At 64.8% G+C, this 52,771-nt stretch carries 48 protein-coding genes and 2 pseudogenes (1 of these 50 running past the window's edge); 24 read left to right on the top strand and 26 right to left on the bottom strand.

Features of this window, described 5'->3' with window-relative positions:
• Positions 1-186 precede the first annotated feature (186 nt).
• The 3 genes from FFS45_RS13810 to FFS45_RS13800 all read right to left on the bottom strand — a co-directional run bounded on the left by FFS45_RS13810 (position 187) and on the right by FFS45_RS13800 (position 2,730).
• Complete coding sequence (locus FFS45_RS13810; protein WP_137955204.1) at positions 187-1,101, bottom strand: MerR family transcriptional regulator; 915 nt, start codon at positions 1,099-1,101, stop codon at positions 187-189.
• Positions 1,102-1,110: 9 nt separating this feature from the next.
• Complete coding sequence (locus FFS45_RS13805; protein ID WP_137955203.1) at positions 1,111-1,686, bottom strand: GNAT family N-acetyltransferase; 576 nt, start codon at positions 1,684-1,686, stop codon at positions 1,111-1,113.
• A gap of 147 nt (positions 1,687-1,833) precedes the next feature.
• Entirely contained in the window at positions 1,834-2,730 is an 897-nt protein-coding gene (locus FFS45_RS13800; protein WP_137955202.1) for a LysR family transcriptional regulator, read from the bottom strand.
• A gap of 90 nt (positions 2,731-2,820) precedes the next feature.
• Here FFS45_RS13800 and FFS45_RS13795 point away from each other — a divergent pair, with 90 nt between their 5' ends.
• Positions 2,821-3,810, top strand: a complete 990-nt coding sequence (locus FFS45_RS13795; RefSeq protein WP_137955201.1) for a quinone oxidoreductase — start codon at positions 2,821-2,823, stop codon at positions 3,808-3,810.
• Between the two features lie 79 nt (positions 3,811-3,889).
• Here the strand turns inward: FFS45_RS13795 and FFS45_RS13790 are convergent, their stop codons facing one another.
• The 6 genes from FFS45_RS13790 to FFS45_RS13765 form a co-directional block, all read right to left on the bottom strand.
• On the bottom strand, positions 3,890-4,147 hold the full coding sequence (locus FFS45_RS13790; protein ID WP_137955200.1) for a hypothetical protein: 258 nt from the start codon (positions 4,145-4,147) through the stop codon (positions 3,890-3,892).
• Positions 4,148-4,219: 72 nt separating this feature from the next.
• Entirely contained in the window at positions 4,220-4,804 is a 585-nt protein-coding gene (locus FFS45_RS13785; RefSeq protein WP_137955199.1) for a peroxidase-related enzyme, read from the bottom strand.
• On the bottom strand, positions 4,801-5,373 hold the full coding sequence (locus FFS45_RS13780) for a CMD domain protein (protein WP_137955198.1): 573 nt from the start codon (positions 5,371-5,373) through the stop codon (positions 4,801-4,803). The genes FFS45_RS13785 and FFS45_RS13780 overlap by 4 nt, the downstream gene beginning before the upstream one ends.
• 69 nt (positions 5,374-5,442) lie before the next feature.
• Entirely contained in the window at positions 5,443-6,912 is a 1,470-nt protein-coding gene (locus FFS45_RS13775; protein WP_137955197.1) for an NAD(P)/FAD-dependent oxidoreductase, read from the bottom strand.
• On the bottom strand, positions 6,909-7,895 hold the full coding sequence (locus FFS45_RS13770) for a LysR family transcriptional regulator (protein ID WP_137955196.1): 987 nt from the start codon (positions 7,893-7,895) through the stop codon (positions 6,909-6,911). The genes FFS45_RS13775 and FFS45_RS13770 overlap by 4 nt, the downstream gene beginning before the upstream one ends.
• A gap of 53 nt (positions 7,896-7,948) precedes the next feature.
• Entirely contained in the window at positions 7,949-8,167 is a 219-nt protein-coding gene (locus tag FFS45_RS13765) for a hypothetical protein (protein ID WP_137955195.1), read from the bottom strand.
• A gap of 78 nt (positions 8,168-8,245) precedes the next feature.
• On the opposite strand from FFS45_RS13765, the gene FFS45_RS13760 reads away from it, so the two are divergent.
• Genes FFS45_RS13760 through FFS45_RS13745 form a run of 4 tightly spaced genes read left to right on the top strand, consistent with a single transcriptional unit; the run spans position 8,246 to position 12,939 of the window.
• Positions 8,246-9,451 (top strand): ABC transporter substrate-binding protein, encoded by a 1,206-nt coding sequence (locus tag FFS45_RS13760; RefSeq protein ID WP_137955194.1) that lies wholly within the window; start codon positions 8,246-8,248, stop codon positions 9,449-9,451.
• A 37-nt stretch (positions 9,452-9,488) separates the two neighbouring features.
• Positions 9,489-11,312, top strand: coding sequence for an ABC transporter permease (locus FFS45_RS13755; protein WP_137955193.1), 1,824 nt, complete (start codon positions 9,489-9,491; stop codon positions 11,310-11,312).
• An 11-nt stretch (positions 11,313-11,323) separates the two neighbouring features.
• Positions 11,324-12,196, top strand: coding sequence for an ABC transporter ATP-binding protein (locus FFS45_RS13750; protein ID WP_137955192.1), 873 nt, complete (start codon positions 11,324-11,326; stop codon positions 12,194-12,196).
• The gene (locus FFS45_RS13745; protein ID WP_137955191.1) at positions 12,193-12,939 is read left to right on the top strand and encodes an ABC transporter ATP-binding protein; all 747 of its coding nucleotides are present in this window, start codon (positions 12,193-12,195) and stop codon (positions 12,937-12,939) included. Before FFS45_RS13750 ends, FFS45_RS13745 begins: the two co-directional genes overlap by 4 nt.
• Before the next feature lie 143 nt (positions 12,940-13,082).
• Here FFS45_RS13745 and FFS45_RS13740 read toward each other — a convergent pair whose 3' ends face one another.
• A complete protein-coding gene (locus FFS45_RS13740; RefSeq protein ID WP_137955190.1) occupies positions 13,083-14,003 on the bottom strand; it encodes a DMT family transporter in 921 nt (306 codons plus the stop codon).
• A gap of 111 nt (positions 14,004-14,114) precedes the next feature.
• On the opposite strand from FFS45_RS13740, the gene FFS45_RS13735 reads away from it, so the two are divergent.
• Positions 14,115-15,554, top strand: coding sequence for a PLP-dependent aminotransferase family protein (locus FFS45_RS13735; RefSeq protein WP_137955189.1), 1,440 nt, complete (start codon positions 14,115-14,117; stop codon positions 15,552-15,554).
• 55 nt (positions 15,555-15,609) lie between these two features.
• Here the strand turns inward: FFS45_RS13735 and FFS45_RS13730 are convergent, their stop codons facing one another.
• The 3 genes from FFS45_RS13730 to FFS45_RS13720 all read right to left on the bottom strand — a co-directional run bounded on the left by FFS45_RS13730 (position 15,610) and on the right by FFS45_RS13720 (position 19,739).
• Entirely contained in the window at positions 15,610-16,686 is a 1,077-nt protein-coding gene (locus FFS45_RS13730) for a TAXI family TRAP transporter solute-binding subunit (RefSeq protein WP_137955188.1), read from the bottom strand.
• Positions 16,687-16,830: 144 nt separating this feature from the next.
• Positions 16,831-17,856 (bottom strand): zinc ribbon domain-containing protein, encoded by a 1,026-nt coding sequence (locus FFS45_RS13725; RefSeq protein ID WP_137955187.1) that lies wholly within the window; start codon positions 17,854-17,856, stop codon positions 16,831-16,833.
• Between the two features lie 374 nt (positions 17,857-18,230).
• Positions 18,231-19,739 carry an MDR family MFS transporter gene (locus tag FFS45_RS13720; RefSeq protein WP_137955186.1) on the bottom strand — a complete coding sequence of 503 codons (1,509 nt, stop codon included), beginning with the start codon at positions 19,737-19,739 and terminating at the stop codon, positions 18,231-18,233.
• A gap of 100 nt (positions 19,740-19,839) precedes the next feature.
• On the opposite strand from FFS45_RS13720, the gene FFS45_RS13715 reads away from it, so the two are divergent.
• Positions 19,840-20,688 (top strand): TetR/AcrR family transcriptional regulator, encoded by an 849-nt coding sequence (locus tag FFS45_RS13715; RefSeq protein ID WP_137955185.1) that lies wholly within the window; start codon positions 19,840-19,842, stop codon positions 20,686-20,688.
• A gap of 76 nt (positions 20,689-20,764) precedes the next feature.
• Here the strand turns inward: FFS45_RS13715 and FFS45_RS13710 are convergent, their stop codons facing one another.
• From FFS45_RS13710 to kdgT, 3 genes are all read right to left on the bottom strand, one after another.
• Positions 20,765-21,757: a phosphotransferase gene (locus FFS45_RS13710; protein ID WP_137955184.1), complete on the bottom strand. Its 993-nt coding sequence runs from the start codon at positions 21,755-21,757 to the stop codon at positions 20,765-20,767.
• 419 nt (positions 21,758-22,176) lie between these two features.
• The gene (locus FFS45_RS13705) at positions 22,177-22,896 is read right to left on the bottom strand and encodes a ribonuclease activity regulator RraA (protein WP_137955183.1); all 720 of its coding nucleotides are present in this window, start codon (positions 22,894-22,896) and stop codon (positions 22,177-22,179) included.
• Positions 22,897-22,930: 34 nt separating this feature from the next.
• Entirely contained in the window at positions 22,931-23,971 is a 1,041-nt protein-coding gene (gene kdgT / locus FFS45_RS13700; protein ID WP_137955182.1) for a 2-keto-3-deoxygluconate transporter, read from the bottom strand.
• A 543-nt stretch (positions 23,972-24,514) separates the two neighbouring features.
• Between kdgT and FFS45_RS13695 the strand changes: the two are divergent.
• Positions 24,515-24,971, top strand: a pseudogene (locus FFS45_RS13695) (response regulator).
• 91 nt (positions 24,972-25,062) lie between these two features.
• Here FFS45_RS13695 and FFS45_RS13690 read toward each other — a convergent pair.
• The 4 genes from FFS45_RS13690 to FFS45_RS13675 all read right to left on the bottom strand — a co-directional run bounded on the left by FFS45_RS13690 (position 25,063) and on the right by FFS45_RS13675 (position 28,728).
• Entirely contained in the window at positions 25,063-25,707 is a 645-nt protein-coding gene (locus FFS45_RS13690; protein ID WP_137955180.1) for a Fur family transcriptional regulator, read from the bottom strand.
• 84 nt (positions 25,708-25,791) lie between these two features.
• Positions 25,792-27,411: a tetratricopeptide repeat-containing glycosyltransferase family protein gene (locus tag FFS45_RS13685; protein ID WP_249362772.1), complete on the bottom strand. Its 1,620-nt coding sequence runs from the start codon at positions 27,409-27,411 to the stop codon at positions 25,792-25,794.
• Positions 27,408-28,085: a glutathione S-transferase family protein gene (locus tag FFS45_RS13680; protein ID WP_137955179.1), complete on the bottom strand. Its 678-nt coding sequence runs from the start codon at positions 28,083-28,085 to the stop codon at positions 27,408-27,410. The genes FFS45_RS13685 and FFS45_RS13680 overlap by 4 nt, the downstream gene beginning before the upstream one ends.
• 16 nt (positions 28,086-28,101) lie before the next feature.
• Positions 28,102-28,728 carry a glutathione S-transferase gene (locus FFS45_RS13675; protein ID WP_137955178.1) on the bottom strand — a complete coding sequence of 209 codons (627 nt, stop codon included), beginning with the start codon at positions 28,726-28,728 and terminating at the stop codon, positions 28,102-28,104.
• A 163-nt stretch (positions 28,729-28,891) separates the two neighbouring features.
• On the opposite strand from FFS45_RS13675, the gene FFS45_RS13670 reads away from it, so the two are divergent.
• From FFS45_RS13670 to FFS45_RS13660, 3 genes are all read left to right on the top strand, one after another.
• Entirely contained in the window at positions 28,892-30,556 is a 1,665-nt protein-coding gene (locus FFS45_RS13670; protein WP_137955177.1) for an ATP-binding domain-containing protein, read from the top strand.
• Between the two features lie 166 nt (positions 30,557-30,722).
• Positions 30,723-31,178, top strand: a complete 456-nt coding sequence (locus FFS45_RS13665; RefSeq protein WP_249362775.1) for a molybdopterin-dependent oxidoreductase — start codon at positions 30,723-30,725, stop codon at positions 31,176-31,178.
• Complete coding sequence (locus tag FFS45_RS13660; protein WP_137955175.1) at positions 31,148-32,998, top strand: ATP-binding protein; 1,851 nt, start codon at positions 31,148-31,150, stop codon at positions 32,996-32,998. Before FFS45_RS13665 ends, FFS45_RS13660 begins: the two co-directional genes overlap by 31 nt.
• Before the next feature lie 71 nt (positions 32,999-33,069).
• Here the strand turns inward: FFS45_RS13660 and FFS45_RS13655 are convergent, their stop codons facing one another.
• Positions 33,070-33,924, bottom strand: a complete 855-nt coding sequence (locus FFS45_RS13655; RefSeq protein WP_137955174.1) for a helix-turn-helix domain-containing protein — start codon at positions 33,922-33,924, stop codon at positions 33,070-33,072.
• 352 nt (positions 33,925-34,276) lie between these two features.
• Here FFS45_RS13655 and FFS45_RS13650 point away from each other — a divergent pair, with 352 nt between their 5' ends.
• On the top strand, positions 34,277-34,909 hold the full coding sequence (locus FFS45_RS13650; protein ID WP_137955173.1) for a C39 family peptidase: 633 nt from the start codon (positions 34,277-34,279) through the stop codon (positions 34,907-34,909).
• Between the two features lie 115 nt (positions 34,910-35,024).
• On the top strand, positions 35,025-35,285 hold the full coding sequence (locus FFS45_RS13645; RefSeq protein ID WP_171029649.1) for a hypothetical protein: 261 nt from the start codon (positions 35,025-35,027) through the stop codon (positions 35,283-35,285).
• Between the two features lie 30 nt (positions 35,286-35,315).
• Here the strand turns inward: FFS45_RS13645 and FFS45_RS13640 are convergent, their stop codons facing one another.
• A complete protein-coding gene (locus FFS45_RS13640; RefSeq protein ID WP_137955172.1) occupies positions 35,316-36,032 on the bottom strand; it encodes a GntR family transcriptional regulator in 717 nt (238 codons plus the stop codon).
• 181 nt (positions 36,033-36,213) lie between these two features.
• On the opposite strand from FFS45_RS13640, the gene lhpH reads away from it, so the two are divergent.
• From lhpH to zwf, 3 genes are all read left to right on the top strand, one after another.
• Entirely contained in the window at positions 36,214-37,221 is a 1,008-nt protein-coding gene (gene lhpH, locus FFS45_RS13635) for a trans-3-hydroxy-L-proline dehydratase (RefSeq protein WP_137955171.1), read from the top strand.
• A 27-nt stretch (positions 37,222-37,248) separates the two neighbouring features.
• Positions 37,249-38,196 (top strand): bifunctional Delta(1)-pyrroline-2-carboxylate/Delta(1)-piperideine-2-carboxylate reductase, encoded by a 948-nt coding sequence (gene lhpI / locus FFS45_RS13630; protein WP_137955170.1) that lies wholly within the window; start codon positions 37,249-37,251, stop codon positions 38,194-38,196.
• 154 nt (positions 38,197-38,350) lie between these two features.
• On the top strand, positions 38,351-39,832 hold the full coding sequence (gene zwf / locus FFS45_RS13625) for a glucose-6-phosphate dehydrogenase (RefSeq protein WP_137955169.1): 1,482 nt from the start codon (positions 38,351-38,353) through the stop codon (positions 39,830-39,832).
• 91 nt (positions 39,833-39,923) lie between these two features.
• Here zwf and FFS45_RS13620 read toward each other — a convergent pair whose 3' ends face one another.
• Positions 39,924-41,003, bottom strand: coding sequence for a GlxA family transcriptional regulator (locus FFS45_RS13620; RefSeq protein WP_137955168.1), 1,080 nt, complete (start codon positions 41,001-41,003; stop codon positions 39,924-39,926).
• Positions 41,004-41,439: 436 nt separating this feature from the next.
• Between FFS45_RS13620 and FFS45_RS13615 the strand changes: the two genes are divergently transcribed.
• The 7 genes and pseudogenes from FFS45_RS13615 to FFS45_RS13585 form a co-directional block, all read left to right on the top strand.
• On the top strand, positions 41,440-42,825 hold the full coding sequence (locus FFS45_RS13615; protein ID WP_137955167.1) for an L-serine ammonia-lyase: 1,386 nt from the start codon (positions 41,440-41,442) through the stop codon (positions 42,823-42,825).
• A gap of 16 nt (positions 42,826-42,841) precedes the next feature.
• A complete protein-coding gene (locus FFS45_RS13610) occupies positions 42,842-44,086 on the top strand; it encodes a sarcosine oxidase subunit beta family protein (RefSeq protein ID WP_137955166.1) in 1,245 nt (414 codons plus the stop codon).
• Positions 44,087-44,113: 27 nt separating this feature from the next.
• Positions 44,114-44,434, top strand: coding sequence for a sarcosine oxidase subunit delta (locus FFS45_RS13605; protein WP_137955165.1), 321 nt, complete (start codon positions 44,114-44,116; stop codon positions 44,432-44,434).
• Entirely contained in the window at positions 44,431-47,442 is a 3,012-nt protein-coding gene (locus FFS45_RS13600; RefSeq protein ID WP_137955164.1) for a sarcosine oxidase subunit alpha family protein, read from the top strand. Before FFS45_RS13605 ends, FFS45_RS13600 begins: the two co-directional genes overlap by 4 nt.
• Positions 47,432-48,082 (top strand): sarcosine oxidase subunit gamma, encoded by a 651-nt coding sequence (locus tag FFS45_RS13595; RefSeq protein ID WP_137955163.1) that lies wholly within the window; start codon positions 47,432-47,434, stop codon positions 48,080-48,082. The genes FFS45_RS13600 and FFS45_RS13595 overlap by 11 nt, the downstream gene beginning before the upstream one ends.
• Entirely contained in the window at positions 48,079-48,543 is a 465-nt protein-coding gene (locus FFS45_RS13590) for a dihydroneopterin aldolase (RefSeq protein WP_171029648.1), read from the top strand. Before FFS45_RS13595 ends, FFS45_RS13590 begins: the two co-directional genes overlap by 4 nt.
• Before the next feature lie 47 nt (positions 48,544-48,590).
• A pseudogene (locus FFS45_RS13585) lies at positions 48,591-48,836 on the top strand (hypothetical protein); the annotation flags it as partial.
• 46 nt (positions 48,837-48,882) lie between these two features.
• On the opposite strand, the gene icmH reads toward FFS45_RS13585, so the two are convergent.
• From icmH to tssJ, 3 genes are all read right to left on the bottom strand, one after another.
• Entirely contained in the window at positions 48,883-49,662 is a 780-nt protein-coding gene (icmH, locus tag FFS45_RS13580) for a type IVB secretion system protein IcmH/DotU (RefSeq protein ID WP_137955162.1), read from the bottom strand.
• A complete protein-coding gene (gene tssK / locus FFS45_RS13575; RefSeq protein WP_137955161.1) occupies positions 49,659-51,005 on the bottom strand; it encodes a type VI secretion system baseplate subunit TssK in 1,347 nt (448 codons plus the stop codon). Before tssK ends, icmH begins: the two co-directional genes overlap by 4 nt.
• A 119-nt stretch (positions 51,006-51,124) precedes the next feature.
• A complete protein-coding gene (gene tssJ / locus FFS45_RS13570) occupies positions 51,125-51,739 on the bottom strand; it encodes a type VI secretion system lipoprotein TssJ (RefSeq protein ID WP_137955160.1) in 615 nt (204 codons plus the stop codon).
• A 344-nt stretch (positions 51,740-52,083) separates the two neighbouring features.
• On the opposite strand from tssJ, the gene FFS45_RS13565 reads away from it, so the two are divergent.
• Positions 52,084-52,771, top strand: partial view of a tetratricopeptide repeat protein gene (locus tag FFS45_RS13565; RefSeq protein WP_137955159.1) — the 5' portion only. The gene runs 14 nt beyond the window's last position; the window shows 688 of its 702 coding nt (coding positions 1-688); the start codon lies at positions 52,084-52,086; its stop codon lies off the right edge, out of view.

The raw sequence follows: 52,771 nt of genomic DNA, 5'->3' as shown, positions 1-52,771 counted from the left end.
AAATCTCCATGCGTACGTGCGGTCGATGCCGCAGCCGTGCTCACCTCATTGTCCGCCGGTGCGGCGTAAAGGAAGTTGCTGCTGCGGTCAAAGGATCGTCGCATGGACGTGCCGCAGCGCAAACCAAGCAATGGAGATTTGGATATGACGGACATGCGCGCAGCACCCGTCACGCAAGGCGCACGCTTACTTCTTCGTTTTGATTTTGTCCGCGGCGGCGAGCCGCGCGAGGCCGGCTCCGGCGCGGCCGGCGTCGGCCTGCCCGGCCTCAGGAGCAGACGGCGGCTCCGGCGCGGCGGGCGGCGTGCCGGCGTGCGTGCCGCCGAGCTTCCTTTCCATGATCGCCGCGACGCGGTCGCCCAGATAGTCGCCGGAGGCCTCTTCGAGCGCGCGGTTCATTTCGGTTTCGACCAGCACCATCGCCAGCGGCCGGATGCGCCAGATGGCGTCGGCGAGCGCCGGCACCTCGGCGGGCGGCGGCAGGGCGTCGGCCTCATAGCGGTCGAGCTGGCGCACCACCAGGTCGACCAGCGCCTTGGCGACCGCATTGAAATGCGGTCGCGAGATCCGCACGGCGTCCAGCAGGTCGTTGAGCGCAATGCCCTCGTTTGCCATGGTCGCAGCCGCCGATAGCGCAGTGGGGCTATTGGTGACGAACGACAGGCCCTTGCGTTCGAGCAGGCCAAGCTCGACCGCCTTGGATAGCGCACCGGGCGAAGCCTTGTTGCCGAACATCTGCAGCAATTCAACCAGCGAATATCGGGTCGGACGCTCGTGCGACCAGCGGCTGCCGATCGCCGTTTCCAGACCGAGAATCGAGCGCAGGTCGTGACCTTCGTCAACCGCCATGATCAGGTCCTGGATGTTGGCGAGCGTGTAGCCGCGCGCGAGCAGGTGGTTGATGAGCTTCAGGCGCGACACGTGAGTGTCGTCGTACACGCCGACCCGGCCGCGCTTCTCCGGCGGCGCGAGCAGGCCGCGGTCCTGATAGGCGCGCACGTTGCGCACGGTGCTGTCCGTCACCCGCGCGAGCTCGTCGACGGTGTATTCGTTGCGCGGCTCAGGAGGCGCGGGGGAGGCAGGGGGGAGCGTTTTCGGCATGGGGGGATTTTAACGCGACGGCAGGGCCGCATCCCCGACGCCTAGCGTGCGCTGCATCAGCGTGGTATCGAGCCAGCGCCCGTGCTTGAAGCCGACCGCCTTCAGCGTGCCGACCAGCTCGAAGCCGAGGCTGCGATGCAGCGATAGCGAGCCGCCGCTGCCGCCGTCCGCGATCACCGCCACCATCTGCCGCCACGGGCCCGTTTCGCAGCGGGCGATCAGCGCTTCGAGCAGGATCCGGCCAAGGCCGCGGCCGCGAAACGCGTTGTCGATATAGATCGAATCCTCAATCGTATTGCGATAGGCGGCGCGCGGCCGGTATGGCGTGGCGTAGCAATAGCCCGCAATCGTGCCGTCGATCTCGGCAACCATGTACGGCAGGCCGTGGCTCAACACGGATGCGAGGCGCCCGCGCAGGTCGTCCACGGATGGCGGCGTCTCTTCGAAGGATGCGACACCGTGCAGCACGTGGTGCGCGTAGATGGCCTGGATGGCGGGCAAGTCGGCTTCGCTCGCGTCGCGCAGCAAGGGCGCGGCGGACGGTTCGATTGACGGATGGGTGCCGGTCGGTGTGACGCTGCTCATAGGTGTTCCTGTTGTTGCCCAAGGGTGCCCGGGGTGTCCGGGGTGTCCGGAGTTGCTCCGGAAACATTTCACTATGCCTTTGGTTCGCGTGGAATTGAAGCGGCTCAAAAATGGCGCGGGCGTATCCCCGCTATCACGCTGGCCGCGCTATATCGCATCGTCCGCATCGCGCACGGCCTCTGCCAGTGCCTCGGCCACCGCCTGCACGCGCGGCGAGCGCCGCACGTCCGGGTGCACCGCGAGCCAGATTTCGCGCTCCACGTCGCAGGCCGGCTGCGTGGCGATCTGCTGCAACGTGCTGCCGCCATTGACGATAAAGCGCGGCAGCAGTGCAACGCCCATGCCCGCCTGGCAGGCACGGTGGATCGAGACGAGATCGTTGGCGACCAGGGCAAACGGGCGGTCCTGCGCGAAGCTCACGAGCCATTGCTGTTGCGGCGCTTCCGCGAGCGTTTCGTTGTAGCCGATGAATTCCCATTGCTCGCAGGGCCGCGACGCCCATTCGGGGGTTCCGTACAAGGCAAAGCGCATCGTGCCGAGCCGTCGCGCTGCGAGCCCCGCTTCCTGAGGGCGCGACAGCCGTACCGAGAGGTCCGCTTCACGGCGAAACAGGTTGGCGGCTCGCGTTTCGCCCACCACGTCCAGCAAGACAGCCGGATAGTCGCGCCGGAACGTGGCGAGGCGCGGCACCAGAAAATGACTGCCGAACACCGGCGGCACCGACAGGCGCACCGTGCCGTGCAGCGTGAGCGCGCCACGTGCGGCCCGCGCGAAGCCGTGCGCCTCTTCTTCGATGCGCCCGGCGCGTTCCACCAGCGCGCTGCCTTCCTCGGTCAGCGGCCAGCCGCGCGGCAGGCGGTCGAACAGGCGCACGCCCAGCGCCTGCTCCATGGCGTCGATGCGCCGGGCCACGGTCGAATGCTGGACGCCCAGCGTGCGGGCCGCTTCGGACAGGCTGCCGCCGCGCGCCACCGAGAGGAAATAGCGGATGTCGTCCCACTGTAACGCGGCAACGGACTTCGGCAGATCGGTCGAATTTTGCACAGGAGTTGACGATGAATGGGGGATTCCATTCGATTATGCTCGAAACCTACACTCGCTTGTCAGCCATTAACGGAATGAGGGAGTGCAGCAATGAGACAGCAGAGCGCCTATCAGATCGGCATAGAAGCCTACGGCGACGCGAGTGCGCTGCGCGGCTTCGCGCAAGACGTGCCGCCGCCCGCAGCGGGGGAGGTGCAGATCAGGCAGACGGCGGTTGGCGTGAACTTCGTCGACATTTACTTTCGCACGGGGCTGCACCGTTTGCCGCAGTTGCCTGGCGTGCTGGGCGCCGAAGCGGCCGGCGTGGTGGCGGCGCTCGGCGCCGGGGTGAGCGGCTGGCAGATCGGCGAGCGGGTCGCCTATGCGGGGCTGCCGATGGGCAGCTACACGAACCTGCGCAACGTGCCTGCCCAACGGCTGCTGCGCCTGCCTGCCGGCGTGCCGGAAGAAACCGCGGCGGCCGCGCTGTTGCGCGGCGCGACCAGCTACATGCTGCTGCATCGCGTGCGGGAGATCAAACCGGGCGACACGGTGCTCGTCCATGCCGCAGCAGGCGGCCTCGGGCTGATTCTCGTGCAGTGGGCGAAGGCGCTGGGCGCGCGGGTGATCGGCACGGTCGGCACGCCCGCCAAGGCGGCGCTGGCGCGCGCGCATGGTCTCGATCAGGCGGTGCTGTATCGCGACGAGGATTTTGTCGAAGCGGCGCGCGAGTTCGGCGGCGGAGCAGGCGTCGATTTCGCCGTTGACGGCATCGGCGGCGCGACCTTGCGGCGCACGCTCGGTGCGGTGAAACCATTCGGCGTGGTGGCCAGCATCGGTGAGGCCGAGGGGGCGATCGAACCCATTACGCTGGACGAGATCGGGCCCGCCCGCTCGATCGCACTCGCGCGGCCCAGCGTGCTGGGGATGATGATGCGGGACATCGACGCCTATCGAGTGGCGGCGCAGCAGGTGTTCGCGCGGGTCGAGGCTGGCTTGCACGTCGAGGTGGGCGAGCGCTTGCCGCTCGACGACGCGCAGCAGGCGCACCGTCGGATGGAAACCGGGCAGACCACGGGATCAGTGATTCTGATTCCTTGAGTGACGTGCGCGGTGAGCGCAGGTTCGCCTCCGCGGCCACCGCGCACGTCTGCCGGGCACAGGCAGCAGCGTATCGGGCTCAGCTATGCGAATAGATGTCCGGATTGGACACGTGATGCGGCCGGCGTTTGTGATGCGTGGCCGCATGTGCCGGCCTGGTCCTGGACGGAGCCTGGGCGTGCTGCGGCTGGGCGCTTTGCGAGGAGCGCGCGTTTGCCCCATTCGCCGGATGCGGCGTGGTCTGGCCTTCGCCGAACGTAAAGGTCTGCGAGGTTTGCGCATGCGTGCCGACGGACAACAGCAGGGCCGCGCACCCCAGACAGGTTGAAAACTTCATGAATCCTCCTTCTGAACGAGCGCGTGAGCATACCGCAACGCGCGGGATAGCCGCGCGTTTTGCCTCGCGCCCTCAGCCGTCTTGCGCCGGAAACACCGGTTCGCCGAGCGTCAGCATCAGCCGGTTCGCCCACGCGAAAATCGCAATTGCATGCGTCAGGTCGAGAATCTCCGGCTCGCTGAGCCCATGCGCTGCGAGTTGCCTGATGGCCTCGGCATTCACGGCTTCGGGACGCTCGGCCAGCTCGATCGCATAGCTGATGATGGCTCGTTCACGCGCGGTTGTCCCGGCACTCGCGGGGTCCTCGAAAACCTGCTCGATGGCGTCCTTGCGCCTGGCCAGTTGTTCGAAACGTTGCGCATGCACCGACGCGCAATACACGCAGCCGTTGACACGCGAGACCACGGTGCTCGCCAGCTCGCGCTCCGCGCGCGGCAGACCGCCTGGCGCATACATGATGGCGTTGAAGACGCCGGAGCGTTGCCGCAGGATTTCGGCCTGCTGCACGAGCAACAGATAGTAGTCGGAGGTCTTCGCCTTCGGGTGGCTCTCTTCGAGGACGGCGACCTGCTCGGGCGTGGCTTCGTCAAGGCGTACCGTGTCGAGCCATGCGCTCCAGCCCAGCGTATCGAAGGTAAAACCGTGAGACTGGCTCATGCTGCCTCCTGAGGCGCCGGCGGGGTATATGCGTCGCGTAGCGCCTTAACGCCCGCAATGACACGCAATTGATAGGTGACGAACGCAATCAGCTGCGACAGCGCGACGATGCCGCGCGTCGAAATGCCGGCTTCTTCGAGGGCCCGCAGATGTTGTGGGCGCGCTTCGACGGGCGTCAGCGTGAGCAGCTTCACGTGCGCGAGGATTGCGATCAGACGGGCGTTGGCCGTAGCGTCGAGCGTGCCTGCTTCGATTGCGGCCAGTGTGTCCGCTAGCGGCGCAGTGCGGGTGCTCGAGCCGGCGCCCGCGGCGATCAGCCGCCCGGCGTAGGTATCGGCCAGTTCGTCAGCGCGTGACAGGCGCGCGACGTACCACGCGGCAAACAGGCGCTCACGCAACGACAGGTCCGGCAGTGCCGGGTCGAACAGCGCTTCTTCGCTGCGCTGGGTGTGGGTCACGACCTTGTCGCGGGCGTGCCGGATAGCGGTAATCGCATGATCGGCGCGCAGGCCGGCCAGCACGTCGATCGTGTCGTGCGAGGGCCTGGAGGAAGAGGAAAGCTCAGCCATGGCGGCTCCGTTTTGTTTCAATGGAAATTCAGGCGTGCGAAGCACAGTCCGCACATCCGCTGTGCAGACTCAATCCTGCTGATCCAGCGGCACCGCGGGATTCGATTCTGCAAACGGCGCTGCGTCAGCGTCAGTCCATTCGTCGCCTTGCAGTTCAGCGGTCGAAAAGGCGAGCAGCGCTTCGTAATGCCACTCGCGGTCCGCGTCGAACAGACGGCTGGCGATGCCACGCGCGAGACGCTGCGCGCCTTCGCTGATGGCCGGAATGTCGCCCGACAGCTTGCCGTGACTCAGGCTCGCCGCATGATTGAAGCAGTGAATCTGCGCAAGCGCGGCGCAGGTGCCGGGTTCGCGCTCCTGAAACACGTAGGCTGCCCCGAGGTCGGGCGACTCCGCGAGTTCGTCCATCGGCAACGCGGGATCGGCACGATAGCGGTCCTTCCAGCGGCGCACATACGAAGCGAAGGGGGCGAACTCGGGGCGCGTCGAGATATCCGAATGAAAGCCTGTCGCGAAGATCAGGAAGTCGAGGTTGTAGAGGCCTTTCGGCGTGGTCACTTCGAGCGTATCCGCGTGCTCTTTCAGGGCAACGATGGGACTGCCGAGGTGAAAGCGCGCGCTCTCATGGCGCGAAACACGCAGCACGCTGTCGCGCGGCGGCGGGGTTTGCGAGGCAAGCGAATAGTGCAGGAAGCGCCATTTCGTGGCGTCGTCGAGATCGGCGAAGCCGTGCACGAGCCCCGGACTGCCGATACCGGTCAGTTTGTTGATACGCGGAATGTCGTTGCGGCGGATAAACAGGTCGACGCTGGCCGCGCCTGTTTCCAGCGCCGTGGCCGCGTTGTCGAAGGCGGACGCCCCTGCGCCGACCACGCCGACGCGCTTGCCGCGTAGCGCCGCGAAATCGATGGCATCGGCGGAATGGGCCCGCAGGTGGGGCGCAACACGCTGCGCGAACGCAGGCACATAAGGGCCGCCCAGGCCGTCGCGGCCGGTGGCGAGTACCACATGCCGCGCCAGCACGGTGCGCTGCGTGCCCTGCGTGTTCAGATCGAGCGCGAGCAGGCCGTCGTCGCGGGGACGCAGCGCGACGAGTTCGGTGTGGTTTTGCACCGGCAACGCCAGCACCTTGCGATACCAGCGCAGATAGTCCATCCACTGCGTGCGGGGTATCTTGTAGAGCGCCTCCCATGCCGGGCGCCCGAATTGCGCCTCGTACCAGGCGCGGAACGTCAGCGCCGGCAGGCGCAGTGCAGGGCCGGTGAGCACCTTCGGCGAGCGCAGCGTTTCCATGCGCGCGTAGGTGACCCACGGACCTTCGCCGCCGGTCGGCGCACGGTCGAATATCTGCTGATTGTCGATGCCGAGCCAGCGCAGTTCCGCTGATGCGGTGAGGCCAGCCATGCCGCCGCCGATGATCGCGACGTCGAGAACACGCTCCGAGTCCACGAAACGCGGCGGCACCCATGACGCGGGCGGCAGTTCGAGCCAGCGCAGGTCTTCGCGCAGACGGTGTTCGAGAGCGTCGAGTGACGTCATGCAGGAATCTCCAGATTTTTCGGACGGGCGCGGGATACACGCAATTCGCGCTGCAGCAGCGCGTCGTGCTGGCCGGCGTCGTGCAGCACGACACCTTCGAGCAAGGCGAGCGTCGCGTCCTGAATGGCTTGCAACAGGGCGTCGACAGCCGGGCGGCGCGGCTTGCCCGCCGGCGTGACGGCGCCAAAGTAAAACGGAATCACGCTTTCGAGCGGACGGGCGACCACACCTTCGATGGCGAGTCCGAGACCCGTCGCCGGATCGACGATTGCGACACCTGTTCCCGCGCGGGCCGCCATCACGGCGTTCAACGATGCATTGGTTTCCAGAAACACCTCGGCCTGAATGCGCGCGGCGGCGAACGCGGCGTCGATCCGATGACGCAGACGGTAGCGATTCGCCACGGTCACGATGCGCCGTTGCGCCAGATCGCGCAGGGCAATGCGCGGTTGTGCCGCGAGCGGATCGTCCGCCGGAAATACCGCCACGCACGGCGCCTCGGCGATCCAGTGAACGTCGATCCCCGCGTGGCCGACGGGCAAGGTCACGAGGCCGATATCGGCGGTGCGCGTGAGCACTTCATGCACGATGTGCTCGGCCGAGAGACTGCGCAACTGAAACTGCGCAACCTTCTCGTCAGCGGGGACGGCGGCAATTGCGCCGGGCACGATCGCGGCAGCCAGCGCAGCCGTGGCGGCAATACGGACGGGTTCCGCTTCGCCTAGCCCAATCGCGCGAGCCCGTTGCTCGATGGTCTTCAGGCCGATCAGCGAGCGCTCCACCTCCTCGTACAGCAGAAAGGCGCGATGCGTCGGCGTGACACGCGGTCCGTTGCGGTTGAACAGCGCGTAGCCAAGATCCGCCTCCAGCTCCTGGATCTGCCGCGTGACCGCCGGTTGCGAACGCTCCAGCAAGCGGCCGGCACCGGTGATGCTGCCGGCCGACATGACCGCCGAAAACGCTTCGAGTTGATGTAGCTCCATGAGTCGCCCAAGCCATTCTGTTTGCGCATTGTAGGGGCGTCTGAATGCGTGATTTATATAATCAATTTCGATATCGACAGTGGAAAAAATGCGAAGCGAATCGCCGGGCGCTGCTGAAGCGGCGAGAATTTTTCCGCGCCACGGTTGCTCGTGTGCCAAAAAAATTGAGTCTTATCAATCGCTTGGGCAGGGCGACGTGGCGCCGGTTGTTGAATCACCTTGTCCTCCGCGTGCGACATGCCGGTCCCTTTGCCCTGCAACGTGATAACCATATTCCCAAAACTTCGTTGGTTCGCCGGAATTCAGCATGGTTTCATGGCCGCACTTTGAAGACGATCGCTGAGGGCACCATGAAGGACGTAAAAGAGCAGACGCGCAACACGTGGTTGCGTACGCTCAGGGCACTGCCGCTGATTGCTGCGGCATGGGGTATCACGGGTTTCGCGGCGAGTACCGCAGCGCACGCTGCCGAGGCAAGCGGCGAGCCGTATCTGGTCGGCGTGAGCGGTCCGCTGACGGGGCAGGACGGGCAATACGGCACGCAATGGAAGCGCGGTTTCGATCTCGCGCTGGAGCAGATCAACAGCCAGGGCGGCATCAAGGGCCGCCCGCTCGCGTATGACTTCGAGGATAGCCGCGGCGATCCGGGGCAAGCCGTTTCGATTGCGCAGAAGTTTGTCGGCGACTCGCGCATTCTGCTGGAACTGGGCGACCTGTCGAGCACCACCTCGATGGCCGCCTCGCCGATCTATCAGCGAGGCAAGCTCGTGCAATTCGGTTTCACCAACTCGCACCCTGACTTCACGAAGGGCGGCGACTATATGTGGAGCACGGCATTGAGCCAGGCCGAAGAGCAGCCGTTGCTCGCGCGCTATGCGACGAAGGATCTCGGCTTCAAGCGCATTGCGGTGCTGTATCTGAACACGGACTGGGGCCGTACCAGCAAGGACATTTTCGCCAAGGCCGCCGCCGAAAACGGCGCACAGGTCGTCGAGGCCGAAGGTTATCAGCCGAACGAAAAGGACTTCCGCGCCACGCTCGTGCGCGTGAACGAAGCGAAACCCGATTCGATCGTGCTGATTTCGTACTATGCGGACGGTGCGCAGATCGTGCGTCAGGCGCGCTCGTCCGGTTTGAACCAGCCGATTGCCGCGGTGGGCTCGATCTATTCGCCGAAATTCCTCGAACTAGGCGGGGAAGCGGTAAACGGTGTGTACACCGAATCGAATTTCTTCCCCGGTGACAAGCGTGCGCAAGTGCAGGACTTCGTGCAGCGCTACCGCGCGAAATATCATGCCGATCCCGACACGTTCGCGGCGCGCGCCTACGACGCCATGATCCTCTCGGCGGAACTGCTGCGCCGCTACGGCGTGACGCGCCAGGCGGTGCACGACGGGCTGAGCCAGATCCATGACGTGCCGAGCCTGATCTTCGGCCAGATGAAATTCGATCCGCAGACGCGCCGCGTGGCGGGGGCGACGAGCGTCTACCTGGTCGTCAAGGACAATCAGTTCACGCAGTGGGATGGCGTGAAGCCGGTCCTGGCATCGAAATAACGCCTGCATGGCTGCATGTTTCACCGGATGAATCGCTATGGCGTCCTGGCTTGACTACACGATCAACGGACTGATTGTCGGCAACATCTATGCGTTGCTGGCGGTCGGTCTGGCGTTGATCTTCGGCGTGTCGCATCTGATCAATTTTGCGCACGGCTCGGTGTATATGATCGGCGGCTTTATCGGCTGGCTGTGTCTCACGCACCTCGGCTTGCCCTTGCCGCTTGCCCTGCTGGTGGTGGCGGTGGGCTGCGCGCTGCTGGGGATCGTGATCGAGCGGATCGGTCTGCGGCCGCTGCAAGGCTCGGCGCGCATCGCGCCCTTGCTCGCCACTATCGGCATCAGCTTCGTGCTCGACCAGTCCGCGCAGTTGATCTTCGGCGCGGACCCGCGTGCCGTGCCGAGCACGCTGCCCGACTGGCACGTGAGTATCGGCGGCGCGACAATCGGTTCGCTGGACCTGCTGATCGCCGGCATCGGCATCAGCGCGGCAGCGGTGCTGTATGTATTCCTGCGTTTCACGCGGCTCGGCTGGGCCGTGCGCGCGACCGCACAGGATCGCGACGCCGCCCAGCAAATGGGCGTCAACGTGAATGGCGTGAACCAGGCGGTGTTTGCCATTGCCTGCGCGTTGGGTGGGGTGAGCGGCTTGCTGGTGGGCATGTACTACAACAGCATCGATCCGGCGATGGGTTTTCAGGCCACCCTCAAGGGCGTGGTCGCGCTGCTGATCGGCGGTCTTGGCAACGTGCCGGGGGCGATCGTGGGCAGCCTGTTGCTGGGTCTCGTCGAGAGCTACGGCGTGGCGATCTTCGGCACCAGCTATCGCGATCTGTTCGCGTTCGTCCTGCTGCTGGTGTTTCTGGTGTGGCGTCCCAATGGCCTCTTCAGCCGCAGCCGCCGTTTGCCGTCCGAGCCGTTGACCGGGACCTTCCTCGCGGCGGGGAAGGCGCTGCGGGTGCCACGCCCAGTCGCTGCGGCGCTCGCGCTGGTGGCGATTGTGCTGCCGTTTGCCGCGCCGTCGTCTTATCTCCTGCAAACCCTCACCAATGCCTGGTTGTACGGAATGCTGGCGCTGAGCCTGACGCTGGTGGCGGGAACCGTCGGGCAGATCTCGCTGGGCCACGCGGCGCTGCTGCTGATCGGTGCGTATGCTTCAGCCTTGCTGTCGCTGCACCTCGGTTGGTCGCCGGCTGTGACGATACTCTGCGCCGGGCTGATTACCGCTGCGCTCGGCACCTTGCTGGTGTATCCGGCGTTCCGCTTGCGCGGGCATTATGTGTCGATTGCGACGCTCGGGATCGGCGAGGTGGTGAGCCTTGTGATTCTCAACTGGGATAGCCTGACGCGCGGGCCGCTCGGCATCAGCGGCATTGCGCCGCTCTCGCTGTTCGGCTGGGCGCCCGATAGCGCACGCGCCGTCTACTGGTTTGCACTTGCGGTGCTGATCGTGCTCGCGCTGCTGCAGACGCGCCTGCTCGGCTCGCACCTGGGCCGCACGCTACGGGCGATCCGCGAAGACGAAGTGGCGGCGCGCTCGTACGGCATTCGCCCGAATCGCTACAAGGCCATGGCGTTCGCTTTCGGCGGCCTTGCCGCGGGCATCAGCGGCGGCATCTCCGCGCATCTGTACAGCTACATCAACAACACCACCTTCGACTCGCAAGTCTCCATTCTGGCGCTGACCATGGTGATTCTCGGTGGCCTCGGCAATGTGCTGGGCGGTATTGTCGGCGCGGTGGCGCTGATCGGGCTGCCGGAGATTTTCCGCTGGGCCGCGGACTACCGCATGCTGATTTACGGTGTCGTGCTGTTGCTGCTGGTGCGCTTCCGGCCGCAGGGCCTGCTCGGCACGGTATGACGGAGACGGCCATGACCCAGAATCTTCTCGACGTGCGCGGCGTGACGCGGCGTTTCGACGGCCTGACCGCGGTGGACCAGATCGACCTGTCGATTGCCGCGGGGCAACTCGTGAGCGTGATCGGCCCAAACGGCGCGGGCAAGTCGACGCTGTTCAACCTGATCACCGGCCTGGATACGCCCGATGGCGGCAGCGTGCAGTTCGACGGGCGCGATGTCACCGGCGTGCGGCCGGATGTGCTCGCAGGGCTTGGCCTTGCGCGCACGTTTCAGCACGGACGCGTGTTCGGCAACCTGAGCGTGCTCGATAACGTGCTGGTGGGCGCTCATTCCCGGTTGCGCGCCACCCGCGCCGGCTGGCCGGTGGTCGGCGCAATCGCCGAGCTGCTGCGCGCACTGCTGGGTCCGGCCTCACTGCGCCGCGAGGACGAGGCCTTGCGCGCCGAGGTGCGCGAGATCGTCGCGGGTTTCGGCGAGCGGCTGCTGCCACGTCTCGATCAACCGGCCCACAGCCTGTCGTATGCGAACCGGCGGCGCGTCGAAATTGCCCGGGCGCTGGCTTTGCATCCACGCCTTCTGCTGCTCGACGAACCCACCGCCGGCATGAACGAATCCGAGACCGCCGAGATGCTGGTACTGATCCAGCAACTGAAGGAGCGCGGCCTGACCATCCTGCTGATCGAGCACAAGCTCGACATGGTGATGCAACTGTCAGATCGCGTGATCGTGCTCGACAACGGCAAGAAGATCGCCGAGGGTCTGCCGCGCGACGTGCGCAACGATCCGCGCGTGATCGAAGCGTATCTGGGACACCGCAATGTCGGCGGCGCGGCGGCGCAGCCCTCGGGCGTGCCCAGGATTGAACTGCAGGAAGCACGGCCATGAGCGAAACACTGCTAAAACTCGAGCACATCGAGACGTTTTACGGTCCGGTCCAGGTTCATTTCGACGTCAACTTCGAAGTGCGGCGCGGGCAGATTGTCAGCCTGCTCGGCGGCAACGCGAGCGGCAAGTCGACCACGATGAAACTCATCCTGGGTCTGCACAAGCCGCGCTCAGGCAATATCACGTTCGAGGGCGAGCCGATCACCGCGCTCGCCACGCCGCAGATCGTGCGCCGTGGGGTTGGCTCGGTGCCGGAGGCGCGCCGGCTGTTCGGTGACATGACGGTGCGCGAAAACCTGCTGATGGGCGCCTATACGCGCCGCGACCGCGCGGCAATCGGCGAGGACTATGAGCGGGTGCTGGGACTGTTTCCGCGCGTGAAGGAGCGTCTCACGCAGCGCGCCGGAACCCTCTCAGGCGGCGAACAGCAGATGCTGGCCATGGCGCGCGCGCTGATGAGCCGCCCGAAGCTGATCTGCATGGACGAGCCGACCATGGGCCTGTCGCCGTTGTACGTCGACAAGGTGCTGGAGCTGATCCACACCATCAACCAGCAAGGCGTGACGTTCTTCATGGTCGAGCAGAACGCTAGCCTTGCGCTGGAGATTGCGCACTACGGCTATGTGCTGCAAACCGGCCGCGTCGTGCTGCAGGGCGAGGCGAGCGCGCTGCTCGGCGACGAGCGGATTCGCGATGCCTACCTCGGTGGCGACGCGCTGGCGGCGGCGAGTACCGCCGCTTAGGGCGGTGGAGATTGCGGCTGCCTGGGGCGGCAGCCGTTAGCGGCGGCAGCGAGAGGCGGTAAGCCGCGCGTTGGCAGGGACAGAGATGCGAGCGGATCATCTCGCCTACCTGCGCGCCTACCTGCGCGCCCGCCTGCACGCTGCTAGCCGGCTCGTTGCCGCACCGGCACCGTTCGGGCAAACCGTCTTGCCCCTGCCACGCAGGCCACCACGATCACCGTAACGACGATCATCACCGGCGGCACCTGTTCGTGCAGCAGCACGCCTGCCAGCACCAGCCCAAAGAAGGGCTGCAGCAACTGCAGTTGTCCGACGCTGGCGATGCCGCCCAACGCGAGGCCGCGATACCAGAACACGAAGCCGATCAGCATGCTGAAGAGCGACACATAGGCGAGCCCCCACAGCGCAGCCTGACTGACCCCTTCGAACGACGCGGGCCACGCCCACCACGTGAGCGGCAGCATCACCGGCAGCGACAACACCAGCGCCCACGAGATCACCTGCCAGCCGCCGAGGCGCCGTGAGAGCCGCGCGCCTTCCGCATAGCCGAGCCCGCAGACGACGATTGCGGCCAGCATCAACGTGTCGCCGAGCGGCGACGCGTTGACCCCGTTGCGCACCGCGAAGGCGATGACCGCGCAACTGCCGAGCGCTGAAAACAGCCAGAACGCCGCTTGCGGACGCTCGCCGCCGCGCAGCACGCCGAAGATCGCTGTCGAGAGCGGCAGCAGACCGATGAACACGACCGCATGCGCCGACGTGATATGGCGCAGGGCCAGTGCGGTCAGCAAGGGAAAGCCGACCACCACGCCGAGTGCGACGACCACAAGCGGCACCAGGTCGCGCCGGGCCGGGCGAGTCTCGCGAAACACCAGCAGCAGGATGAGCCCGAGCGTGCCTGCGATGGTCGCGCGGGCGACGGTCAGGAAGATCGGATCGAGCCCCTGCACGGCGATCCGGGTGGCCGGCAGCGAGCCGCTGAAGATCAGCACGCCTAGCAGGCCGCTGAGCCAGCCGTTGGCGGCCCGAGCGTTCGCGGCCTGGCCGTTGGTGGACGTTTGCATCGAGAATTCCATAAGCGGGATAAAACGCCCAGCATCCTCCGCTCCGGCCAAAAGTGTAAGCTACGGATCAGTACAATTCATGCAAACTGTACCGAACCTGGAGCAGTACAGATGGCGGATGCAAGCAGAAACAATCGCAACAATGCGGACGACCCGGGCGTGCCGCGTACCCGGGTCGAGGTCGTGATGGACGCCTTGCGCGAGCGCATCGCGAGCCGCGCGCTGATGCCGGGGGCACGTGTGCCGTCGATCCGCGTCATGACGGAAACGCTCGGCGTGTCGAAATCGACGGTGGTCGAGGCCTACGAACGGCTCGTCGCGGAAGGTGCGATCGTCGCGCGGCGCGGCTCCGGGTTTTTCGTCTCTGGCCATGCACCGCCGCTCGCGCTGGCCGATCTCGGGCCGCGCCTCGACCGGGCGGTCGACCCGCTCTGGCTCACGCGGCAGTCGCTCGAAGCGGGGCAGAAGGTGCTGAAGCCCGGTTGCGGCTGGCTACCTGCGGCCTGGCTGCCGGAGGACGGCGTGCGGCGGGCGTTGCGCGCGGTGGCACGCGATCTGCACGCGCCGCTCGCCGACTACGCCACACCGCCTGGCTTGCCCGCGCTGCGTCAGCAACTCGCCTGGCGGCTTGCCCAGCATGGCGTCGATGCGCCGCCCGAGCAGATCGTCCTGACCGACGGCGGCACGCACGCGCTCGACCTCGTATGCCGCTTCCTGCTCGAACCGGGCGACACCGTGCTGATCGACGATCCGTGCTACTTCAACTTTCAGGCCTTGCTGCGCGCTCACCGCGCCCGCATCGTGAGCGTGCCCTATACACCGAACGGGCCGGATCTCGCCGCCTTCGAGCGGGCGCTTGCCGAGCATCGTCCACGCCTCTATGTGACCAACTCGGCCATCCACAATCCCACCGGCGCAACGCTCGCGCCAGCGGTGGCGCATCGTCTGCTGAAGCTGGCCGGCGAGCACAACCTGCTGATCGTCGAGGACGACATCTTTGCCGACTTCGAGGACGAGGCCGCACCTCGCCTTGCCGCATTCGACGGGCTCGCACGCGTGGTGTCGATCGGGAGTTTTTCGAAGACACTGTCGGCGGCAGTGCGCTGCGGTTACATTGCGGCACGCGCGGACTGGATCGAGCCGCTGGTCGACCTGAAGCTCGCGACCACCTTCGGCAATGGGCAACTGGCGGCAAGCGTCGTGCATCGCCTGCTGGTGGACGGTACCTACCGGCGGCATCTCGAAGGGCTGAGGGCGAAGCTCGCCGACGCGATGGGCGAAACCATCCGCCGTCTGACTCAAGCGGGGCTGGAAGTGTGGACCCGGCCGCGCGCCGGCATGTTCGTCTGGGCGCGGCTGCCGGGTGAGCTGGACGCAAGCGAGATTGCCCGCCACGCGCTGGCCGACAACGTCGTGCTGGCGCCGGGCAATGTGTTCAGCGTCGCGCAGTCGGCGGCGGGGTACCTGCGCTTTAATGTCTCCCAGTGCAACCGGCCGAAGGCCTACGAGGCGTTGCTGCGCGCCATGGACCTCGCGCAGACGCACGCGTGATGTAACGGGCGGTGAGTGCGGCAGCCGCGCTGGGGCGCGAGCGCAGCAACCGCATTCACTTGCACAGCATCAGCACACGCGCCTCATCCGAGCAATTCGATTTCGGCTGCACCTTGTCGGCGGTTTCCGCGGGAGCCGCGTTCGTCATTCCTGCGGTACGGCGGGCAACGCATGCACGCAGATGTTTTTCCACCGGCGCATAGTATTGCCACCCTTTGCCGAGACTCGGCAATTCCATCTTCACCTGCTTCCACTTGGGATGGCCGTGCTCCTGCAGGTTATCGAAATTGGTGCATAGCGAGTCTGCGAAGCGATCGAGATTGACGACCGTATCGCGCAAGCCGTAGTCATACGTGACCAGAAAGGCCTTCACCGTGAAGGTCGGCACATCGTCTTTCAGCCAGTTCGGATAGCTGGCCGTGTGAATGATCGCCGGGAAATAGGTCTGCTTCGCACGCGCCGTTTCGGGCGCGTTGGGATCGACCCGCAGCAGGCGGAGCTGCTGCAGCAACTCCGGGTTCATGTCGGTAAACAGCTTGGCGGGCTGGCCGACCACGATCACCGCCACATCGACTTTCTTGACGATCAGCGCGGCAAGCGCGTCCTCGTTGCTCAGGTGCTGGGCGTTCTGATCGGCAATCGGCTCACCGAACATCAGGTGATAAATCGTGTTGGCGGACTGCGCCGTGCCGCTGCCGAGCAGGCCGACACTGATGTTCTTGTCCTTGATTTCGTTGATGGTCTTGAGCGGCGAGTCGGCCCGCACCACGAAATTGATCTCCTCGTCGTAGAGCGGCATGATGAGCCGCAACGGACGGATCGCCTGGCCTGCGTCGGCATTGCCTGCGTTGGCCATGTCGACATAGGCCTGATAGACGTCGGACTGCACCAGTGCGAGCTTCACGCCCGGTTCGAAGCGCAGGCGCTGGACGTTTTCCGCCGAGCCTTTCGAGGCAATCACATCGAGACCGATGCCGGCCGGCTCGGCGACCCATTTCGCGAGATCCGCGCCGATCTGGATGTAGGTGCCGCGTTCGGGACCGGTGACGATCTTGTAGTGCGCATAGTCGGCCAGCGCGATCGATGACGCCAGCATCATCCCGAGCCACCCCGCCAGAATTGTCTTGAGCATGGTCTTTCCACCTATCAGTCCGGTTTGAACAGGCTTCGCGCGACGAGCCGCGCGAAGCATCGGCGAATCAGTTATGCAACTTCAAGGTCTTGCGTCTTGCGAGATGCCTAAGGACTGCTTTCGAACGACTGGATCGGGACCTGCTCAATGCGCCGGCGGCGCACCCGAGGCGGGCGCATTGCGCCAGCCCGATTGCGCGATGGCCCGGGCCTGTGCGTCGAGACTGCCGGGCGCCGGGTTTGGCGATTTTTCAGTAACGACGGGCGCCGCTTGCGCGGAAGGCGGCGGCTGCGGCACCGTCGGGTTGCGCGCGAGCGCCGTGTTATGGCTGCCGAGCGGCGCCCAGCCGGTCTGTACGATCGCCTGCTGCAGCAGCGTTCTGGCTTCCGGGCTGCCGCTATCGACGGCGAGGGCATCGCTCGCGCTATGCTCCACGCAGTTCCACAAATGGTCCTTGATGCACACGTGCGCGGTCTGCAGGGCAGCGTCGCGGCGTTGCTCGAGCGGTGTGAGTTCGTGCTGGATCATTTTCGCGTCGGCGCTGTCGGGTTCCATCAGGAACGCGGCGTTGACGGCGGCCTGCGCGTTGGACAGATCGTGCGCGTCTTCGTAAGCGCGGGCTGCATGCAGGCTTTCGGAGAGGTCGTGGTAATGCGGCACGACGGCCGCCTGAACCACCGCCGGCGCAGTCGCGGCCGGGCGGCTGGCGGCGTGCGTGCCGGTCCCGCCAGGTGCGGCGGGCTGTGGTGTGTACGGGGCGATTGTGCCGGTCGTTGATTTGGTGTCCTGCTCATCGTATGCGGATGGAGCAGCGTGGTGATCGCCTAGCAGTGAATATGCGCCATAACCTAGTATGACGACGCCAAGCGCGATCAGGCCGCGTGTGAGCAGCCAGCGCGAGGTCAGCGCCGAGCCGAGCGGCAGATGGCTGAGCGGAGGAATCGGCGTATCCGGCGAGGCGAGATTCGGCCCAGCCGGATCGCCGTGGCTATCCGCGGGAAGCGGCCGGTGCAGCGCTCCCGCGGCGCCCGGAAAGCGTGCGTGAGCGGGGGCGGCGAGCGGATGGGGCGCACCGCAGTAAGGGCACAGGTCGGCTGGCTGATACAGCGCTCCGCCGCAGCGCTGGCATGGCGCCGGGAAGCTTTGGCCTGAAGTACTCTGGGTGGACATGCTGTGACCCACCTGCGATAGGCTATGCCGTTACGGCATGCTCCGGATCGTGGTCGAGGCAGCCTCTTGCCGCTGCACGAATTGCGATCCACATGCGCTGGAGAGCAGCGCGTGCAACGCTGAAAAATTGCGGCGCCGCCATGAACAATATGTGAGCTTTCGCAGTGAACGTCAATCGACGTTCGCCCCTACCGCGTGTGCGACGACACATTCGCGGCAGAGCGAAATGCTGCACCTGTCGGCAGAACGAACGGAAGGGAGATTTTTTGCACATTGCCGGCGAGCGCGCGCCCGCAGGCGCCGGCCGGCAGATTGATCGGATGAAACGCTTCGCGCAACGCCGCATGGAGATGCGGCCTCGCGAAACGCGGATTTCAATGCTTGCGCAACGGATGATCCTTCAGCAGCCAGGCGAGCGCGAACGCCAGCACAACGACACACGCGGCCGAGAGATACACCGTATGCAAGGCGCCGGCAAACGCCTGCAGATAGTCGTCGCGCAGTGCAGCGGGCAACTGGTGAATCACTGCAGGTCCAAGCGAGCGCGGTAATTCGGTGTCCGGTGGAATCAAGGTTTGCAGACGTGCGGCGAGCCCGTTCGAAAACACCGCGCCGAAGGCCGCGACACCTACGGAACCGCCAATTGAACGAAACAGCGTGGCGCCCGAAGTCGCGACACCCATATGCCTGAATTCCACCGTGTTCTGTACAGCAAGAATCAGCACTTGCATCACCATGCCGAGGCCGAGACCCAGGATGCCCATGTAGAGATACATCACATGAATCGGCGTGGAAATCTGCAACCGGGCCAGCAGTATCATCGCTACGCACACGAGGAAGGTGCCGCCGATCGGGAACATGCGGTATTTGCCGATCTTGCTGATGATGCGCCCGGTGATCACCGACATCACCAGCAGCCCACCCATCATTGGCAGCATCTGCATGCCGGCCTCCGAAGGCGTCGATCCCTTGACGACCTGCAGGTAGAGCGGAATGAACGTGACCGAGCCGAACAGCGAAACGCCGATGATGAAACCGATCAGGCTGCTCAGCAAAAACGTGCGCTGGCGGAACAGCTCGAGGGGCATGATGGGTTCGGCCGCGATCCGTTCTTCGTAGATGAAGCCGGCAATGCAGACGAGGCCCATGATCAGCGTGCACCACAGTTGCGGCGACGACCATGGCAGGATCGTGCCGCCCTGGCTCGTGAACAGGATGATGCAGGTGAGCGCCCCGGCGAGAAAGGCCGCGCCCATGTAGTCGATGGTGTGCCTGATATGGGCCGTGTGCGGCTTGAACACGGCGCCGATCACCGCCAGTGCGACGATGCCGAGCGGCAGGTTGATATAGAAGATCCAGCGCCACGACAGATGCTCGACCAGAAAGCCGCCGAGCAGCGGACCGATTACCGTGGCGAGACCGAACACGCCGCCGAACACACCCTGGAAGCGGCCACGCTCGGCGGGCGGAATCACGTCGGCAATTGCCGCCATGGTCACCACCAGCAGGCCGCCGCCGCCGAGACCTTGCAGCGCGCGCAGCAGGATCAACTGGGTCATGTTCTGCGCGATGCCGCATAACGCCGAACCGGCGAGGAACAGCACGATGGCCGCCTGCAGCACGATCTTGCGGCCGAACAGGTCGCCGAACTTGCCATACAGCGGCACGACGATGGTGGAGGTCAGCAGGTAGGCGGTGACGACCCAGGACAGGTTGTTGAGCCCGCCCAGATCACCGACGATGGTGGGCAGCGCGGTAGAGACGATAGTCTGGTCGAGCGCGGCGAGCAGCATCACCAGCAGCAGGGCTGGGAACAGGAGGCGAATGGGCGGGTGCTGGGGAGCACTCGCGAGTTCGCTCACGGTAGTGGTGGGTTGATCCATGGACTGGGCGGCCTGTGATCGGAGAGAGAAGAGGTATTGAAATTAATTAACTCGGAGATTAATATATGCGACATCTCACGATTCGTCAAATGGAAAGCAAATGGCTACTGCACCGTCGGCACCGTCGGCACCGTCCGATCCGCGTCCGCTGAAAACGGCGGGCCGCCGCCGCTCGGGCGAGACGGGACAAGGTGGCGAGGGGAGCGCGAAGCGCGCCGACCCTCCGGCCACGGCAGGCAAACGCAAGAGCGCCGGGGTAAAGAAGGCGCCGGCCGCCAAGGCCCTTGTGAATGAAGCCGTCCCGCCGCGCCGCCCCGGCAGGCCGTCGGGCAGCGCACGCGGCCCGGAGCAGCGCGCCCGCCTGCTCGATGCGGCGCTCGAACTGTTTGCGCGCCAGGGCATCGTCGATACGACGCTGGGCGCGATCGCGCGGGAGGCCGGCGTCACGTCGGCGATGGTTCACTACTACTTCAAGACGCGCGACCAGTTGCTCGATGTGCTGATCGACGAGCGTTTTCTGCCGTTGCGCACAGCCATGGGGGGGCCGTTCGAGGCGTATCCGGACGACCCGGTAGCGGCCGTTACGCAGCTTGCACGCGGCCTGGTAAAGGTAGCAGTGGAGAATCCGTGGTTTCCGGCGCTGTGGGTGCGCGAAGTGATCAGCGAGGGCGGTCTGTTACGCCAGCGCATGCACGAACGCTTCGGCCATTCCCACCACAAGGCCTCGCTTGCGCGGATCGAACAGTGGCAGAAAGAGGGGCGCCTCAACACGGACCTGGAGCCGTCGCTGGTGTTTCTGACGCTGCTCGGCCTGACCATCCTGCCGCTTGCCACCTCCAAGATGTGGCGCAACGACCCGGTGCGGCGCAGCCTGACGCCGGACGATATTGCCCGTCATGCGGTGGCGCTGCTGGTCAATGGTTTGGCTGTGCGGCCGGAAAAAAGCTAGCACGCAGTTGCAGGCAGTCACGGCGGACAGGGGGGCTGGCGCGTATGGCCCCCTCGCTCATGATCCGGCGAGAGTTTCAGCAGGCTTCGGCGAGGCGCAGCGCGCTGTCCACGAGCGGCAGGAGTTCTTCGGCCCGGCTGGCTTCTCCCGCAGCTTGCGCAGCGGACAGAAAGCCGGTCGTCCAGAGGGCGTTATAGAAATGGATCGCGCGCAGTGCGTCGGCTGTGGGAGCCGCGCAGCGGATCAGTTCTTCACCATAGAAATCGCCGGCGTGGCCCACGTCGGCGGCGATATGGGCGAGCGTCGTGCCAATCGCCATCAGCGGATCGCCATAGCAGACAAAATCGACATCGATGATGCCGCATAGCGCGCCATGCTCGACCATGACGTTCTTGATCGTCAGGTCGTCGAGGAAGCAGGTGGGCCGCAGCGCGTCGAAATACGGTTCGACGGCGAGCCGCACCGCGCGCAAGCGGGCCCGCACATGGTCGATGGCCGGCGCGTCGGCTGCCGGCACGTCGTTCGACGGCGCGCCGAACAGGTCGGTCCAGCGCGCCGAGTTGGCGTTCCGGCCGATCGGCGCCCAGCCGAAGCCGTTGCTTTGCGGCAGGCTGGCTACGCGGTGCTGATAGTCCGTCACCGTCTGCGCCAGCAGTGTCATCTGCGCTTCGGACATCTGCGCAAGTTCGTACTGCAGATCATGTCCCGGCACCCACTCGAGCATGATGAACCCGCCGCCTTGCGGCATGGCGCCGGACGCCAGCACCTGCGGCACCGGGAGTCCCAGCTTGCGCAAGGCATCGAGGTTGTGACGGGTGAAGCCGAATGCGCCGTTGCGGCGATTCATGCGCACCGCTACGCTGCGGCCGTCGACCAGTTGCACCCGGAAAACCGCGTTGCCGCTTTGCGTGAGGGCCTGACGACGAATGAACAGGGGCGTGCTGTGAAGGGCTGCCTGCGTCAGTGCAGCGACCTCGTCCTCGCCGATCGGCGCCGTGGAGTCGACGGCGGCCGTTGGGGGTTCGTGGGGAGCGTCGGGGACGCCGCTGCGATCTTGTGTATCAGGCAATTTGTCTCACCGAAACGGCAACCGTGAAGATGAAGAAAGACGCAGCGGGGTGAGGGGCCGCCAGCGACTGGCCAGGATCGTGTGGGAGGATCGGGGCCGCGCCCATGGTCGCGGCGTGTGCCACAACATAAGGGGTCGCGATCATTAAATCCGGCCGGAATGCGCGTAGCAACGCGCAGATGTTGCACAGTGTTACAAGGGGGAAGTGTCTGGAAGGACTGGAAGGATGGAGGCAGGCGCGCCTGTAAGCTCAATTGCCTAAGGCATGGACTTCGTGACGGTCCAGATTACAAGGGGCGTATCGGGCGGGTTGTTGGCAGATGAAATCTGCCTGGCTGATCGGTAACGTCTGGAAACATGTGGAAAGGTCGCGCTGCGGCGAGGGCCACACCGGCCCTCACCGCAGCGAAAGCACAGTGTCAGCTTGAGCGGTTCTTTTTCCACTCGTCATACGCAGCCCGGGTCGCCTCGTTGGGCGGATAGGTGCCGGGCAAAGCGGCGCCTGCGCGAATGCGTTCGGTCAGAAATTCTTCCAGTTGCTCCTGCTCGGCGGCCGCTTGCGCGACCTCGGCGGCCATCTCGCGCGGCACCACAACGATGCCGTCCGCGTCGCCGACGATCACATCGCCGGGAAATACGGCGACGCCGCCGCAGCCGATCGGTACGTTGATATCGATTGCGTGATGGCGGATCAGATTCGGCGGCGCGCTCGCTCCGGCGCAGAACACCGGCAGGCCGAGTGCGGCGATGGTCGTGCTGTCGCGCACCGGCCCGTCCGACACCATGCCGGCCACGCCGCGCACCTGCAGGCGCTGCGTGAGAATCGAGCCGAACGAGGCGCTGTTGCGCTCGCCGCGGCAGTCCTGCACGAGCACATGGCCGGCCGGAATCGTTTCGACGCATTTGCGCTGCGCGTACTCGGGATTCGCAAACAGTTCGAGCACGTCGATATCTTCGCGCGAGGGGATATTGCGCAGCGTGAACGCGGGCCCCACGAGGTTGGGGCCGGTGTGCCCGGCAAGCGGCGCAACGCCCTGCATGAAGGTGTTGCGCAGGCCGCGCTTGAAAAGCTGGGTGGTCAGCGTGGCCGTGCTGACATGGCGGAGGGCTTCGAGCGTAACAGGGTCGAGTTCGTGCATCGTGAGATCGGTTCTGGTCGGGTTGGAAAGAGGCTTACTTCAATGGAGGATTGAGCTTGGGCTCCAGTCTGCCACTATCGGGCAGCGGTTCGCTCGGGGCCGGGTTGGCGCGCCGGTAATTCGCCGACAGCACGCCCCAGCGGCGCGCCCAGATGGCGGTCAGGATAGGAGTAAGCAGCGAGGTCACGACCACCGAGGTCGCGACGAGCGCCGTCGCTGCGGGCGCGACCGCAGCGTAACGCGGTTCGATGCCGGCGATGATCTGCGGCACGGCCACCGCCGCGCCCGCAGTCGATGCCGCGCCGATGCCAGCCGTGCCATTGCCGCGGGCGAGAAAGATATCGGCCAGCACGAGCGTGGTGCCGGTGATGAGAATCACGCAGACGCCGATCAGCACACCCAGCAGCCCAGTATTCAGGATGACGCGAAAATCGAGGTTGTTACCGAGTGCGAACGCAAAGAACGGCACCATGACCGCCACGGCCTGACCGAAGAAGTGCCGCAATTCGCTATCCAGATTGCCGAGCGCGAAGCCGATCAGAAACGGCAGCAGCGCTCCCGCCAGCGTCGCATACGGAAAGCTGGCAAGCCCGGCAATGCCGAGTGTGACCATGGTCATGAAAGGCCCCGATTCGAGCGACATCAGGCAGAATGCGCCCGCTTCTTCCGGCGTGCCGTATTGCTGCATCAGCGCCATATACAGGCCGCCGTTGGTCTCGTTCATGACGCAGATGACGGTGAGCACCGACAGCCCGGTGAGAAAACCCGACGTGATGCCGCCCGGCGGCAGGAAGTGCGAGGCGATCACGCCTGCGATGGCCGCCGTGGCCACCTTGGTGACGACCAGCACGCCGCTCTTGCGCAGCACGATGGGGGTGGCTTTCAGGCTGATGCTCGCGCCCATGCAGAAGAACCATACGGCGAGGATCGGCAGCGTGCCGGTAATCAGGGCATTGGTGAACGAGCCGAAGAACTTGCCGGCGTGCGGTGCGAAGGTATGGACGCAGGCGCCGAGCAGCAGCGGGACCAGCATCAATCCGCCGGGAATACGGTCGATCGCTTTCTTGATCTTCATGCAGGGTGCTCCTCCACGGACAGTCTGTCCGATCGGTTCATTGTCGTTGTCGCGATCGGCCGGAGTCCGTGAGGCTCACGGGTGGAAGGGCATTGAGCATCGCAGCCGATGCACGCCACGGTCGTCTCGCCAGGAAAGAAATTTAGCACTGGCGAGTGCGCTCTCCCGCAAATTCGTCACGCTTTGAAGTCATCGTTTACACCTAAGTGAGACAGGCAAAAATGGCATGGCGTCAGGCAGATTTTGCACTGTGACGTTGCGTGACACTTCTTGTGCGAGATGCGGCGGTAGTGCCGGTGCCGTGCGAGCGGCCCGTGACGCAGAATCCGCAATCCGGAACCACAAGGCATGACACGTGCTACATGGGGAGCGGCTGAACGCGGCTGAACGTTTTCTGACCGAAGGATTGCAACTCGTCGCGCAAAACCGAGCCGGACCTTGCGGACATCGGTTGATCGACTGGCGATCGACTGCAAGCGTGCGGAGTCGAATGTCCGGGCTAAATGGCGCGAGGCAATCGGCGCGATACAATGGCCGCGTTATCTGGCCCGACCTGCGGGCCTAACCTGCTTTTTAGCAACAACGCAATATGAACGGAGTGTTGAGACTCGATCAGGCAACGATCGTGCTCGTCGAGGATGACCCGCAGAGCCGGGAATCGCTGACGCTGTTGCTTGAATCGGAGGGTGCGCATGTCGTCGCAGTGGCGGATGCGGAAGAGGGCGTCGAAGCGGCGCTCCGCCTGTTACCCGATGCGGTGGTGTGCGATCTCGAGCTGCCCTGTATGGACGGCTTTTACCTGATCCAGCGGCTTCGCGATCACGAGATTCGCGGCGAACATGCACCGGCCGTTGCTGTGGCGCTTACCGGCCATACCGACGACGCCTACCGCTTGCGCAGCATCGGCGAGGGCTTCCAGCATTTCATGACCAAACCGGCCAGGCCGGACGAACTGGTAGCCTTGCTCCACGACGCGATCGACGCCCGCGCGGCGGGTTGAGGCGGCCGGTTGAGGCCGCGGGTTGAAGCCGATCGAGGCCGGTTGGGACCGATTCGGGCCGATTGAAGGCCGGCCGGGGCCGCCTAGCCTCTCAGGCGTTGCCGCCTGCGGCTGCGGCTGCCGCTGCCGCTGCCGTGCCTGCTTCAGCCGCCTGGCACGCGGAGCACAAGCCCTTCAGCTCGATTTCCTCGCTGGCGAGCCGATAGCCCGCGTCTTCGATCTGCGCGACCAGCGCCTGGCGCAGCTTCGGCTGGTGCAGCTCGGTCACGTTGCCGCACTGCTGGCACACCACCAGAATGCCGTGCTGACATTGCGTCAGATCGTGGCAGACGGTGAAGGCGTTGATCGATTCGATCCGGTGCACGAGCCCTGCGGACAGCAGGAAATCGAGCGCCCGGTACACCGTGGGCGGCGCCGAGCCCGGATGGATCTGGCGCATGTCGTCCAGCAGCGAATACGCCTTGGTGGCGCGTCCCGAGGTCAGCAGCAGTTCCAGCACCTTGCGCCGGATCGGCGTGAGTTTCTCGCCGCGCTCGCGACAATATTCCTCTGCCAGCACCAGCGCGGCTTCCGGTGACGCGGCGTGAGTATGCCCGTGGTCATGCGCGTCGCCGTGTGCATGATCGTCCACATGGGTATGCGGATGCTCGTGCACAGCGGCTCGCGTTTTATCGCGCGCGCTTTCTCTTGCGGGGGCGGCTTTTACGGCGACCGCGGAGGGCTTTGCATTCTTCATAAGCTGATTATAAGGTCCATCGCGATTCGGCGTGACGGCTTGATGTCCACGCTATGGGATGCGCCGTGATTCGACCGTTCCGCCTCAAGCGCCTCGCCAGCCGTCCAGCGCCGCGCGGATTTCCGCCACCACATGGGTCCAGTCGCCGCGCACGTTCTGCCGGAACAGCCGCACCCCCGGATACCACGGGCTGTCGTTGCGCTTCAGTTGCCAGCGCCAGTCGGGCGTGAACGGCAGCGCAATCCAGACCGGTTTGCCGAGCGCGCCCGCCAGATGCGCGACGGCGCTATCCACGCTGATTACCAGGTCGAGGTGCGCGATCAGTCCTGCCGTGTCCGCGAAGGATTCAAGGCGCCCGGCCACGTCCAGCAGCGCGCCGCGTTGCGCGAGCGAGGTGAAGCTCGCGCGGTCGCCGTCGCGCACCACCTTTTGCAGCGAGACGAAGCTCGCTTTGGCTTCGAACAGTGGGGCGAGTTGTGCCAGCGCGATCGAGCGATTGCGGTCGTTCACATGCCCCGGGTTGCCGGACCATACAATGCCGACACGGGACCGGCGCGTGGAGTCACTGTCCGTGTCATGCGCCGTGTCGAACAGCGTGTTCCACTGCGCGATGCGGGCGGCGTCGGCGCCCAGATAGGGAACCGCTGCGGCGAGGTCGGCCGCGCGGACCTTCAGCGCGAACGCGAGACTCATGGTCGGGCAGTGGTAGTCGAACGGCGGAACCGGCGCGCTTTCGCCGATCACCTCGGCGACTCCCGGATACCTGCGCAACAGCGGCAGCAGGGCGTCCTGCACCCGCAACACCACGCGGGCACCGGCGGCGCTCAGCCGGTCGGTGAAGCGCACGAACTGCAGCGTGTCGCCGAACCCCTGCTCGTGGTGGACGAACACCGTCTTGCCGGCAAGGGGTTGTGCGCCGGTCCACAGCGTCGCCGGGTCGAACCCGTGGCTGGCGGTGCCGTCGCGCCAGCGCCATTCGTATTCGCGCCAGCCGTGCTCGAATTCGCCAAGCAGGAGATTGGTTTGTGCGCGATTGGTGCGCGCGCCGGCGTCGTTCGGATCGATCGAGAGGGCCTTCTTGAACTGCAGCAGGGCGTCATCAAAACGGTGCAGGTCGCGCAGCGCCACACCGACGTTGACGTAAGCCTGCCCAAAGTTAGGCTTGAGGGCGATGGCCTTGCGGTATGCCGCCAGTTCTTCATCGTAGCGGCCCATCGCGCCGAGCAGGCTGCCCTTGTTGTAATGCACCTCGGCGAGCTGCGGATGGCGCGCGGTGAGGCGCTCGAAGTAGCGCAGCGCGCGGTCGTTTTCGCCGAGCTTCGTGAGCGAGAGCGCCGCGCCGTGTAACGACTGCACGTGATCCGGCGCCCGCTCGAGGCAACGCTCGAACAGCGCGACCGCGTCAGCATGACGGCCGGCCAGTTGGCATACATGCGCGGCGAAGTAAATCTGCTCGGGCGAAGCCGTCATGTTCTGCAACGCGCGTGTTACATAGTCCGCGGCGCGCTGATGATCGCCCTGTTTGGCGGCGATATAGCCGAGCCCTTCGAGCGCTTCGCCGTGGTCCGGTTGCAGTGCGAGGATGCCGTGCAGCAGGTCTGCTGCTTCCGTCAGTTGCCCAGTGCTGAATTTCTGCTGTGCCGTGGCGAGCGTGGTAGTGATGTCCTGATTCAGGTGCGGTGCCGCGTGATGTTGCCCGTTCATACGTTGTCCAGCTTTACCGCGAAGCCGCGTTGCACGCCGGGGCGCGCGAACAGCGTGTCGTACCAGCGCCGCACGTTGGGGTAGCTGGCGAGGTCGACCTTATGGCGTTCGTGCCGCCAGGCCCAGCCGAGAATTGCGAAATCGGCCACCGAGAGTTCGCCCGCGACGAATTCCGCCTCCGCGAGCCGCCGGTCGAGCACGCCATAGAGGCGATGCGTTTCGTCCGAGAAGCGCTTCAGGCCGTAGCGGCGGTCGGCTTCTGCTTCGAGCGCGGCGAAGTGGTGCACCTGGCCGGGCATCGGACCGAAGCCGCCCATCTGCCACATCAGCCATTCGAGCACTGGCACGCGCTCGCGCAGGCTGGCCGGCAGGAACTTGCCGGTCTTTTCGCCCAGATAGAGCAGGATCGCGCCCGATTCGAACACGCTGACCGGCGCGCCCGCGCCGCCCGCTGCGCCGGCCGCACCCGGGACGCCGCCCGCGACCGGCGGCCCGTCCGGATCGACGATGGCCGGAATCTTGTTGTTCGGGCTGATGCGCAGAAATTCGGGCTGGAACTGCTCCCCCTTGCCGATGTTGACCGGAACCACCGTGTAGGGCAGTTCCATCTCTTCGAGGGCGACGCTGACCTTGCGGCCATTTGGCGTGCCCCAGGCGTAAAGCGTGATTGTCATGTCAGGTGTGGGGCGTTCAGGTCAGCGGAAAGTCGACGTACTTTTTGAAGCCGGCGCGGGTGGCGAGGCGCGAGTACCAGCGCTCGAGGTTCGGCAGCGGCAGACGCTCGATGCCTTCCAGTCCGAACCAGCGTTTCGCGTAAGCGCCGATCACGAGGTCGGCCAGCGAGCATTTTTCGCCTTCGAGGAAGAAGCGGCCTTGCAGATGCGCGTCGACCAGTTTCCACAGCACTGCGACGGCGGCGAAGTCCGTGGCGAGTTTGGCCGTGTCGCGCTCAGCGGCCGGCGTGCGCACGAGTGCCCAGAAGACCGGACGCTCGGCGGGTTGCAGGGTGGATAGCGACCAGTCGAGCCAGCGGTCGATGCTCGCGCGCTGCCTGGGTTCCGGCGGATAGAGCGGGCTCGCCGGGGCGTATTGCATGACCAGATAGCGCAGGATCGAGTTCGACTCCCACAACACGAAGTCGCCGTCGACCAGGGTCGGAACGCGAGCGTTGGGATTCATTGCCAGGTATTCCGGCTCGTTGTTGCGGCCGAACTGCATGCCCGCATCAATGCGCTCGTACGGCAGCACGAGTTCGTCGCAACACCACAGCACTTTCTGAACGTTGACCGAGTTGGCGCGTCCCCAGATCGTAATCATCCGGCAAATCCTCATTTCATGGTTGGCAAGCCGCACGTGGGCGCGGCGTTCAAGCAGCAACGATACACGAAGCACCTTGTAATTACCTTCTGCCGATTGGCCGATGCCGGAACCGCAAGGTCGTTGCGTACAATGGGCACACCCGAATACGACGAGGCATCGCATGGCCCGCATTGTCCCCGACGACTGGAAGAACCTCGCTGCCACCGGCGCCGCCGCGCGCGAACGCGAAACCCTTGCGCTGCTGGAAAGCGCCTTGCCCGACGCTTACACCGTGTATCACGGGGTGCACTGGACGCGGCTCAACCAGGGCTTCTCGGTGTTCGGGGAAGCGGACTTTGTGATTGTCAGCCCGTCCGGGCGCGTGATGATCGTCGAGCAGAAAACCGGCTTTTTGCGCGAGACGCCCAAGGGGCTCGTCAAGGTCTACCTGCAGACCGAGCGCAATGTGGCAATCGCGCTGGCGCGCACTATCGAAGGCATGCATCGGCGGTTTACCGCGGCCTTCGGCGCTGGCACGTATTTCATCGAGGAACTGCTTTACTGCCCCGATCACGTCGTCAAGGACGCGGCGATTGCCGGCGTCAACCCGGCGCGAATTGTCGACGCGACCCGCAAGGAGCGGCTTGCCGCCGTCATTCGCGAGGCGTTGCCGGCCGACGAGCCGCGCCTTGCCTGCGCCGCGAAGATTCACCACTTTCTCGCCGACGAACTGGCCTTGACCCCGGACGCCAGCGCACTGGTCGGCCAGGCGGGCACGCTCGTCACGCGTCTGGCCGGCGGTCTTGCCACGTGGGCGCGGCGCCTCGAATTCACGCCGTTCCGTCTGCGGGTGGCCGGCACGGCCGGCTCAGGCAAGACGCAACTGGCCGTGCAGGTGATGAAGGACGCGGTAGCGCGCGGCCAGCGGCCGTTATACGTGTGCTTCAACCGGCCGCTCGCCGACCATATCGCGCGGGTGGCGCCGCCCGAAGCGAAAGTGGCGAACTATCACCAGTTGTGCGACTGGATTGCCCGCGACGGCGGCTGCAACCCCGACTTCCAGGCCGACGATATCTTCAATCAGCTCGAACAGATTTTCGTCGACACGCCGATCGACGCGCGCTGGCAGTTCGATGTCTTGATCGTCGACGAAGGGCAGGATTTCCAGCAGCCGTGGGTCGCCGCGCTCGAACGGCTGTTGCGCCCGGGCGCGGCATGGTGGTGGCTGGAGGATCCGCTGCAGAACCTCTATATGCGCGCGCCGGTCGACCTGCCGGGTTGGACCACGCTCAAGGAGACGACGAACTACCGCAGCCCGCGCGACATTCTCGACTACGTGCGCGACGTGGTGGGCGCCGAGGTGCCGTTTGCGGCGGCGCTGGCCTCGGGCAGCCCGTTCGACGGCTCCGACCTGTCGCTCTCCACTTACGACGCCGCGCACGCGGCCGAAGGCTGTATCGACGCCACCAAGCGCGCGATTACCCAGGCGCTCTCGCTAGGGTTCCGCAAGCAGGACATTGCCGTGTTGTCGTTCCGCGGCCGCGAAAATTCCGTGCTGAGCTCACTGGACCAGCTCGGACCGCACCGCGTGCGCAGCTTCACCGGCAAGTACGACCTGTTCGGCAATCCGGAGTATCGCGAGGGCGACGTGCTGCTGGAATCGATCTACCGCTTCAAGGGCCAGTCGGCGCCCTGCGTGATCCTGACCGAGGTCGATTTCGAAACCTTCGACGAGCGCAGCGCCCGCAAGCTGTTCGTCGGCGCCACGCGGGCGACCATGAAGCTGATCATGGTGGCCTCGCAGCGCGCGGCGCGCCATCTGCGCCTCGCGGACGGCAAGGAGTGAGCGGTGTCAGGGCGCGCTTCGGGGCTTTTTGCAGCACGTCCGTTTGGCGATATCATGCGGGCGGTCCGGCCATTGCGCGCCGGCAAAAAAGACAAAAAAACAGATGAAAAAGGCCGTTGAAATGCACTACTACAAGAAAGGCGCGCGATGGATCGCGTGCCTCGCCATGGCGCTCGGGGCGGGGTTTGCCCAGGCTGCGCCGCTCGCGCTCGACGTGTCGGGCGCGATCGCCAGCATCAATGATCCGTCGCACAAGGTTTATCACGTCACGGAGGCACAGCTTCTGGCACTGCCGGTTCATTCGATTACCACCTCGACCACATGGACGCCCCGTTCGACCTTCTCAGGTCCGTTGCTCGCGGATATCCTGAAGCTGGTGGGCGCGCACGGCAGCCAGATCGAGGTGCGCACGCTCGATGACTATGCGGAAACCATTCCTGTGTCGGATTGCGACCGCTATGGGGTCATCGTCGCGTACAGCATGAACGGCAAGCGTTTAAAGGTCAGCGACTTCGGACCGCTGTTTATTATCTATCCGCGCGACGCCTTTCCCACGGAACTCTCGGGCGCCGACGCGGACTCGAAATTTGTATGGCAAATCAAGGGCTTGATCGTCAAGTAATGCCGCACCGGCTGCGGCGCTGGCTGCTGGCGGCCGTTTGGGCCACCGCGCTCGCCGCGCCGCTTGCAGCGATTGGCTATCTGATGTACGCCAACCTGCTCAACCCGCGCTCCACGCAGTTGCTCACGGGCACGTACGACGGCTACTACTGGGACGCCGCGCAGTTGCAGATCGCCTACGCGCGACTGGAGAACCAGTTGCTGCTGTACCGCGGCGGCACCGATGTCGACTATCCGCGGCTGCAGTTGCGCTACGAAGTGCTGCAGTCGAAGCTGCATGTGATGGCCGGCTCCACGCGCATGCTGGTAAGCCAGCTCGCTTTGCTGCAGCGGCAGGAGAGCGAAATCCACACGCTCGAGGTGATGCTGGACAAGCTCGAGCCCGAATTCGATGCGTTGCCGCGCGATCCGCGCCAGGCGGACCAGATTGTCGCCGAGTTGCGTGCACACTGGCAGGAGGTCAACGATCTCGCCTTGACGCGCCGTTTTGCCGACGTCGCCGACCGCGAAGCGCTCAGCCGCGACTTTATCGACAAGCGGCGCATGCTGTTTGCCGCGGGGTTCATGCTGGTGCTGCTGTCGGCCGCCGCTACGCTGCTGCTGGTAGTGAACGGCCGGCGCCGTAGCCGCCTGATCCGCCAGCAGCGCGCCGCCCTCGAAGCAGAGCACCAGGCGACCCGCGCTGCGCGCGAGGCCAGCCTCGCGAAAGACGCTTTTCTCGGCATGATCAGCCATGAGTTGCGCACGCCGCTGCACGCGATCGTGTCGTCGATCGAACTGCTGGGCTTTAACTTCCAGTCCGAAGCCGACCGCAAGGTGATCCAGAGGCTCGAAAGCGCGGCGCGGCATCTGGAAGCGCAAATGCGCGACCTGACCGACTACGCGCGCCTTGGCGCCGGCAAGCTCGAACTGCGTTATGAGCAATTCGAGCCGCGCGAGCTGCTGGCGTCGATCGTCGACGAGCACATGCCGGCCGCGCACGCCCGCGGGCTTGCGCTCGAAAGCGAGGCGAGCGGCCTGACCGGACCGGTCGACTCCGATCCGCATCGGATCCGTCAGATCGTCAGCAACCTCGTGACCAACGCGATTCGCTACACCGAGAAGGGTTCGGTGCGGGTGCGGCTCGCGCAGCGGCTGGCGGTGCTGACCATCGTGGTGAGCGACACCGGGCCGGGCGTGCCGCCCAAGCAGTTGCCGTTGATGTTCAAGGAATTCACCCAGCTCGACGGCTCGCGTACGCGGCGTTTCGAGGGAGCGGGCATGGGTCTCGCGATCGTGCAGGGGCTACTGAAGCTGTTCGGCGGCAGCGTCGCGGTGGAAAGCGAGGTGGGCCAGGGTACCACCTTTACGGTGACGATTCCGGTGGGGCCGGTCGAGCCGGCCGTGCCGCCCGATGCGACGGCGGCGAGCGCGCAGGACCGCGAGCGCTCACAGGTGCTGATCGTCGACGACAACGGCCTGATTCGCGAGTCGCTGTGGGAAATGATTACGCATATGGGCTACGAGGCGACCGCTGTGGCGAATGCCAAAGATGCGCTGGCGTGGCTCGACCTGCGGCGCTGCGACGTGATGTTGCTGGACCTGCACATGCCGGATCAGGATGGCTACGCGTTCTTCGCGGAATTCAGCGCCCGCAGCGGACCGTCTTCCGGCGCACCCGTGATTGCGATCAGCGCTTATGCACCGGAGGCGCCGCCCGCCGACACGGCGCCATTCTTCGAGTACCTCGTGAAGCCGGTGCACTACGAGGAATTGCGCGGTGCGCTGCAACGGGCGCTGGCTGCGCAGCACGGTTTGACAGGCGGCTCGATGCTGGCGTGATGCTGGCTTGATGCCGATATCACGCCGCGCTTTCCGCCCGGTCCGATGCCGGGAGCGCCAAAAGCAAACGCCTAGGCGCGGTTCAGCCGCTTCGACAGGTCGGCCACGAGAATGGCCATGCGCGCGGGCTTCTCATAACACGCCACGTTGTAATCGCGGATGATCTCGCTGATCTCGGACTCGCTGGCCTTGCCGGTCAGCAGTTCGCCGGTCAGCACGAACACGGGCGCGTCCGGATTCTCCGAAGCGCGCACCGCGCGAATTGCCGCCGCGGAGGTCTGCGTGCCGAACAGCCAGTCGATCACCACGCCGTCGAACACCTGGGTCTGCAACTGCTCGACGAACGCGGCCAGACCGTAGATGGCCACCGCGCCGAAGCCGCTGCGATCGAGATAGTCGCGCAGGTTGTCGGCCGAGGCCTGGTCGTCGTCGACCACCGCGATCAGCGGCTTGTCGGCTTCCGCGCGGCGCGGATAGATTTCAATCTTGTGAACTTCGAAGGCGCTTTGATAGAGCGCGCCATCGTGACGCGTGACACGCCATTGCCCCTGCTTCGAATAGGCGACGAATTCGGGGCGGCTGCCCGGTTCCAGTGCCGCGCCAACCCAGGCAGTGCAGGCGAGTTCGATGCCGCCGATGGAGAACACGGCTTCCTGGGCGATGGCGCCCACCATGCCGGGGTCGAGCGATTGCGCGCCGAACAGTTGCGCGGCCGGCTCGCCGAACACCTCGGCGACTTTCTTGATCTGCGATAACGTCCACGGACTGTTGCCGCGGAGTTTGCGGTGCCCTTGAGAAAAACTCAGGTCGAGAATGCGGCACAACTCCGTGGTCTGCTGCCGCTTACCAATGCCGTGACGGCTCATCAACTCGCGCACGCGTTCCGCGACTGCGATGGAGTCAGGTGAGGTTGCTTCGTTGGCCATGCTGCGTGGTGGTCCGTCTTTATAAATGTGTCGGGTGTAGGACGCGATAAGGCTTGACAGCGATGCTTCGCACCGCTTTCTTTGCGAGCCGACCGGCCACGCATGGGAGAGCAAATGTACAGCAAAAAAACGCGGCGTTGCTGCTTTCGCACAGCCGCAGCGGGATGCCGCGGGTCTGCTCGGGCAGCAGCCTCGAGCCGGTTGGGCGGCGAGGTTAAGCCATATGTGCGTTGCGTATTTTACCGGGGAAAACGGCAGCGACTTGTAATGAAGTGTGATCCATTGTGGTCTTTCATGCGAGCATAGCGCGATTGCTTTTGCGAGCACCTTTCCAGACAACCTGATGCCCTTCATGAAACACGACATTATTCGTCATACCGGCGTGCCGTATTACTCGCAATGGGGAAGTCCCGAATGGGTGCGGCCCATCGTCGAAGACGACGCGGACCCTTGTGACGACCCCGCATGGCAACGCAGCGGCTTTACCGAGCCGGACCATTACCGTTTCTGGGCGCAGCGCCTGTGCGGCCTGACCTGCCTGGAATCGGCGCTCGACTTCTGGGGCATCGGACACGCACCGCGCGCGGCCTTGCTCGACGAAGCGCTGCGCCACGAGGTGTACCGGATGCGCGAGGACGGTGGCGTCGACGGACTGATTTACCGGCCGTTCGCGAGTTGGACCGAGCGCGCCTTCGGCTTGCGGGTGCAGGTGTGGCCCGAGGCCACGCTGGAGGAAATGGCCGCGCGGCTTGACAGCGACACGCTGGCGATCGTTTCGGTGAGCGCGGAAATCCGCTATCCGGATGCGCCGAATGCCCAGCGCGGCGGCCATCTGATCCTGCTGCATGGGCGCGATGCCGAGGGCGTGTGGTTTCACAATCCGTCGGGCATCGCGCCGTATCAAAGCGATGTCTATCTGCCGTTTGCAACCATGGCGCGCTTTTACGCTGGGCGCGGCTTGACGCTGACCCGCGCGGCTCGCTGAACGGGATGGTCAGGGCAGCAGGCGCATGCCCGTTCAGCAGGCCCGAATTCTGCTGAGGGACAGGCGGGTGGTGCGCAATTGGCACCGCGGATCGACCTGCTAACCCGGAGCCTCAATGAAACGATACCAAGCTTTCTTCGCCATCGGTTTCCTTGCGCTGATGGCGGTCAGCGAAACGAGCGCCGACACTCGCGACGAGCAGGAAAAGGCCTGCCGCAGCGACGCGATGCATTTTTGCAGCGAGGACATTCCCAACAAGGACAAAATCACCGCCTGCATGAAGCAGCACATCAGCGAACTGAGCCCGGCTTGCCGCGCGATGTTCAAGCAGGGCGGACACGCCTCCGGCAACGCCAGCAAAGATTCGGCGCAGTAAGCGCGCCATGTCTGGCCGAGGCCCTAAACTTCACTTCGGCGCGATATCGCGCCGCACCCGCATGATGTGCTGCTCGACGTAGAACGCGGCCGCGTCCGCGTCGCCGCCGACAATCGCCTCATAGATCAGCCGGTGTTCCGAGACATACAGGCGGATTCGCCCGGCATCGTAAATGCCGTCGTCCTTGAGCCGTTTCCAGAGCGGCTGGTCCATGGTCTTCGCCACTTCGTCGGCGATCTTCACCAGCAGGGCGTCGCCCGTCATCATCGCAAGCTGGCGGTGAAACAGGCGGTCGCTGTTGTTCCAGAGCACGCGCTGCGCCGGGTCGCTCACGTCCACAATCGAATCCATCTGCGCGAGGTAGTGCTCGGCCAGCTCGTCGCGCTGCGCATGCGCCGCCGCGCGCCGGGCAATAGCCGGTTCGAGGATCAGACGCACATCCAGCGTGGAGCTCGGGCTGAAGTCCGGATCGGCCAGCGAAGCGGGTTGCAGCGGCGCCGCGGCCAGACGCTGCGGCGCGTCCGCGCAGACATAGGTGCCCGAGTTGCGCCGCGTGATTACAAGCCCTTCGTTCTGCAGCGCGCCGATCGCCTCGCGTACCGCCGGGCGTCCCACGTTGAAATGCGCGGCCAGTTCGCGCTCCGAGGGCAAGCGCGCTTCCGCGGCGAACTGGCCGCTGCGGATTTCGGCGCGAATGCGCTCGGCAACCTGCTCGTAGATCTGCTTCGGGCGAAACGTGTTTTCCATAGGTGGGGGCGGGTGATCTCGATCTGAACCAGATTGCTTTCAGAATATTGAAATTGGTTGAAACAAAACCAAAGCTGGTCTACATTTTGATCCAGTATAGAACAGATGGAGACAACAGGATGGTTCTTATCGATGCATTTTCGGCCGTTGCGCCGTACGCGAAAGAGGCTCGCCAGGCGTTATGAAACTGAATCGCGTCATCAGCACGGTCGAGGTGCACACCGGCGGCGAACCGTTCCGGATCGTCACCAGCGGACTGCCGAAGTTTCCCGGCAAGACGCTTGTCGAGCGGCGCAGCTGGCTCAAGGAGCATCAGGACCATCTGCGCCGCGCGCTCATGTTCGAGCCGCGCGGCCATGCGGATATGTACGGCGGCTACCTCACCGAGCCGGTGAGCGAGGGCGCCGACTTCGGCATCATCTTCGTGCACAACGAAGGCTATAGCGACCATTGCGGCCACGGTGTGATCGCGCTGGCGACTGCGGCGGTGGCGCTCGGCTGGGTCGAGCGGACCGAGCCGGAGACGCGCGTAGGCATCGACGCGCCATGCGGTTTTATCGAAGCCTTCGTCAAGTGGGACGGCGATCATGCGGGCGGTGTGCGCTTCGTCAACGTGCCTTCGTTTATCTGGCAGCGCGACGTGACGGTGCATACGCCGGGCTTCGGAGCCGTGACCGGCGATATCGCCTTCGGCGGTGCGTTCTACTTCTACACCTCAGGCAAGCCATTCGATCTGAACGTGCGCGAGGCGGAAGTGGACCGCCTGATCGAGTTCGGCGCGCAAGTGAAGCGCGCGGCTAATGAGGCGTTCAAGGTCGTGCATCCCCATATCCCCGAAATCAACCATATCTACGGCACGATTATCGACAACGTACCGCGCCATGCGGGGTCCACCCAGGCCAATTGCTGCGTGTTCGCCGACCGTGAGGTGGACCGTTCGCCAACCGGCTCGGGGACGGCGGGGCGGGTCGCGCAACTGTATCTGCGCGGCGAACTGGGACGCGACGAGACGCTCGTCAACGAATCGGTGATCGGCACGATTTTCCGCGGTCGTGTGTTGTCCGAAACGAAACTCGAGCGCTTCGACGCGGTGATTCCGGAAATCGAGGGCGATGCGCATATTTGCGGCTTCGCGAACTGGATCGTCGATGAGCGCGATCCGCTAACGTATGGTTTTCTCGTGCGCTGAAGGGCGCACGCCGACGGAGCACCATCCATGACCCAGCCGGCCACGCCGATCTTCGATGCCGCCGCCACCGCGCGGCTCACGCCCTACGCCGCACTGGTGGAGGCGCTCAAAGGCGCGCTAATCGACTATGCACAGCAACGCATTGCGAGCCCGGAGCGGCTCGTCGTGCCGCTGAACGAGGGCGGCGTGATGCTCTCGATGCCCGCCACGGCGAGCGACCTCGCCATTCACAAGCTGGTCAACGTGTGTCCCGCCAACGGTCCGCGCGGCCTCGCCACGATCCACGGCCAGGTGATGGCCTTCGACGCCGACACCGGCGCGACACTGTTTATTCTCGATGGTCCGACGGTGACCGGACGGCGCACAGCGGCCATGTCGATGCTCGGGGTGCAGACCTTCAAGGGTGCTGCGTCGGGCCGCGGCGCGCCGCGTGAGTTTCTGCTGATCGGCACCGGGACCCAGGCCGCGAACCATCTTGAGGCGATCGGCGAACTGTTTCCCGAGGCGCTGGTGCACGTGAAGGCCAGTTCCCCGGCGAAAGCTCAGGCGTTTTGCGACGCGCATCGCGGCCGTGCCCGGCAGTTGCAGCCACTCGTGGATGCCGTGGCGCCCGCTTCCGTGGACGTGGTGATCGCCCTCACCACCAGCAGGCAGGCCGTCTACGAGGAAGCGCCGCGCGCTGAGCGTCTGGTGATCGGCGTCGGCGCATTCACCCCGGCGATGCTGGAGATCGGCGCACGCACCGTGCATGGCAGCGCATTGTTCGTCGACGACCTGGCGGGCGCTCGCCACGAAGCCGGCGATCTGATCCAGGCGGGTGTCGATTGGGCAAACGTGACCGGTATTGCGGCGGTAGTTGGCGGGACCGTGGCGCCGCCGGCGGGTAGCACGCCCGTGCTATTCAAGAGCGTGGGCTGTGCGGCATGGGACCTCGGCGCCTGCCGGGTGGCCCGTCGTGCTTTGCAGGGCGCCTGAAGCGCAAAAATTTTCGTGGCTGTCAGCCGCGCGTCGCGTGCAAACAATCCAAAAACGTTGCACCATAGGCGTTTCTCAGAAAATGCCGGTCTCCGGCATTTTTGCCCTTTCGCGTCGCCTTGCGCGACGCCTTTCACGACGGTGACACCGCGCCATGATTACCCAACACGCTTCTGCCACCCCTGAGTTGCCGCTCGACATGATCATCTTCGGCGGTACGGGTGACCTGTCGTTTCGCAAGCTGCTGCCGGCGCTATACATGGCGCATCTGCACTGCAATCTGCCGCCGGAAACCCGCATTCTCACGATTGGCCGCAAGCCCTGGTCGCGTGAGGAATACATCACCGAATTCATGGAATTGAAGGCCAAGCCCTTCATCGAAAAGAAGGCGTTCGATGCCGCCGCGTGGGACAAATTCCTTGCGCTGTTCGAATACGTGCGCATGAACGTCGACTCGGTGGAGGACTATCAGAACCTGAAGGAAGCCTCGCGTCCCGGCGTGCGGCGCGTGTTCTATCTGGCAACCTCGCCGGACCTGTTCACGAACATCTGCGACAACCTGTCGGCAGCCGGTCTGGTGGACGAGCACTCGCGCGTGGTGCTGGAAAAGCCGCTGGGTCACGACCTGGCCTCGGCGCAGGATATCAATAACGACGTCGGCCGCCATTTCAACGAAGCGCAGATTTACCGGATCGACCACTACCTCGGCAAGGAAACCGTGCAGAACCTGATGGTGCTGCGCTTCGGCAACGCGATTTTCGGCCCGCTGTGGCAGGCGCCGTATATCAAGAGCGTGCAGATCACGGTGGCGGAGGCGGTCGGTGTGGGCAGCCGCGCGGGCTTCTATGACAAGACCGGCGCATTGCGCGACATGGTGCAGAACCACTTGCTGCAGTTGCTGTGCATTGTCGCCATGGAACCGCCGGTGTCGCTCGACCCGGATGCGGTGCGCGACGAAAAGCTCAAGGTGCTGCGCTCGCTGCGCCCCATGACAGCTGACGATATCGCCCGGGACACCGTGCGCGGCCAGTACACGGCCGGCGCGGTGGACGGCGAGGCAGTCAAGGGCTATCTGGAAGAAGACAATGTGCCGGCCAACAGCCGCGCGGAAACCTTCGTTGCGCTGCGCGCACAGATCAACAACTGGCGCTGGGCCAATGTGCCGTTTTATCTGCGCACCGGCAAGCGGCTGCAGAAGAAGATCTCGGAGATCGTTATCGAGTTCTCCGAAATGCCGTTCTCGATCATTCCGAGCGGCCCGCATCACTATGGCAACCGCCTCGTGATTCAACTGCAGCCGGAAGAGTCGATCCAGTTGCAGATGCTGGCCAAGGAGCCGGGCAGCGGCATGCACATGCTGCCGGTTAACCTGAATCTCGATCTGCAGCAGGCCTTCACGGAGCGGCGCGCGGAAGCCTACGAGCGTCTGTTGATCGACGTGATTCGCGGGCGTCTGACACACTTCATGCGCCGTGACGAACTGGAAGCAGCATGGGCCTGGGCGGAGCCGATTCTGGACGGCTGGCAGAAATCGGGCGAGCGGCCGCGTAATTACACGGCCGGCACGTTCGGCCCGGCAGCGTCTACGGCCCTGATGGCGCGGGAAAATACCGTTTGGGCGGAGGAGTCGCAGTAAGCGGCTTGAGTCTGGGTTAGTGCTTCAGATTGCGAGGGCGGCTCCGGTATCGGGCCGCCCTCGTTGCTTCGGGCGTAATGCTTAAGTGTACTTAGTAGATATCCACACGCCCAGGAAACGTCTCGTCGAATACCGCGGCGTCCTCGGCCGGCACGGCGCCGCGCTGCTCGCGGAACATCACGGGCGGCACGCCGAACTGCTTGCGAAATTCACGGCCCAGGTGGGAGGCGTCGGAGAAACCACAGCTCGACGCGATATCGGCCACGGTGCGATCCGAGCTGGTCAGCAGCCACGCGGCGGTGCGCAGACGCACCTGCTTGGCGAAGGCCTGCGGACTGCGGCCGGTTTCCGCCTTGAAGAGCCGCTCCAGCTGGCGCGGCGACATATCGAGCTTGCAGGCCAGTTCTTCGAGCGGCAGCGCGCGCCCCACGTGCTGCTCCATCAGCAGGATCGCCCGCTTGACCTTGGGATGCGTAGCCGGCGCGAGGCCCGGCGGATGCGGCTGCGGCGCGTTGCCTTTCTGCATTTCCCCGACCAGCAGGATGCGCAGTGCCTTCTGTACGGTGGCGTGTTCGAAGTGCCGCAACAGGATCGCAGCGGCGACATCGATGGAGGCCCGCCCGCCCGAGCAGGTGATGCGCCGCCGGTCGATCACGAACAGGCGGTCGGCAATCAGCGCATCCGGATTCACCGACGGAAAGCGCTCGACAAAATCCCAGTAGTGAAACCAGCTTACGCAGATGCGGTGCTCGTCCAGCACACCGGCGCGCATCAGCGCAAACACCCCGGTGCAGATGCCGACCAGCGTGGTGGCGCCGCGTGCGGCCTGGCGGATGAACTGCAGCGTCTCGTCGTTCGCCTGCGGTCCGGAGTGCAGCAGGCCGCCTACCACCACCACGTAATCGAACGGTTCGGCCGTTTCGAAGGTTTCCCATGGCGTGATCTGGATGCCGCAACTGGCGCGCACCGGCGCCAGCGTGTCGCCGATCACGCTCCACGAACAGCGCACCGGCTTGCTGTAGTCGCCTTCGTCCGCGGACAGCCGCAGCATGTCGACGAAGCCGGAAAACGCCGTCAGCGTGAAATTCGGCAGCAGCACGATGCCGAAACGGATGCGCTCCTTGGGGACGCCGTCGATGGAGGTCAGCGGTAACGGTTCTGCGGTTTTCATGGTGCGGCAGCGCCAGGGTGCGTCATGGAGAGAAAGCAAGCCAAAGCAGGGCTAAAAGGCTAGAGGGCCGGAGGGTCGGCCGGTCGGCCGGTCGTGGTTTTACGCAGGAGCGCTGTGCGTTGCAGCCGGCAGCCACGCGCGCGGGCGCCGGCGCGCGATGCCCCTAGCGTCGCTGATCCGCGCCGCAGCCACTTGCGCTTTTCCGCCGCGAACCATCGCAGAAGCGAACCGCCGCCAGGCCTGATGGGCCGGTGGCGTCGTCATCCCAACGCGATGGCGCTTTTGTTCTATCGGCCAATTTTACGCGCTGGTGTACTGACGCCATACAGGAGATTGCGCGGAAAGTTCGCGCCGACGCCCGGACCGGAGGAGCCGCCGCCATCGAGGCGGCAATCCCCCGGCCGGCAAACCGACCCCTTACCACCAGGCAGCCCCCATGAACGTCAGCGTCTTCGATCTGTTCAAGATCGGCATCGGCCCGTCGAGTTCGCACACGGTCGGCCCGATGATCGCCGCGTGCCGCTTCGCCTCGCATATCGAAGATGCCAACCTGCTCGCCTTCGTGCGGCGCGTCAAGGTCGAGCTGTATGGCTCGCTGGGCGCCACCGGCAAGGGCCACGGTACGGACAAGGCGGTGCTGCTCGGCCTCGAAGGGCATCTGCCCGATACGATCGATCCCGACCTGATCGAGCCGCGTCTCGCGCAGATTCGCGCGGAGAAGGCGCTGTTGCTGCTCGGCAAGCACCGCGTGCAGTACGACGAGAAGGAGCATCTGTCGTTCTTCCGTAAGCTGATGGCGGGCACCGGCGTGGTTCATCCGAATGGAATGCGCTTTCAGGCATTCGACGAAAACGGCCAGCTGCTGGTGGAGAAGGAGTATTACTCGGTCGGCGGCGGGTTTGTGGTGAACCGCGAAGGCGATCGCGTCAACGGCGTGCGTGCGGGCGGCGAGGTGCCTTGGCCGTTTCGCACCGGCGACGATCTGATGCGGGTGTGCCGCGAAAGCGGACTCTCGATAGCGGAGATAACGATGGCCAACGAGTGCGCCTCGCGTTCGCCCGCCGAGGTCCGCGAGGGTCTGCTTGCGATCTGGCGCACCATGGCCGCCTGCGTCGAGCGCGGCTGCAAGGTGCGCGGCGACCTGCCCGGCCCGATGCGCGTCAAGCGCCGTGCCGCGGATCTCTCCAGCAACCTGCGCCTGCGCTCCGAGGAATCGTTGCGCGATCCGCTCTCGATGCTCGACTGGGTCAACCTGTATGCGATGGCCGTCAACGAAGAGAACGCCGCCGGCGGGCGCGTCGTGACGGCGCCGACCAACGGTGCGGCCGGCGTGATTCCGGCGGTGCTGCATTACTACGTGAAGTTCGTGCCGGGTTCGAACGAGGACGGCATCGTCACCTTCCTCCTGACCGCTGCCGCCATCGGCATCATCTACAAGGAAACCGCCTCGATTTCCGGCGCCGAAGTGGGCTGCCAGGGTGAGGTGGGCGTGGCCTGCTCGATGGCCGCGGCGGCGCTCGCCGCCGTCATGGGCGGCACACCGCCGCAAGTCGAAAACGCCGCCGAGATCGGCATGGAGCACAACCTGGGCATGACCTGCGACCCGGTGGGCGGCCTCGTGCAGATTCCCTGCATCGAGCGCAATGCGATGGGCGCGATCAAGGCGCTCAACGCGTCGCGCATGGCATTGAAGGGCGATGGCCAGCACTACGTGTCGCTCGACAACGTGATCAAGACGATGCGCGAAACCGGCGCCGACATGAAGACCAAATACAAGGAGACGTCGCGCGGTGGTCTCGCCGTGAACGTCATCGAATGCTAAAGAGAGGACTTACCCCATGAGCCGCTATTCGATATTCAGTTTGTTCCGCAACGGGTTGTCGTATCACGAGAACTGGGAGCGGCAGTGGAGAAGCCCGGAGCCGAAGCGCGAGTACGACGTGGTGATCGTCGGCGGCGGCGGCCACGGTCTCGCGACCGCGTATTACCTCGCCAAGGAACATGGCGTGCGCAATATCGCGATTCTCGAGAAGGGCTGGATAGGCGGCGGCAATACCGCGCGCAATACCACCATCGTGCGCTCGAATTACCTGTGGGACGAATCGGCCGCGCTGTACGAGAAGGCCATGAAGCTGTGGGAAGGGTTGTCGCAGGACCTCAACTACAACGTGATGTTCAGTCAGCGCGGTGTGCTCAATCTGGCCCATACGCTGCAGGACGTGCGCGACACCGAGCGCCGGGTGAATGCGAACCGCCTGAACGGCGTGGACGCCGAGTTCATCACACCCGAGCAGATCAAGGAAATCGAGCCGACGATCAACCTCAACAGCCGCTATCCGGTGCTCGGCGCGTCGATTCAGCGCCGCGCCGGCGTGGCGCGCCACGATGCGGTGGCGTGGGGCTTCGCACGCGGCGCGGACCAGCATGGCGTCGACATCATCCAGAACTGCCAGGTCACAGGCATTCGCCGCGAAGGCGGCGCGGTGACGGGCGTCGATACGGTCAAGGGCTTTATCAAGGCAAAAAAAGTGGCGGTGGTCGCAGCCGGCAATACCTCGACGCTCGCAGATATGGCCGGCGTGCGCCTGCCGCTGGAGAGCCATCCGCTGCAGGCACTGGTGTCCGAGCCGATCAAGCCGGTGGTCAACACCGTGATCATGTCGAACGCGGTGCATGCGTATATCAGCCAGTCCGACAAGGGCGACCTGGTGATCGGCGCGGGCGTCGATCAGTACACGGGCTTCGGCCAGCGCGGCAGCTTCAACATCATCGAAGGCACGCTGCAGGCGATCGTGGAAATGTTCCCGGTGTTCTCGCGGGTCCGGATGAACCGGCAGTGGGGCGGCATTGTGGATGTCTCGCCGGACGCCTGCCCGATCATCAGCAAGACCGACGTGAAGGGGCTGTACTTCAACTGCGGCTGGGGCACGGGCGGCTTCAAGGCGACGCCGGGTTCGGGCTGGGTGTTCGCGCATACGATCGCCAACGACGCGCCGCATCCCTTGAACGCGCCGTTCTCGCTGGACCGTTTTTACACCGGCCATCTGATCGACGAACACGGCGCTGCCGCTGTGGCCCACTAACGCTCATCCACTGCATTGGAGACCGACATGCTACTGATCGAATGCCCGTGGTGCGGGCCGCGCGCCGAATCTGAATTCTCGTGCGGCGGCGAAGCCGATATCGCCCGTCCGCTCGAAACCGAAAAACTGACCGACAAGGAATGGGGCGACTACCTGTTCATGCGCAAGAACCCGCGCGGCGTGCACCGCGAGCAATGGCTGCATACCCAGGGCTGCCGCCGCTGGTTCATGGCCACACGCGATACGGTGTCCTATCAGATTCTCGGCTATGAAACCTTTGGCGCTTCGACCTCAGGGTCCGCCAGCCACTCGACCACCCACGACGCTCACGAGGGCAACAAGCAATGAGCCAGAAAGACCGCCTCGGCGCCGGTGGGCGCATCAATCGCGCGATTCCGCTGACCTTCACGTTCAACGGCCGCACCTATCAGGGCTTCCAGGGCGACACGCTCGCCTCGGCGCTGCTCGCGAACGGCGTGCACTTTGTGGCGCGCAGTTTCAAGTATCACCGGCCGCGCGGCATCGTCACGGCGGGCGTCGAGGAACCGAATGCCGTAGTGCAGCTCGAACGCGGTGCGTATACCGTGCCGAATGCGCGGGCCACGGAAGTGGAGTTGTACCAGGGGCTGGTGGCGACGAGCGTGAATGCCGAGCCGAGTCTCGAACACGACCGCATGGCGATCAACCAGAAGTTTTCGCGCTTCCTGCCGGCCGGTTTCTACTACAAGACCTTCATGTGGCCGCGTAAATGGTGGCCGAAGTACGAAGACAAGATTCGCGAGGCGGCGGGTCTCGGCAAGTCGCCTGAAGTGCCTGATGCGGACCGTTACGACAAGTGCTTTGCCCATTGCGACGTGCTGGTGGTGGGCGGCGGCCCGACCGGGCTGGCGGCGGCCCATGCGGCGGGCCTCTCGGGTGCGCGTGTGCTGCTGGTCGACGATCAGCGCGAGCTTGGCGGCAGTCTGCTGTCGAGCCGTGCGGAAATTGATGGCCGTGCCGCCTCGCACTGGGTCGAAAAAATCGAGGCGGAACTGCGGCAGATGCCGGAGGTGACCATCTTGAGCCGCAGCACTGCGTTCGGCTATCAGGACCACAACCTCGTCACCGTGACGCAGCGTTTGACCGACCATCTGCCGGTGTCGATGCGCAAGGGTACGCGTGAGCTGCTGTGGAAAGTCCGCGCCAAGCGCGTGATTCTCGCCACCGGTGCACACGAGCGTCCGATCGTGTTCGGCAATAACGATCTGCCGGGTGTGATGCTGGCCTCGGCGGTGTCGACGTATATCCATCGCTACGGTGTGTTGCCGGGCCGCGAGGCCGTGGTGTTCACAAACAACGACGACGGCTATCAATGCGCGCTGGACCTGAAGACCTGCGGCGCCAAGGTGACGGTGGTCGATCCGCGTGCGCAAGGCAACGGTGCGTTGCCGGCCGCTGCGCGCCGCCACGGCGTGAAGATCCTGAACAACGCTGTCGTGACAGCCGCACACGGCAAACTGCGAGTAGCGTCAGTGGAAGTGGCCGCGTATGCGAACGGCAAGGTGGGCGGGAAGCAGCCTGATCTCGCGTGCGATCTGCTCGCCATGTCCGGCGGCTGGAGTCCGGTGCTGCACCTGTTTGCGCAATCGGGCGGCAAGGCGCACTGGAACGACGAGAAGGTGTGCTTCGTGCCGGGCAAGGCGGTGCAGCCGGAAGTCAGCGTCGGCTCGGCAGCCGGTGAATTCAGCCTGGCGCGTGGCCTGCGCTTTGCGGTGGATGCCGGTGTCGAGGCAGTGAAATCGCTCGGTTTTGAAGTGACGCGTCCGCAGGCGCCGCAGGTTGCGGAGATTGCCGAAGCGCCGTTGCAGCCGCTGTGGCTGGTCGGCAGCCGCGAGGCGGCGGCGCGTGGCCCGAAGCAGTTCGTGGACTTCCAGAACGACGTGTCCGCAGCCGATATTCTGCTGGCCGCACGCGAGGGCTTCGAGTCGGTCGAGCACGTCAAGCGCTATACGGCGATGGGCTTCGGCACGGATCAGGGCAAGCTCGGCAATATCAACGGCATGGCGATTCTCGCGGACGCACTCGGCAAGACGATTCCCGAAACCGGTACGACGACCTTCCGGCCCAACTACACGCCGGTGACATTCGGCGCGTTTGCCGGCCGCGAACTGGGCGATCTGCTCGATCCGATCCGCAAGACCTGCATTCACGAATGGCACGTCGAGAACGGCGCGGCATTCGAGGACGTGGGTAACTGGAAGCGTCCGTGGTACTACCCGAAGAAGGGCGAGGACCTGCACGCGGCGGTGGCGCGCGAGTGCCTCGCCGTGCGCAACAGCGTGGGCATTCTCGATGCGTCGACGCTCGGCAAGATCGACATTCAGGGTCCCGACGCGGCGCAACTGCTCAACTGGGTTTATACGAACCCGTGGAGCAAGCTCGAAGTCGGCAAATGCCGCTACGGCCTGATGCTCGACGAAAACGGCATGGTGTTCGACGACGGCGTCACCGTGCGCCTTGCCGAACAGCATTACATGATGACCACCACGACCGGCGGCGCGGCGCGCGTGCTGACGTGGCTCGAACGCTGGCTGCAGACCGAGTGGCCGAACCTGAAGGTGCGGCTCGCCTCGGTGACGGACCACTGGGCCACTTTCGCAGTGGTTGGACCGAAGAGCCGCAAGGTGCTGCAGAAGGTGTGCAGCGACATTGATTTCGCCAATGCGGCTTTCCCGTTCATGTCGTATCGCGAAGGCACGGTAGCCGGCGTTGGGGCGCGTGTGATGCGCATCAGTTTCTCGGGCGAACTGGCTTACGAAGTGAACGTGCCGGCCAATCTGGGGCGCGCCGTGTGGGAAGCGCTGATGGCCGCCGGCGCCGAATTCGACATCACGCCGTACGGCACCGAAACGATGCACGTGCTGCGCGCGGAGAAGGGCTACATCATCGTCGGCCAGGACACGGACGGTTCGATCACGCCGTATGACCTCGGCATGGGCGGGCTGGTGGCGAAGTCGAAAGACTGCCTCGGCAAGCGCTCGTTGACGCGTTCGGATACGGCGAAGGAAGGGCGCAAGCAGTTCGTCGGCTTGCTCACCGATGACGCTTCGTTCGTGCTGCCGGAAGGTGGCCAGATCGTCGCGAAGCCGCTCGTCAATCACCAGTTCGGCGATATTGCGCCGATGATCGGCCACGTCACCTCGAGCTATTACAGCCCGATCCTGAAGCGCTCGATTGCGCTTGCCGTCATCAAGGGTGGCCTCGACAAGATGGGCGAGAGCGTCACCATCCCGCTTGCGGATGGCAAGCAGATTGCCGCAAAGATTGCCAGCCCGGTTTTCTACGACACCGAAGGAGTGCGTCAACATGTGGAATGAAGCAAGAAGCAATGCGCCGGGCGCGCCTTCGGCACTCGTGCAGCGCGCGGCCGGCGAGGTGTGGCAGGAGTCGCCGCTGGCGGGCGTGGGCGATCTGCTGAAGGCACACCAGGCCGGTGCGTCGAAGAAGTTCAGCTTGAGCGAGCGGCCGTTTCGCGAGCTCGTCAATCTGCGCGGCGAGGCGAGCGATCCGGCCTTCGCCGGTGCGGTGGAAAGCGTGACCGGTTGCCTGCCGCCCGCCAAACCGAACACGGTGGCGCGCGGTAACGGCTACGACGTGCTGTGGCTCGGCCCGGACGAGTGGCTGGTGCGCTCGCATCAGCCACAGGGCGCGGCGCTCGAGGCGAAACTGAGGCAGGCGCTGGCGGGGCAGTTCGCCTCGGCGGTGGATATCGGCAGCGGCTATACGGTGCTCGAAGTGAGCGGCGAGAAAGTGCGCGAGGTGCTGGCGCGCGGCTGTCCGCTCGATCTTCATCCCCGCGTGTTCGCTCCGGGGCAATGTGCGCAGAGCCATTACTTCAAGGCTTCTATCGTGCTGGTTCCGCTCAGCGGCGACAGCTTCGAACTGGTCGTGCGCCGCAGCTTTGCCGACTACTTCTGCCGGATCATGCTCGACGCGGCCGAGCCGCTGCTATCGTGAAGCCCTATGAAGACGCGCTGGCGCCGTTTTCCGCACCGCCGCGCCACGGGCGCGGCTGGCGCGTGTTGATCGACGAGCTGGTGGTCGCGACGCGCATCGGCCTGCATGCGCACGAGTACGCCGCACCGCAACCGGTCGTGATCGATGCCAGCCTGATTTACCGCGGCGAGCCGTCGGAGGAGGGGGCGCACGCGATGATCGACTATGAGCGCTATTGCGAGCGCGTCAGCGCGTTTCTGGCGGACAAGCCGCATACGCGGCTGCTGGAGACCCTGGCCGTCGAACTGGCGGAACTGTCGTTTCGCGAGTGGCCCGCGCTCGACGCGCTTACGCTTGCGCTGCACAAGCCGAAAATCCGCGAAGGCACGCGCCGCATTGGCGTTGAACTGGATTGGACGCGAGCGGACTACGACGCCTTGCGCGCCCGCGTCAGCGTGCAGGCTGTCGTGGCGGCGCGCTAGCCGGGCCGCTCTGGCACAACGAGGAACGAGGAACGAGGCGAATACCCATGCCGCGCGCCCACACCGCTGAGCTTCTGAAGCGCGCCTATGAAGCGGGCGATAGCGCCGCTGCGCTCGCCTTGCTGGAGCAAAGCATGGCGCTCGGGCACCGGCGCATCGCCTTGCTGCGCTATCTGCAGGCGCGGCATTTACACGCCGCGCTCGATGCCCGTCACCACGAGTATGTGCGCGAAATAGCCGAGCGTATGAGCCCGCCGACGCTGGCGCGCCTCGTGAACGAGGCGCGCGTGCGAGCCGCCCGCGGCGCTCGTGGATCTCGCGACGCTTGTGAAGCCGAGGTTACGGCAGCGAGATCGTCAGATTGGCCGATTGCGGACCGAGCTTGATGATCTGCGAGTACGGCGCGAGCGTATGCAGTGTCGTGTCGCGCAGATAGTTGTTCAGGCCCAGGTAAGCCAACAACCCCACCAGCGCAAACACCGCGCCGATGCTCCACAGCGGCACCTCGCGCTTCAGGCGGTGCGCCACCTGGTCCGGCAGCGGCCAGTGCGGCGCGAACTGCGCGCGCTTGCCCTTCATATGCGCGATTTCGTCGCCGATCCGCGCCGTCAGATACGCGAGCTTCTCCGGCCCTTCCAGCAGGTACTTGCCCTGAAAGCCGAGCAGCAGGCACATATGAAACACCTCGAGCGATTGCAGGCGCGCCGCACCCTGTGCGCGGCATTCTTCGAGGTAGTGGAAGAACTTCTCGCCCGCGAGCTGCTCGCCGAACAGGATCAGTTGCAGCGGCCGGCGCTCCCACTCCGTGCGGATCTTGAACGTCGATGAGAGCACGCATTCGTCGACCGCCGCGCAAAACGCAAACTTCGACGCATACACGTCGTCGGCCGAGGCGTTGAGTTTTTTCGCGCCGCGCTCGAAATCCCCCAGAAACTGCTGGATGCGCTGGCTGAATTCCGCGGCGTCGCCCGGCTCGCGGCCGTTCTTCAGCAGGAACAGCATGAAGAAGCCGTCGTACAGCAGATCGAGCAGCGAGCGCACCTGGTAGGAGGGCTCGACCGTCGGGGCGGGCGTGGCGGCCGGCGTGGGGCCGCCAAAGAGGGAGGGCGCGTAGCTCATGATGTAACCGCGATCAGTTCGAGTTTGAGATCGTTGATTCCAGAGGGCGTGTAGATCATTGCCGACTGGGCCTGCAGCATGCGGTCATACAGCGCGCCGCGCGATTCAAAGGAGAAGTAGCAGGCGCCGGGGCGCACCGGAATGGCGGGCGGCACCTGCGGCGTATAGACCAGGCGCACACCGGGCATGGCCGAGAGCACCAGCTTGTCGACGTCGTCCGGCGCGCCCACCTTGAAGCGTGCCGGTACCGCTTCGACCAGCTCGACCGTGGGCATATCGGCCGACACCGCGATATAGAACATCGTCTTGTCGTCGATCTTGCCGGAATCGAGGCGGCCCACATGGAACGACGGCCGCACTTCGTCGAGGGCAATCGCGAAGTAACGCGTGGAGATCACCGTTTCCAGCAGATCGCGCAGGATCGTATCGAGGCGGGCGAAGCCAGGACCCGGATCGTCGTGACGATAGGGCGGCAGGTCGGCGAGCGCGTAGCCCTTCGAGAAGGTCATCAACTGGCCGGCGAGACGCAGCAGTTCCTGGAACAGCCGCTCCGGATGCAGCGCCGCATGCTGGTACAGGTGGGCGAGCGACGCAAACGCCGCGCTTGCGGTATGCAGCAGCCAGAACGAGGCGATATCGCCCGAGCGGAATTCGATGATGTTCTTGGTGGGCTCGCGGTGGAAGCCGTACAGCGCGTTCACCTTGGCCTGCAGCGCGTCGATCAGCTGGCGCAGGCGCTGATGCAGGATCGGCGAAGCCTCGATGGCGAGCGAGGGCGGCACGAAGCTGTCGTCGAACTCGAAGCCCGAGGTCGCAGTGCGGCGCACCCGCGCCAGCGGCACCGAGAGCAGCTGGTCGCGCGGCTCGCTATGGGCGATCAGCTTGACGCTGGTTTTCAGGAATGTGACGTCGGCTTCCGCCGCGTCCGTGAAATGATCGGCCACCGGCGCCTGTTCGCTGATGTAACGCGCGACGAAGCCTGCGTTGCTGTCGGGCGAGTAGTTGGCGCCGGTCTCGCGCAGCGGATGCAGCGCCAGATAAAAGGTAAATTCGTTGATGCCGTCGGGCAGCGTGTCGAGCGCGATGGGCGGCGGCAGATCGTCCGCCTGCGGGGCCGAATACAGCGCGCCGTCCGGAAACACCAGCGACAGTTCGCTCACGCGCAGCACATTGCTGCCGAGCGCATCGCGGTCGAAGCGCACCGAGCGCACGCCCCAGTTGTAGGGCTGGATAGCCTGAATCGATTCGAACAGGCGCGCCTCATGGTAGGCGTCCTGACGCTGAAAATGCTGCGGCCTCAAAAACAGGCCTTCCCCCCAGAGCACCTTTGCGGAATAACTCATCTCAAACCTGTTATATGCGTCAAGCGGGTTGCGTGCCCGGTGATAGCCAATTCGGGCTCGGCAATTGTTAAATCAACAAAAACGGTTAAATCGCCATTCAAACGCATCTTATGCCCGCCTTATCCGCAACTGACCGAGGACAGCATATTCAGCGATTGAACGGGCAATCCCTGTTCAGGCGGGATCACAGTGCCGTTCGTAACAGTCATTGCGCAGTTATGCAGGCCGACCATTATGCCGGATTTCTCGGACTTCGCCGGGTCGAAGGCGAATTTCCAACGCTGCATAGCCGGATCGCGGAATAGCGCGACGATACCGAATGCCTGCGCTTCACGCGAGACTTTCTCGGTGACCGTGTAGTGCTGGCCGGGAATCAATGTGACTTCGCGCACGCCGAGCAAATCGCCGCCCAAGGTGCTTTTCTCCTTGTCGGGGTCCGTGAAGGTGTCAAACGGCGCCTGCTGGAATGAGGTCGGGTCTTTCAGCACATACAGCCGCACGACCAGCGCCAGCGGTTTCTGGTCGGTCGCGGCGTTCAGGTTCTGCGCGGCATACAGCGTCAGCCCGATATTGCGCGGCGGCTTCTGGGCGTCCGGCACGTCGGGCTTGCTGATGCCGGTGGCCTGCAGGGCGGCGGAGGCAGCCGACCCCAGCACCGGCAGGGCCGCGGCGCAACCGGCGAGGGCCGTGCAGGCAGCCAGCAACGATGCATAGCGAATAAAATGCAAATTCATTTACCCCGATCGGTTCTTTGCCGATCGCCCCCCGGTCAAATCGCCATTAACTTAAACCGAATCGGCGCAGTGCCGTCAATCTATGCAAAATGCATTGATTGCTCGCGCTACACCGTCCGAATGCCCGGAAAATTTTTCCACCCCAAAGAACACCGGACATTTCGCCCGGAAACTATTTCTTATTTGTGTGCTTGCCTGATGCGCTCACCGTTTTTTCATGCAATGCTTTGTTACACGAAAGTTGAATTATCAAAAATTGCCCTGTACTATACCCGCGCACTTGAAGCAAAGCAAAACTCCGGTTTCTCCTTGAATTAAAAAACTCGCACGTCGGTGAAAAAGCGATGAAAGAGCGTCTCTTTGTAAAACTATCAGGGGTGGTGTTGGCATGTGGCGTGATGGCCGGATGCGCAACCCAGGGCAACAATGTCGCGACCACGCCGGAGGCTTTTAACAAGTCGCTGGCCGACGCCGATACGGTAGCCAAGTCGGGTGACCAGGATCGCGCCATCGCGCTTTATCAGGCGTTATCCAAAACCGACCCGACGCGCGAAGAGCCGTGGTCGCGCATTGCGCAGATCCAGTTCACGCAGGGCCACTACGGCCAGGCCATCGTCGCCGCGCAGGAAGCCTTGCAGCGCGATCAGACCGATCGCCAGGCGAAGAGCGTGCTGGCGGTTGCCGGCCTGCGGGTGGCTACGCAGTCGCTCGGCGAACTGCGTCAGGACGCCTCGCTCGCGGGCGATGCGAAGACCGACGCGCAAGCGCTCGCCAAAGAACTGCGCGACACGCTCGGCGAGGCAACCTTGTTCCCGCCTGACGACTCCGACAAGCCGGTGGTCAAGAAGAAGCGTTACGTGAAACGCGTGACGAAGAAGCCGGACGCAACGGATGTTGCCAGCAGCAGTCCCGCGGCTACCACGGCGGCTGCACCGGGCACGGCTGCGGCGCCCGCTGCGCCTGCTACACCGGCCACATCGGCTGCACCGCCTGCCAAGGCAGCACAAAGCGGTGGCGCGTCCGACCCGTTCA

Source organism: Burkholderia sp. 4M9327F10 (assembly GCF_005503145.1).
In the GTDB taxonomy this organism is placed as follows: domain Bacteria; phylum Pseudomonadota; class Gammaproteobacteria; order Burkholderiales; family Burkholderiaceae; genus Paraburkholderia.
The sequence above is the reverse complement of the archived record's forward strand: the minus strand, read 5'-3'. Positions and strand labels throughout refer to the sequence as shown.

Excerpts from the sequence above, each read along its gene's own strand:
- FFS45_RS13810 (WP_137955204.1), bottom strand. The coding sequence starts at position 1,101 with ATGCCGAAAACGCTCCCCCCTGCCTCCCCCGCGCCTCCTGAGCCGCGC.
- FFS45_RS13805 (WP_137955203.1), bottom strand. The coding sequence starts at position 1,686 with ATGAGCAGCGTCACACCGACCGGCACCCATCCGTCAATCGAACCGTCC.
- FFS45_RS13795 (WP_137955201.1), top strand. The coding sequence starts at position 2,821 with ATGAGACAGCAGAGCGCCTATCAGATCGGCATAGAAGCCTACGGCGAC.
- FFS45_RS13790 (WP_137955200.1), bottom strand. The coding sequence starts at position 4,147 with ATGAAGTTTTCAACCTGTCTGGGGTGCGCGGCCCTGCTGTTGTCCGTC.
- FFS45_RS13785 (WP_137955199.1), bottom strand. The coding sequence starts at position 4,804 with ATGAGCCAGTCTCACGGTTTTACCTTCGATACGCTGGGCTGGAGCGCA.
- FFS45_RS13780 (WP_137955198.1), bottom strand. The coding sequence starts at position 5,373 with ATGGCTGAGCTTTCCTCTTCCTCCAGGCCCTCGCACGACACGATCGAC.
- FFS45_RS13775 (WP_137955197.1), bottom strand. The coding sequence starts at position 6,912 with ATGACGTCACTCGACGCTCTCGAACACCGTCTGCGCGAAGACCTGCGC.
- FFS45_RS13770 (WP_137955196.1), bottom strand. The coding sequence starts at position 7,895 with ATGGAGCTACATCAACTCGAAGCGTTTTCGGCGGTCATGTCGGCCGGC.
- FFS45_RS13765 (WP_137955195.1), bottom strand. The coding sequence starts at position 8,167 with ATGGTTATCACGTTGCAGGGCAAAGGGACCGGCATGTCGCACGCGGAG.
- FFS45_RS13760 (WP_137955194.1), top strand. The coding sequence starts at position 8,246 with ATGAAGGACGTAAAAGAGCAGACGCGCAACACGTGGTTGCGTACGCTC.
- FFS45_RS13755 (WP_137955193.1), top strand. The coding sequence starts at position 9,489 with ATGGCGTCCTGGCTTGACTACACGATCAACGGACTGATTGTCGGCAAC.
- FFS45_RS13750 (WP_137955192.1), top strand. The coding sequence starts at position 11,324 with ATGACCCAGAATCTTCTCGACGTGCGCGGCGTGACGCGGCGTTTCGAC.
- FFS45_RS13745 (WP_137955191.1), top strand. The coding sequence starts at position 12,193 with ATGAGCGAAACACTGCTAAAACTCGAGCACATCGAGACGTTTTACGGT.
- FFS45_RS13740 (WP_137955190.1), bottom strand. The coding sequence starts at position 14,003 with ATGCAAACGTCCACCAACGGCCAGGCCGCGAACGCTCGGGCCGCCAAC.
- FFS45_RS13735 (WP_137955189.1), top strand. The coding sequence starts at position 14,115 with ATGGCGGATGCAAGCAGAAACAATCGCAACAATGCGGACGACCCGGGC.
- FFS45_RS13730 (WP_137955188.1), bottom strand. The coding sequence starts at position 16,686 with ATGCTCAAGACAATTCTGGCGGGGTGGCTCGGGATGATGCTGGCGTCA.
- FFS45_RS13725 (WP_137955187.1), bottom strand. The coding sequence starts at position 17,856 with ATGTCCACCCAGAGTACTTCAGGCCAAAGCTTCCCGGCGCCATGCCAG.
- FFS45_RS13720 (WP_137955186.1), bottom strand. The coding sequence starts at position 19,739 with ATGGATCAACCCACCACTACCGTGAGCGAACTCGCGAGTGCTCCCCAG.
- FFS45_RS13715 (WP_137955185.1), top strand. The coding sequence starts at position 19,840 with ATGGCTACTGCACCGTCGGCACCGTCGGCACCGTCCGATCCGCGTCCG.
- FFS45_RS13705 (WP_137955183.1), bottom strand. The coding sequence starts at position 22,896 with ATGCACGAACTCGACCCTGTTACGCTCGAAGCCCTCCGCCATGTCAGC.
- kdgT (WP_137955182.1), bottom strand. The coding sequence starts at position 23,971 with ATGAAGATCAAGAAAGCGATCGACCGTATTCCCGGCGGATTGATGCTG.
- FFS45_RS13690 (WP_137955180.1), bottom strand. The coding sequence starts at position 25,707 with ATGAAGAATGCAAAGCCCTCCGCGGTCGCCGTAAAAGCCGCCCCCGCA.
- FFS45_RS13685 (WP_249362772.1), bottom strand. The coding sequence starts at position 27,411 with ATGAACGGGCAACATCACGCGGCACCGCACCTGAATCAGGACATCACT.
- FFS45_RS13680 (WP_137955179.1), bottom strand. The coding sequence starts at position 28,085 with ATGACAATCACGCTTTACGCCTGGGGCACGCCAAATGGCCGCAAGGTC.
- FFS45_RS13675 (WP_137955178.1), bottom strand. The coding sequence starts at position 28,728 with ATGATTACGATCTGGGGACGCGCCAACTCGGTCAACGTTCAGAAAGTG.
- FFS45_RS13670 (WP_137955177.1), top strand. The coding sequence starts at position 28,892 with ATGGCCCGCATTGTCCCCGACGACTGGAAGAACCTCGCTGCCACCGGC.
- FFS45_RS13665 (WP_249362775.1), top strand. The coding sequence starts at position 30,723 with ATGGCGCTCGGGGCGGGGTTTGCCCAGGCTGCGCCGCTCGCGCTCGAC.
- FFS45_RS13660 (WP_137955175.1), top strand. The coding sequence starts at position 31,148 with ATGGCAAATCAAGGGCTTGATCGTCAAGTAATGCCGCACCGGCTGCGG.
- FFS45_RS13655 (WP_137955174.1), bottom strand. The coding sequence starts at position 33,924 with ATGGCCAACGAAGCAACCTCACCTGACTCCATCGCAGTCGCGGAACGC.
- FFS45_RS13650 (WP_137955173.1), top strand. The coding sequence starts at position 34,277 with ATGAAACACGACATTATTCGTCATACCGGCGTGCCGTATTACTCGCAA.
- FFS45_RS13645 (WP_171029649.1), top strand. The coding sequence starts at position 35,025 with ATGAAACGATACCAAGCTTTCTTCGCCATCGGTTTCCTTGCGCTGATG.
- FFS45_RS13640 (WP_137955172.1), bottom strand. The coding sequence starts at position 36,032 with ATGGAAAACACGTTTCGCCCGAAGCAGATCTACGAGCAGGTTGCCGAG.
- lhpH (WP_137955171.1), top strand. The coding sequence starts at position 36,214 with ATGAAACTGAATCGCGTCATCAGCACGGTCGAGGTGCACACCGGCGGC.
- lhpI (WP_137955170.1), top strand. The coding sequence starts at position 37,249 with ATGACCCAGCCGGCCACGCCGATCTTCGATGCCGCCGCCACCGCGCGG.
- zwf (WP_137955169.1), top strand. The coding sequence starts at position 38,351 with ATGATTACCCAACACGCTTCTGCCACCCCTGAGTTGCCGCTCGACATG.
- FFS45_RS13620 (WP_137955168.1), bottom strand. The coding sequence starts at position 41,003 with ATGAAAACCGCAGAACCGTTACCGCTGACCTCCATCGACGGCGTCCCC.
- FFS45_RS13615 (WP_137955167.1), top strand. The coding sequence starts at position 41,440 with ATGAACGTCAGCGTCTTCGATCTGTTCAAGATCGGCATCGGCCCGTCG.
- FFS45_RS13610 (WP_137955166.1), top strand. The coding sequence starts at position 42,842 with ATGAGCCGCTATTCGATATTCAGTTTGTTCCGCAACGGGTTGTCGTAT.
- FFS45_RS13605 (WP_137955165.1), top strand. The coding sequence starts at position 44,114 with ATGCTACTGATCGAATGCCCGTGGTGCGGGCCGCGCGCCGAATCTGAA.
- FFS45_RS13600 (WP_137955164.1), top strand. The coding sequence starts at position 44,431 with ATGAGCCAGAAAGACCGCCTCGGCGCCGGTGGGCGCATCAATCGCGCG.
- FFS45_RS13595 (WP_137955163.1), top strand. The coding sequence starts at position 47,432 with ATGTGGAATGAAGCAAGAAGCAATGCGCCGGGCGCGCCTTCGGCACTC.
- icmH (WP_137955162.1), bottom strand. The coding sequence starts at position 49,662 with ATGAGCTACGCGCCCTCCCTCTTTGGCGGCCCCACGCCGGCCGCCACG.
- tssK (WP_137955161.1), bottom strand. The coding sequence starts at position 51,005 with ATGAGTTATTCCGCAAAGGTGCTCTGGGGGGAAGGCCTGTTTTTGAGG.
- tssJ (WP_137955160.1), bottom strand. The coding sequence starts at position 51,739 with ATGAATTTGCATTTTATTCGCTATGCATCGTTGCTGGCTGCCTGCACG.